The 54,715-nt window shown below is 64.2% G+C and carries 57 protein-coding genes and 2 riboswitches (1 of these 59 cut by a window edge); of the genes, 41 read left to right on the top strand and 16 right to left on the bottom strand.

What is annotated here, in order from left to right:
* The 23 genes from rplV to FFS60_RS19850 form a co-directional block, all read left to right on the top strand.
* Positions 1–133, top strand: the 3' portion of a protein-coding gene (rplV, locus tag FFS60_RS19960) for a 50S ribosomal protein L22 (protein ID WP_007161246.1). The gene continues 200 nt to the left of window position 1, outside the view; the window shows 133 of its 333 coding nt (coding positions 201–333); its start codon lies off the left edge, out of view; it ends in the stop codon at positions 131–133.
* 13 nt (positions 134–146) lie between these two features.
* A complete protein-coding gene (gene rpsC, locus FFS60_RS19955) occupies positions 147–833 on the top strand; it encodes a 30S ribosomal protein S3 (RefSeq protein WP_028629286.1) in 687 nt (228 codons plus the stop codon).
* Positions 834–845: 12 nt separating this feature from the next.
* On the top strand, positions 846–1,259 hold the full coding sequence (rplP, locus tag FFS60_RS19950) for a 50S ribosomal protein L16 (RefSeq protein ID WP_016490537.1): 414 nt from the start codon (positions 846–848) through the stop codon (positions 1,257–1,259).
* Positions 1,259–1,450: a 50S ribosomal protein L29 gene (rpmC, locus tag FFS60_RS19945; RefSeq protein ID WP_016490538.1), complete on the top strand. Its 192-nt coding sequence runs from the start codon at positions 1,259–1,261 to the stop codon at positions 1,448–1,450. The genes rplP and rpmC overlap by 1 nt, the downstream gene beginning before the upstream one ends.
* A gap of 2 nt (positions 1,451–1,452) precedes the next feature.
* Positions 1,453–1,719 (top strand): 30S ribosomal protein S17, encoded by a 267-nt coding sequence (gene rpsQ / locus FFS60_RS19940; RefSeq protein WP_021219597.1) that lies wholly within the window; start codon positions 1,453–1,455, stop codon positions 1,717–1,719.
* A 22-nt stretch (positions 1,720–1,741) separates the two neighbouring features.
* Positions 1,742–2,110: a 50S ribosomal protein L14 gene (gene rplN, locus FFS60_RS19935; RefSeq protein WP_003448734.1), complete on the top strand. Its 369-nt coding sequence runs from the start codon at positions 1,742–1,744 to the stop codon at positions 2,108–2,110.
* 12 nt (positions 2,111–2,122) lie between these two features.
* Positions 2,123–2,437 carry a 50S ribosomal protein L24 gene (gene rplX / locus FFS60_RS19930; RefSeq protein ID WP_028629285.1) on the top strand — a complete coding sequence of 105 codons (315 nt, stop codon included), beginning with the start codon at positions 2,123–2,125 and terminating at the stop codon, positions 2,435–2,437.
* A 20-nt stretch (positions 2,438–2,457) separates the two neighbouring features.
* Positions 2,458–2,997 carry a 50S ribosomal protein L5 gene (gene rplE / locus FFS60_RS19925; protein WP_028629284.1) on the top strand — a complete coding sequence of 180 codons (540 nt, stop codon included), beginning with the start codon at positions 2,458–2,460 and terminating at the stop codon, positions 2,995–2,997.
* Between the two features lie 13 nt (positions 2,998–3,010).
* Positions 3,011–3,316, top strand: coding sequence for a 30S ribosomal protein S14 (gene rpsN, locus FFS60_RS19920; protein WP_028629283.1), 306 nt, complete (start codon positions 3,011–3,013; stop codon positions 3,314–3,316).
* A gap of 192 nt (positions 3,317–3,508) precedes the next feature.
* Positions 3,509–3,901, top strand: a complete 393-nt coding sequence (gene rpsH / locus FFS60_RS19915; RefSeq protein ID WP_028629282.1) for a 30S ribosomal protein S8 — start codon at positions 3,509–3,511, stop codon at positions 3,899–3,901.
* Between the two features lie 14 nt (positions 3,902–3,915).
* Positions 3,916–4,449 carry a 50S ribosomal protein L6 gene (gene rplF, locus FFS60_RS19910; RefSeq protein ID WP_028629281.1) on the top strand — a complete coding sequence of 178 codons (534 nt, stop codon included), beginning with the start codon at positions 3,916–3,918 and terminating at the stop codon, positions 4,447–4,449.
* A gap of 10 nt (positions 4,450–4,459) precedes the next feature.
* Positions 4,460–4,810 (top strand): 50S ribosomal protein L18, encoded by a 351-nt coding sequence (gene rplR / locus FFS60_RS19905; RefSeq protein WP_028629280.1) that lies wholly within the window; start codon positions 4,460–4,462, stop codon positions 4,808–4,810.
* A 3-nt stretch (positions 4,811–4,813) separates the two neighbouring features.
* Complete coding sequence (gene rpsE / locus FFS60_RS19900; protein ID WP_028629279.1) at positions 4,814–5,314, top strand: 30S ribosomal protein S5; 501 nt, start codon at positions 4,814–4,816, stop codon at positions 5,312–5,314.
* A gap of 2 nt (positions 5,315–5,316) precedes the next feature.
* Entirely contained in the window at positions 5,317–5,493 is a 177-nt protein-coding gene (rpmD, locus tag FFS60_RS19895; RefSeq protein WP_016490545.1) for a 50S ribosomal protein L30, read from the top strand.
* A gap of 3 nt (positions 5,494–5,496) precedes the next feature.
* Entirely contained in the window at positions 5,497–5,931 is a 435-nt protein-coding gene (gene rplO / locus FFS60_RS19890) for a 50S ribosomal protein L15 (protein WP_028629278.1), read from the top strand.
* Positions 5,932–7,260, top strand: coding sequence for a preprotein translocase subunit SecY (secY, locus tag FFS60_RS19885; RefSeq protein ID WP_028629277.1), 1,329 nt, complete (start codon positions 5,932–5,934; stop codon positions 7,258–7,260).
* A gap of 30 nt (positions 7,261–7,290) precedes the next feature.
* Positions 7,291–7,407: a 50S ribosomal protein L36 gene (gene rpmJ / locus FFS60_RS19880; RefSeq protein ID WP_003093693.1), complete on the top strand. Its 117-nt coding sequence runs from the start codon at positions 7,291–7,293 to the stop codon at positions 7,405–7,407.
* A 132-nt stretch (positions 7,408–7,539) separates the two neighbouring features.
* Positions 7,540–7,896, top strand: a complete 357-nt coding sequence (gene rpsM, locus FFS60_RS19875; RefSeq protein ID WP_028629276.1) for a 30S ribosomal protein S13 — start codon at positions 7,540–7,542, stop codon at positions 7,894–7,896.
* A 30-nt stretch (positions 7,897–7,926) separates the two neighbouring features.
* Positions 7,927–8,316, top strand: coding sequence for a 30S ribosomal protein S11 (gene rpsK / locus FFS60_RS19870; protein WP_003093689.1), 390 nt, complete (start codon positions 7,927–7,929; stop codon positions 8,314–8,316).
* Between the two features lie 16 nt (positions 8,317–8,332).
* Positions 8,333–8,953: a 30S ribosomal protein S4 gene (gene rpsD / locus FFS60_RS19865; RefSeq protein ID WP_028629275.1), complete on the top strand. Its 621-nt coding sequence runs from the start codon at positions 8,333–8,335 to the stop codon at positions 8,951–8,953.
* 22 nt (positions 8,954–8,975) lie between these two features.
* Positions 8,976–9,977: a DNA-directed RNA polymerase subunit alpha gene (gene rpoA, locus FFS60_RS19860; RefSeq protein WP_028629274.1), complete on the top strand. Its 1,002-nt coding sequence runs from the start codon at positions 8,976–8,978 to the stop codon at positions 9,975–9,977.
* 44 nt (positions 9,978–10,021) lie between these two features.
* Positions 10,022–10,411: a 50S ribosomal protein L17 gene (gene rplQ, locus FFS60_RS19855; protein WP_016490551.1), complete on the top strand. Its 390-nt coding sequence runs from the start codon at positions 10,022–10,024 to the stop codon at positions 10,409–10,411.
* A gap of 174 nt (positions 10,412–10,585) precedes the next feature.
* The gene (locus FFS60_RS19850) at positions 10,586–12,031 is read left to right on the top strand and encodes a catalase (protein ID WP_137822932.1); all 1,446 of its coding nucleotides are present in this window, start codon (positions 10,586–10,588) and stop codon (positions 12,029–12,031) included.
* Positions 12,032–12,100: 69 nt separating this feature from the next.
* Here the strand turns inward: FFS60_RS19850 and uvrA are convergent, their stop codons facing one another.
* A complete protein-coding gene (gene uvrA, locus FFS60_RS19845; protein ID WP_137822931.1) occupies positions 12,101–14,935 on the bottom strand; it encodes an excinuclease ABC subunit UvrA in 2,835 nt (944 codons plus the stop codon).
* A gap of 182 nt (positions 14,936–15,117) precedes the next feature.
* Between uvrA and FFS60_RS19840 the strand changes: the two genes are divergently transcribed.
* Together FFS60_RS19840 and FFS60_RS19835 are read left to right on the top strand one after the other, a co-directional pair.
* Positions 15,118–16,512: an MFS transporter gene (locus FFS60_RS19840; protein ID WP_028629271.1), complete on the top strand. Its 1,395-nt coding sequence runs from the start codon at positions 15,118–15,120 to the stop codon at positions 16,510–16,512.
* 9 nt (positions 16,513–16,521) lie between these two features.
* Positions 16,522–17,007: a single-stranded DNA-binding protein gene (locus FFS60_RS19835; protein WP_044872677.1), complete on the top strand. Its 486-nt coding sequence runs from the start codon at positions 16,522–16,524 to the stop codon at positions 17,005–17,007.
* Between the two features lie 57 nt (positions 17,008–17,064).
* Here FFS60_RS19835 and FFS60_RS19830 read toward each other — a convergent pair whose 3' ends face one another.
* Positions 17,065–17,943, bottom strand: coding sequence for an aldose 1-epimerase (locus FFS60_RS19830; protein ID WP_137822935.1), 879 nt, complete (start codon positions 17,941–17,943; stop codon positions 17,065–17,067).
* Between the two features lie 121 nt (positions 17,944–18,064).
* Between FFS60_RS19830 and FFS60_RS19825 the strand changes: the two genes are divergently transcribed.
* Positions 18,065–18,817, top strand: coding sequence for a FadR/GntR family transcriptional regulator (locus FFS60_RS19825; RefSeq protein WP_028629259.1), 753 nt, complete (start codon positions 18,065–18,067; stop codon positions 18,815–18,817).
* A 26-nt stretch (positions 18,818–18,843) separates the two neighbouring features.
* Here FFS60_RS19825 and FFS60_RS19820 read toward each other — a convergent pair whose 3' ends face one another.
* The 6 genes from FFS60_RS19820 to FFS60_RS19795 form a co-directional block, all read right to left on the bottom strand.
* Positions 18,844–19,761, bottom strand: coding sequence for an EamA family transporter (locus FFS60_RS19820; RefSeq protein WP_137822930.1), 918 nt, complete (start codon positions 19,759–19,761; stop codon positions 18,844–18,846).
* A gap of 93 nt (positions 19,762–19,854) precedes the next feature.
* Complete coding sequence (locus tag FFS60_RS19815; RefSeq protein ID WP_028629257.1) at positions 19,855–21,135, bottom strand: TRAP transporter large permease; 1,281 nt, start codon at positions 21,133–21,135, stop codon at positions 19,855–19,857.
* On the bottom strand, positions 21,136–21,663 hold the full coding sequence (locus tag FFS60_RS19810) for a TRAP transporter small permease (RefSeq protein WP_028629256.1): 528 nt from the start codon (positions 21,661–21,663) through the stop codon (positions 21,136–21,138).
* A 69-nt stretch (positions 21,664–21,732) separates the two neighbouring features.
* Positions 21,733–22,704, bottom strand: a complete 972-nt coding sequence (locus FFS60_RS19805; protein ID WP_028629255.1) for a TRAP transporter substrate-binding protein — start codon at positions 22,702–22,704, stop codon at positions 21,733–21,735.
* Between the two features lie 65 nt (positions 22,705–22,769).
* The gene (locus tag FFS60_RS19800; protein ID WP_137822929.1) at positions 22,770–23,666 is read right to left on the bottom strand and encodes an SMP-30/gluconolactonase/LRE family protein; all 897 of its coding nucleotides are present in this window, start codon (positions 23,664–23,666) and stop codon (positions 22,770–22,772) included.
* Between the two features lie 51 nt (positions 23,667–23,717).
* A complete protein-coding gene (locus FFS60_RS19795) occupies positions 23,718–24,539 on the bottom strand; it encodes an NAD(P)-dependent oxidoreductase (protein WP_028629253.1) in 822 nt (273 codons plus the stop codon).
* A 378-nt stretch (positions 24,540–24,917) separates the two neighbouring features.
* Between FFS60_RS19795 and kdgD the strand changes: the two genes are divergently transcribed.
* From kdgD to FFS60_RS19760, 7 genes are all read left to right on the top strand, one after another.
* A complete protein-coding gene (gene kdgD, locus FFS60_RS19790) occupies positions 24,918–25,829 on the top strand; it encodes a 5-dehydro-4-deoxyglucarate dehydratase (protein ID WP_028629252.1) in 912 nt (303 codons plus the stop codon).
* Positions 25,830–25,850: 21 nt separating this feature from the next.
* Entirely contained in the window at positions 25,851–27,293 is a 1,443-nt protein-coding gene (locus FFS60_RS19785) for an aldehyde dehydrogenase family protein (RefSeq protein ID WP_028629251.1), read from the top strand.
* Positions 27,294–27,385: 92 nt separating this feature from the next.
* Positions 27,386–28,657: a glucarate dehydratase family protein gene (locus FFS60_RS19780; protein ID WP_028629250.1), complete on the top strand. Its 1,272-nt coding sequence runs from the start codon at positions 27,386–27,388 to the stop codon at positions 28,655–28,657.
* Positions 28,658–28,677: 20 nt separating this feature from the next.
* Positions 28,678–30,123, top strand: coding sequence for an MFS transporter (locus FFS60_RS19775; RefSeq protein ID WP_256658117.1), 1,446 nt, complete (start codon positions 28,678–28,680; stop codon positions 30,121–30,123).
* 18 nt (positions 30,124–30,141) lie between these two features.
* Entirely contained in the window at positions 30,142–31,488 is a 1,347-nt protein-coding gene (gudD, locus tag FFS60_RS19770) for a glucarate dehydratase (RefSeq protein ID WP_137822928.1), read from the top strand.
* Between the two features lie 145 nt (positions 31,489–31,633).
* On the top strand, positions 31,634–33,190 hold the full coding sequence (garD, locus tag FFS60_RS19765) for a galactarate dehydratase (protein ID WP_137822927.1): 1,557 nt from the start codon (positions 31,634–31,636) through the stop codon (positions 33,188–33,190).
* Positions 33,191–33,218: 28 nt separating this feature from the next.
* Positions 33,219–34,157, top strand: a complete 939-nt coding sequence (locus FFS60_RS19760; protein ID WP_137822926.1) for a 2-hydroxyacid dehydrogenase — start codon at positions 33,219–33,221, stop codon at positions 34,155–34,157.
* Positions 34,158–34,688: 531 nt separating this feature from the next.
* Here the strand turns inward: FFS60_RS19760 and FFS60_RS19755 are convergent.
* The 8 genes from FFS60_RS19755 to cobG form a co-directional block, all read right to left on the bottom strand.
* A complete protein-coding gene (locus tag FFS60_RS19755) occupies positions 34,689–35,951 on the bottom strand; it encodes an OprD family porin (protein ID WP_256658116.1) in 1,263 nt (420 codons plus the stop codon).
* Between the two features lie 466 nt (positions 35,952–36,417).
* Entirely contained in the window at positions 36,418–38,832 is a 2,415-nt protein-coding gene (locus FFS60_RS19750; protein WP_137822925.1) for a TonB-dependent siderophore receptor, read from the bottom strand.
* A 244-nt stretch (positions 38,833–39,076) separates the two neighbouring features.
* Positions 39,077–40,033 carry a FecR domain-containing protein gene (locus FFS60_RS19745; RefSeq protein WP_137822924.1) on the bottom strand — a complete coding sequence of 319 codons (957 nt, stop codon included), beginning with the start codon at positions 40,031–40,033 and terminating at the stop codon, positions 39,077–39,079.
* The gene (locus FFS60_RS19740; RefSeq protein ID WP_028629242.1) at positions 40,030–40,530 is read right to left on the bottom strand and encodes a sigma-70 family RNA polymerase sigma factor; all 501 of its coding nucleotides are present in this window, start codon (positions 40,528–40,530) and stop codon (positions 40,030–40,032) included. Before FFS60_RS19740 ends, FFS60_RS19745 begins: the two co-directional genes overlap by 4 nt.
* A 265-nt stretch (positions 40,531–40,795) precedes the next feature.
* Positions 40,796–42,451, bottom strand: a complete 1,656-nt coding sequence (gene cobJ, locus FFS60_RS19735) for a precorrin-3B C(17)-methyltransferase (protein ID WP_137822923.1) — start codon at positions 42,449–42,451, stop codon at positions 40,796–40,798.
* Entirely contained in the window at positions 42,451–43,200 is a 750-nt protein-coding gene (locus FFS60_RS19730; protein ID WP_137822922.1) for a precorrin-2 C(20)-methyltransferase, read from the bottom strand. Before FFS60_RS19730 ends, cobJ begins: the two co-directional genes overlap by 1 nt.
* Positions 43,197–43,823: a precorrin-8X methylmutase gene (locus FFS60_RS19725; RefSeq protein ID WP_028629239.1), complete on the bottom strand. Its 627-nt coding sequence runs from the start codon at positions 43,821–43,823 to the stop codon at positions 43,197–43,199. The genes FFS60_RS19730 and FFS60_RS19725 overlap by 4 nt, the downstream gene beginning before the upstream one ends.
* Entirely contained in the window at positions 43,820–45,136 is a 1,317-nt protein-coding gene (gene cobG, locus FFS60_RS19720; protein WP_137822921.1) for a precorrin-3B synthase, read from the bottom strand. Before cobG ends, FFS60_RS19725 begins: the two co-directional genes overlap by 4 nt.
* An 86-nt stretch (positions 45,137–45,222) precedes the next feature.
* A riboswitch (cobalamin riboswitch) is annotated at positions 45,223–45,418 on the bottom strand.
* An 80-nt stretch (positions 45,419–45,498) separates the two neighbouring features.
* On the opposite strand from cobG, the gene cbiE reads away from it, so the two are divergent.
* The 8 genes from cbiE to FFS60_RS19680 all read left to right on the top strand — a co-directional run bounded on the left by cbiE (position 45,499) and on the right by FFS60_RS19680 (position 54,683).
* Complete coding sequence (cbiE, locus tag FFS60_RS19715; protein WP_137822933.1) at positions 45,499–46,698, top strand: precorrin-6y C5,15-methyltransferase (decarboxylating) subunit CbiE; 1,200 nt, start codon at positions 45,499–45,501, stop codon at positions 46,696–46,698.
* A gap of 38 nt (positions 46,699–46,736) precedes the next feature.
* Positions 46,737–47,834: a cobalt-precorrin-5B (C(1))-methyltransferase gene (locus FFS60_RS19710; RefSeq protein ID WP_137822920.1), complete on the top strand. Its 1,098-nt coding sequence runs from the start codon at positions 46,737–46,739 to the stop codon at positions 47,832–47,834.
* A complete protein-coding gene (locus FFS60_RS19705; RefSeq protein WP_028629235.1) occupies positions 47,831–48,562 on the top strand; it encodes a cobalt-precorrin-6A reductase in 732 nt (243 codons plus the stop codon). The genes FFS60_RS19710 and FFS60_RS19705 overlap by 4 nt, the downstream gene beginning before the upstream one ends.
* On the top strand, positions 48,559–49,266 hold the full coding sequence (locus FFS60_RS19700) for a ferredoxin (protein WP_137822919.1): 708 nt from the start codon (positions 48,559–48,561) through the stop codon (positions 49,264–49,266). Before FFS60_RS19705 ends, FFS60_RS19700 begins: the two co-directional genes overlap by 4 nt.
* Before the next feature lie 228 nt (positions 49,267–49,494).
* A riboswitch (cobalamin riboswitch) is annotated at positions 49,495–49,702 on the top strand.
* A gap of 109 nt (positions 49,703–49,811) precedes the next feature.
* Positions 49,812–51,929: a TonB-dependent siderophore receptor gene (locus FFS60_RS19695; RefSeq protein ID WP_137822918.1), complete on the top strand. Its 2,118-nt coding sequence runs from the start codon at positions 49,812–49,814 to the stop codon at positions 51,927–51,929.
* The gene (locus tag FFS60_RS19690; protein WP_137822917.1) at positions 51,929–52,699 is read left to right on the top strand and encodes an ABC transporter ATP-binding protein; all 771 of its coding nucleotides are present in this window, start codon (positions 51,929–51,931) and stop codon (positions 52,697–52,699) included. The genes FFS60_RS19695 and FFS60_RS19690 overlap by 1 nt, the downstream gene beginning before the upstream one ends.
* Positions 52,696–53,655 (top strand): ABC transporter substrate-binding protein, encoded by a 960-nt coding sequence (locus tag FFS60_RS19685; protein ID WP_137822916.1) that lies wholly within the window; start codon positions 52,696–52,698, stop codon positions 53,653–53,655. The genes FFS60_RS19690 and FFS60_RS19685 overlap by 4 nt, the downstream gene beginning before the upstream one ends.
* Positions 53,652–54,683 (top strand): iron ABC transporter permease, encoded by a 1,032-nt coding sequence (locus tag FFS60_RS19680; protein WP_137822915.1) that lies wholly within the window; start codon positions 53,652–53,654, stop codon positions 54,681–54,683. The genes FFS60_RS19685 and FFS60_RS19680 overlap by 4 nt, the downstream gene beginning before the upstream one ends.
* Positions 54,684–54,715 lie beyond the last annotated feature (32 nt).

Raw genomic sequence — 54,715 nt, 5'->3', positions numbered from 1 at the left:
TGACCTGAAGGTTTCCACCGTTTTCGTCAACGAAGGGCGTTCGCTGAAGCGCATCATGCCGCGTGCCAAAGGCCGTGCTGATCGCATCGTCAAGCGGTCTTGCCATATCACTGTCAAGGTTGCGGACAAGTAACGGAGTCGATCAGATGGGTCAGAAAGTACATCCCACTGGCATTCGCCTGGGTATCGTCAAGGAGCACACCTCCGTTTGGTATGCAGATAAACGCACTTATGCCGATTATCTGTTTGCCGACCTGAAGGTGCGCGAGTACCTCCAAGACAAACTAAAAAGCGCGTCCGTAAGCCGTATCGATATTCATCGTCCGGCTCAAACCGCACGCATCACCATCCACACCGCTCGTCCCGGCATCGTGATCGGCAAGAAAGGTGAAGATGTTGAGAAGCTGCGTCAGGACCTGACCAAGCAAATGGGTGTGCCTGTGCACATCAACATCGAAGAGATCCGCAAGCCGGAGCTCGACGGTATGCTGGTTGCGCAGAGCGTAGCTCAGCAGCTGGAGCGTCGTGTGATGTTCCGTCGCGCCATGAAGCGCGCTGTACAGAACGCCATGCGTATTGGTGCCAAGGGCATCAAGATTCAGGTGAGTGGTCGTCTCGGTGGTGCTGAAATCGCCCGTACCGAGTGGTATCGCGAAGGTCGTGTGCCCCTGCACACCCTGCGCGCCGATATCGACTACGCAACCTATGAAGCGCACACCACCTACGGTGTGATCGGTGTGAAGGTTTGGATCTTCAAGGGTGAGGTCATTGGTGGCCGCCAGGAAGAGCTGAAGCCGGTAGCGCCCGCTCCTCGTAAAAAAGCTGCTAAGTAAGGGGTACGCCAAATGCTGCAACCAAAGCGTACGAAGTTCCGCAAGCAGATGACCGGCCACAACCGTGGTCTGGCTCAGCGCGGTAGCAAGGTCAGCTTCGGCGAGTTCGCGCTGAAGGCTACTGGCCGTGGTCGTCTCACTGCCCGCCAGATCGAGGCTGCACGTCGTGCCCTCACCCGTCACGTGAAGCGTGGCGGCAAGATCTGGATCCGTGTGTTCCCGGATAAACCCGTTACCAAGAAGCCCCTCGAAGTTCGTATGGGTAAAGGTAAGGGTGGCGTCGAGTACTGGGTAGCCCAGATTCAACCGGGCAAGGTCCTGTACGAGATCGAGGGTGTTTCCGAAGAGCTGGCGCGTGAGGCATTCGCCCTGGCCGCTGCAAAGCTGCCGCTCGCCACCTCCTTTGTTAAGCGGACGGTGATGTGATGAAAGCGAATGAACTTCGTGAAAAATCCGTACAGCAGCTGAACGAGCAACTGCTCGGCCTGCTGCGCGACCAGTTCAATCTGCGCATGCAGAAAGCAACTGGCCAGTTGGGGCAGTCTCACCTGCTCTCGCAAGTGAAGCGCGACATCGCTCGCGTGAAAACTGTGCTCAACCAGCAAGCAGGTAAGTAATCATGGCTGAAGCTCAGAAAACCGTCCGTACGCTGACCGGCCGCGTCGTCAGCGACAAGATGGACAAGACCATCACCGTTCTGATCGAGCGCCGCGTAAAGCACCCGATCTACGGTAAATACGTGAAGCGTTCGACCAAGCTGCACGCCCACGACGAAACCAACCAGTGCCGCATCGGCGACAAGGTCACCATTCGTGAGACCCGTCCGCTGGCCAAGACCAAGTCCTGGGCCCTGGTGGAAGTCGTCGAACGTGCCGTGGAAGTCTAAGGACTAAGGGTCGGAGAAAGATATGATTCAGACTCAATCCATGCTCGACGTCGCTGACAACAGCGGTGCTCGTCGCGTTATGTGCATCAAGGTCCTTGGTGGTTCGCACCGTCGCTATGCCGGCATCGGCGACATCATCAAAGTGACCGTGAAGGAAGCGATTCCGCGTGGCAAGGTGAAGAAAGGCCAGGTAATGACCGCTGTTGTGGTTCGTACCAAGCATGGCGTTCGTCGCCCTGACGGCTCGATCATCCGCTTCGACGGCAACGCCGCCGTCCTGCTGAACAACAAGCAGGAGCCGATCGGCACCCGTATCTTCGGGCCCGTGACCCGTGAACTGCGTTCCGAGAAGTTCATGAAGATCGTCTCGCTCGCCCCCGAAGTGCTGTAAGGAGAAGCCGTCATGCAAAAGATTCGTCGTGACGACGAGATCATCGTCATCGCCGGCAAGGACAAGGGCAAGCGTGGCAAGGTGCTGAAGGTTCTCGCCGACAGCCGTGTGCTGGTCAGCGGTGTAAACCTGATCAAGCGCCACACCAAGCCCAATCCCATGGCCGGTGTCCAGGGCGGTATCGTCGAGCGAGAGGCGCCGCTGCACCTCTCCAACGTGGCCATCTTCAATGGCGAAACCAACAAGGCTGATCGCGTTGGTTTCAAGGTTGAAGACGGTAAGAAAATTCGTGTCTTCAAGTCGACCCAAAAACCGGTTGATGCTTGAGAACTGCTAGGTAGATAACCATGGCACGACTGAAAGAGATTTACCGGAAAGAAATCGCGCCGAAGCTGAAGGAACAACTTCAGCTTGCGAACGTGATGGAAATTCCGCGCATCACCAAGATCACTCTGAACATGGGTCTGGGCGAAGCCATCGGTGACAAGAAAATCATCGAGAACGCTGTAGCTGACCTGGAAAAGATCACCGGCCAGAAAGCCGTCGTGACCTACGCTCGCAAGTCCATTGCAGGCTTCAAGGTTCGTGAAGGTTGGCCGATCGGCGTCAAGGTCACCCTACGCCGCGATCGCATGTACGAGTTCCTGGACCGTCTGCTGTCCATCTCCCTGCCGCGCGTGCGTGACTTCCGCGGCCTGAATGCCAAGTCCTTCGACGGTCGTGGCAACTACAGCATGGGTGTGAAAGAGCAGATCATCTTCCCGGAAATCGATTACGACAAAATCGATGCGCTGCGCGGTCTGGATATCACTCTGACCACCACCGCCCGTACGGATGAAGAAGGTCGTGCCCTGCTGCGCGCCTTCAACTTCCCGTTCCGCAACTGATTGGAGTAGGAATATGGCCAAACAGAGCATGAAAAACCGCGAGCTGAAGCGTCAGCAGACGGTTGCTAAGTACGCCAAGAAGCGCGCTGAGCTGAAAGCTACCATTGCCAACCCGAACTCCACTCCGGAAGCTCGTTGGGAAGCCCAGGTAGCGCTGCAGAAGCAGCCTCGTGACGCCAGCGCCTCGCGCCTGCGTAACCGCTGCCGCATCACCGGTCGTCCGCACGGCGTTTACCGCAAGTTCGGCCTCGGCCGTAACAAGCTGCGTGAAGCTGCTATGCGCGGTGATGTACCCGGCCTGGTGAAAGCCAGCTGGTAATGATCGTCGGTTAGGTCGACTTCGGTCGGTCAAAGCCAGGTCATTAGAATCAAGCCCCTTTTGGGGCTTGATTCGTTTCTGGAGTGTCTCTAGAATGTCCGGCTCGCCCGAGCCTGGCATCAGTCCGTCCAGTGTTCGCGTGTGGACTCTAGCCGAAAGGCTATTACTTTTTGTATCAGGAGCATCTAGCCCATGAGTATGCAGGACCCGTTAGCGGACATGCTAACTCGTATCCGTAATGCCCAGATGGCTGAAAAGTCTGTCGTAAGCATGCCGTCCTCCAAGCTGAAGGTGGCAGTGGCCAACGTTCTGAAGAGCGAAGGTTACATCACGGGATACCAAGTCAGCAGCGACCTCAAGCCGTTGCTGTCCATCGAGCTGAAGTACTTCGAAGGCCGTCCGGTCATTGAAGAGCTGAAGCGCGTAAGTCGTCCTGGCCTGCGCCAGTACAAGTCCGTCGATCAGCTGCCGAAAGTACGTGGCGGCCTGGGCGTATCGATCGTTTCCACCAACAAGGGTGTGATGACTGATCGTGCTGCTCGCGCTGCTGGTGTTGGTGGCGAAGTGCTTTGCACTGTGTTCTAAGGGGGGTTGAAAGCATGTCTCGCGTTGCTAAGAACCCCGTCAAGCTGCCCGCTGGCGTTGAAGTCAAGATCGCCGGTCAGCAGCTCTCGGTGAAGGGTGCCAAGGGCGCTCTCGAACTGAAAGTTCATCCGTCTGTGGAGGTCCTGGAGGAATCCGGTGAGCTGCGTTTCGCTGCTCGCAACGGTGACCAGCAGAATCGCGCCATGGCTGGCACCACCCGTGCGTTGGTTAACAACATGGTGATCGGCGTCAGCCAAGGCTTCGAGCGCAAGCTCCAGCTGGTCGGCGTTGGTTACAAAGCTCAGGCCAAAGGTCAAACGCTGTCCCTGGCTCTCGGCTTCTCGCATCCGGTGGACTACGAACTGCCGCAAGGCATTACCGCCGAAACCCCCAGCCAGACCGATATCCTGATCAAGGGCATCGACAAGCAGCTGGTCGGTCAAGTGGCCGCTGAGATCCGCGACTTCCGTCCGCCGGAGCCTTACAAGGGCAAAGGTGTACGTTACGCCGACGAAGTCGTCCGTCGTAAAGAAGCTAAGAAGAAGTAGGGCATAGCAAATGAGCGAAAAGAAAGAAACTCGTCTGCGTCGCGCTCGCAAGGCACGCCTGAAAATGCGCGAGCTGGTTGCCGTACGCCTTTGCGTGTACCGCTCTTCCCAGCACATCTACGCCCAGGTCATTTCGGCCGACGGCGCCACGGTCCTGGCCAGCGCCTCGACCCTGGACAAAGAACTGCGTGACGGCGCCACTGGCAACGTCGACGCGGCCAAGAAGGTTGGTCAGCTGGTTGCCGAGCGCGCGAAAGCCGCTGGCGTCACTCAGGTGGCATTCGATCGTTCTGGCTTCAAGTACCACGGCCGCGTCAAGGCGCTGGCTGATGCTGCTCGTGAAGGCGGGCTGGAGTTCTAAGTTATGGCAAATAACGAGCAAAAGCGCGACGAAGGCTACATCGAGAAGCTGGTTCAAGTTAACCGCGTTGCCAAGACCGTAAAAGGTGGTCGCATCTTCACCTTCACCGCGCTGACCGTGGTCGGTGACGGCAAAGGTCGTGTTGGCTTCGGTCGCGGCAAATCCCGCGAAGTGCCGGCCGCCATCCAGAAAGCGATGGAAGCTGCTCGCCGCAACATGATCCAGGTTGATCTGAACGGCACCACCCTGCAGTACCCGATCAAGTCCGCCCATGGCGCCTCCAAGGTGTTCATGCAGCCGGCTTCCGAAGGTACCGGTATCATCGCCGGCGGCGCCATGCGTGCTGTTCTGGAAGTGGCCGGTGTGCAGAACGTTCTGGCCAAGTGCTACGGCTCCACCAATCCGGTGAACGTGGTTTACGCCACCTTCAAGGGTCTGAAGAACATGCAGTCCCCTGAGTCCGTTGCGGCCAAGCGTGGTAAGAGCGTCGAGGAGATTCTCTAATCATGGCAACTGTCAAAGTGACGCTGATCAAGAGCGTTAACGGCCGTCTGGCTAACCACAAGGCTTGCGTCAAGGGTCTCGGCCTGCGTCGCATTGGTCACACCGTAGAAGTTCAGGACACTCCTGAGAATCGCGGCATGATCAACAAGGCTTACTACCTTCTGCGTGTCGAGGGTTAATCCATGAAACTGAACGATCTGCGTTCCGCGCCGGGTGCCCGTCGCGAAAAGCACCGTCCGGGCCGTGGCATCGGTAGCGGTTTGGGTAAGACTGGTGGCCGCGGTCACAAAGGTCAGACCTCTCGCTCCGGTGGCACCATTGCTCCGGGCTTTGAAGGCGGTCAGCAGCCGCTGCACCGTCGTCTGCCGAAGTTTGGCTTCGTTTCCCTGAAAGCCATGGATCGCGCAGAAGTGCGTACTTCCGAGCTGGCCAAGGTCGAAGGCGATGTCATCACTCTGCAGTCGCTGAAGGATGCCAACGTGATTAACCAGAACGTACAGCGTGTGAAAGTCATGCTGTCCGGCGACGTTACTCGCGCGGTCACCCTGAAAGGTATCGCCGCCACCAAAGGTGCGCGTGCGGCTATCGAAGCAGCTGGCGGTAAGTTCGAGGACTAAATGGCTAAGCAAGGTGCTCTCTCCGCGCTCAGCAATGGCGGGTTGTCCGAGCTCTGGGCTCGACTGCGTTTCCTGTTCCTGGCGATCATCGTCTACCGGATCGGCGCGCACATTCCAGTGCCCGGCATCAACCCTGACCGGCTGGCCGAGCTGTTCCGGCAGAACGAGGGGACCATTCTTAGCCTGTTCAACATGTTTTCCGGCGGCGCGCTGGAGCGCATGAGTATTTTTGCACTGGGGATCATGCCGTACATCTCGGCGTCGATCATCATGCAGCTCATGACCGCGATCAGTCCGCAGCTGGAGCAGTTGAAGAAGGAAGGTGAAGCTGGCCGTCGCAAGATCAGCCAGTACACCCGCTACGGCACTGTAGTCCTGGCGTTGGTCCAGGCCATCGGCATGTCCGTTGGCCTGGCCAGTCAGGGCGTCGCTTTTTCGACTGATTTCGGCTTCCACTTCGTGGCTGTCACCACCTTCGTGGCTGGTGCGATGTTCATGATGTGGCTTGGCGAGCAGATCACTGAGCGCGGTGTTGGCAACGGTATCTCGATGCTGATTTTTGCTGGCATCGTGGCCGGTCTTCCGAGCGCAGTCGGGCAGTCTTTCGAGTCTGCACGTCAGGGTGATATCAACATTTTTGCCCTGGTTGCGATCGGTTTGCTGGCAGTGGCGATCATCGGTTTCGTGGTGTTCATTGAGCGTGGCCAGCGTCGCATTGCGGTGCACTACGCGAAGCGCCAGCAAGGCCGCAAGGTCTTCGCTGCGCAGACCAGCCACCTGCCGCTGAAGGTGAACATGGCCGGCGTCATTCCGGCTATCTTCGCTAGCAGCATCCTGCTGTTCCCGGCCTCGCTGGGAGCCTGGTTCGGTCAGTCTGAAAGCATGGGCTGGCTGCAGGACCTCTCGCAGGCGATCGCTCCTGGTCAGCCGTTGAACATTTTGCTGTTTAGTGCAGGGATCATATTCTTCTGCTTCTTCTATACAGCGCTGATGTTCAACCCGAAAGACGTGGCGGAGAACCTGAAGAAGTCCGGTGCCTTTATTCCGGGCATCCGTCCGGGCGAGCAGTCGGCGCGCTATATCGATGGCGTACTGACCCGCTTGACCATGTTCGGTGCTCTGTACATGACGGCCGTTTGCCTGCTGCCCCAGTTCCTGGTGGTTGCAGCTAATGTACCGTTCTACCTTGGCGGGACCTCGTTGCTGATCGTTGTTGTGGTTGTGATGGACTTTATGGCCCAAGTACAATCCCACCTCGTTTCGCACCAGTACGAATCCCTGATGAAGAAAGCCAACCTGAAGGGCTACGGCAGCGGAATGCTCCGCTGATCCGGTTCCGTAAGGTTCTAGGAGTTACTGATGAAAGTTCGTGCATCGGTGAAAAAGCTGTGCCGCAACTGCAAGATCATCCGTCGCGACGGTATCGTTCGCGTGATCTGCAGCGCGGAACCGCGTCACAAGCAGCGCCAAGGCTGAGTGTGATTCACGCGTTATGAGCCCGGCAGCTAGTGCGCTGCCGGGTTGATTATTTGTTTTTACAGCGCTAATATCTCGCGCCCTTTTCTTGGCTTCCGGGGCGTAGGTAGCTGTCAACTGGAGTTTCACTGAATGGCCCGTATTGCAGGCGTCAACATTCCAGATAACAAGCACACTGTTATCTCGCTGACCTACATCTACGGTGTTGGTCGCACCACTGCGCAGAACATCTGCGCTGTCACCGGCGTTAACCCGGCGGCAAAGATCAAGGATCTCTCTGACGAGCAGATCGAACAGCTGCGTGGCGAAGTCGCGAAGCTCACCACTGAAGGTGATCTGCGTCGCGAAATCAACATGAACATCAAGCGTCTGATGGACCTGGGCTGCTACCGCGGTCTGCGTCATCGTCGCGGTCTGCCTGTTCATGGCCAGCGCACCAAGACCAACGCGCGTACCCGCAAGGGCCCGCGTAAGCCGATCCGCAAGTAATTGCGCCCGCGAATCGACAGGAATTAAGTCATGGCTAAGCCTGCTGCTCGTCCTCGTAAAAAAGTCAAAAAGACAGTGGTGGATGGGATCGCCCATATCCACGCTTCTTTCAACAACACCATCGTGACCATTACCGACCGTCAAGGTAACGCTCTGTCCTGGGCTACCTCCGGTGGTTCCGGTTTCCGCGGTTCCCGTAAGAGCACCCCGTTCGCTGCGCAGGTTGCAGCTGAGCGCGCTGGTCAAGCTGCTCTGGAATACGGCCTGAAGAACCTCGACGTGAACGTCAAGGGCCCGGGTCCGGGTCGCGAATCCGCTGTGCGTGCTCTGAACGCCTGCGGCTACAAGATCGCCAGCATCACCGACGTGACGCCTATCCCGCATAACGGGTGCCGTCCGCCGAAGAAGCGTCGCGTGTAATAGGAGACAGTGAGAAATGGCTCGTTACATTGGTCCCAAGTGCAAACTGTCCCGTCGTGAAGGTACCGACCTCTTCCTGAAGAGTGGTGCTCGCGCGCTCGAATCCAAGTGCAACATCGAATCCGCTCCCGGTCAGCATGGCGCCCGTCGTGGTCGTCTGTCCGACTACGGCACCCAGCTGCGTGAAAAGCAGAAAGTGCGCCGTATCTACGGTGTTCTGGAGCGTCAGTTCGGTAACTACTACAAAGAAGCTGCTGCCCGTAAAGGCGCTACCGGCGAAAACCTGCTGCAACTCCTCGAGTGCCGCCTGGACAACGTCGTGTATCGCATGGGCTTCGGCGCTACTCGTTCCGAGTCCCGTCAGCTGGTTTCCCACAAGGCCATCAGCGTAAACGGTCAGACCGTGAACGTTCCGTCCTACCAGGTCAAAGCTGGTGACGTGGTTGCCGTTCGCGAGAAGTCGAAGAACCAACTGCGTATCGTCCAAGCCCTCGAACTGTGCGGCCAGCGCGGCCGTGTGGAGTGGGTTGAGGTCGACGCAGAGAAGAAGTCCGGTGTGTTCAAGAGCGTGCCGGCTCGCAGCGATCTGTCCGCCGACATCAACGAAAACCTGATTGTCGAGCTCTACTCCAAGTAAGGGCTAGAAAATAGGTGCATCCATGCAGAGTTCGGTAAATGAGTTCCTGACCCCCCGCCACATTGATGTGCAGGTGGTCAGTCCGACCCGCGCCAAGATCACGCTCGAGCCTCTCGAGCGTGGTTTCGGCCATACCCTGGGCAACGCGCTGCGTCGCATCCTGTTGTCCTCCATGCCTGGCTGTGCAGTAGTCGAGGCCGAAATCGACGGCGTACTCCATGAGTACAGCGCCATCGAGGGTGTTCAGGAAGATGTCATCGAGATCCTTCTGAACCTCAAAGGTCTGGCTATCAAGCTGCACGGCCGCGACGAAGTAACGCTGAACCTTTCGAAGAAAGGCTCGGGCGTGGTCACTGCTGCCGATATTCAGCTGGATCATGATGTCGAAATCGTCAACGGCGACCACGTGATCGCGAACCTGGCGGATAACGGCGTCCTGAACATGAAGCTCAAGGTGTCTCGCGGTCGTGGCTATGAGCCTGCCGACGCGCGCCAGAGCGACGAAGACGAGAGCCGCAGCATTGGTCGTCTGCAGCTCGACGCCTCGTTCAGCCCCGTCCGCCGTGTTGCCTACGTGGTTGAAAACGCCCGTGTGGAGCAGCGCACCAACCTGGACAAGCTGGTCATCGATCTGGAAACCAACGGCACCCTGGACCCTGAAGAGGCCATCCGTCGTGCCGCGACCATCCTGCAACACCAACTGGCTGCGTTCGTCGACCTCAAGGGCGACAGCGAGCCGGTAGTGGTCGAGCAGGAAGACGAGATCGATCCGATCCTGCTTCGTCCGGTTGATGACCTCGAGCTGACCGTACGTTCGGCCAACTGCCTGAAGGCGGAGAACATCTACTACATCGGCGACCTGATTCAGCGCACCGAAGTAGAGCTGTTGAAGACTCCGAACCTGGGCAAGAAGTCCCTGACCGAGATCAAGGACGTCCTGGCCTCCCGTGGTCTGTCCCTCGGCATGCGCCTCGACAACTGGCCGCCGGCAAGTCTCAAGAAGGACGACAAGGCGACTGCCTGATCGTCGTAATCACCGAACGTAGAAGTTTGGTAAGGAATTGAACCATGCGTCATCGTAAAAGTGGCCGTCACCTCAGCCGCACCAGCGCACACCGCAAGGCCATGTTCCAGAACATGGCGGTGTCGCTGTTCGAGCACGAACTGATCAAAACCACCCTGCCCAAAGCCAAGGAACTGCGCCGCGTTGCCGAGCCGCTGATCACCCTGGCCAAGGAAGACAGCGTTGCCAACCGTCGTCTGGCTTTCGACCGTACTCGTTCGAAAGCTATTGTTGGCAAACTGTTCAACGATCTGGGCAAGCGCTACGCCAACCGTCAGGGCGGCTACCTGCGCATCCTCAAGTGCGGTTTCCGCGCTGGCGACAATGCTCCCATGGCTTACGTCGAACTGGTTGACCGTCCGGTCGCTGGTGAAGTCGAAGCTGCTGCCGAATAAGTCGGTCGTTGTATGAAAAACCGGGCCTAGTGCCCGGTTTTTTTATGCCTGATTAATTAGGTAATTTCTATCGAATCTCTGTTTTTAATAAATTCTATGCTTCGTCTGGCTAAATCGATACGCCTTCTTATCCGGTTGGCCCGGAATCAGAAGAGCCCAAGATGGAGATGCAACATGAGCCAGAAGCCCACCCTCACTACGACTGCCGGCAACCCGGTTGGAGACAATCAGAATTCCCTCAGCGCCGGTTCGCGCGGCCCCTTGTTACTGCAGGACTACCACCTGATCGAGAAGCTGGCTCACCAGAACCGTGAGCGCATTCCGGAGCGTGTCGTTCACGCCAAGGGCTGGGGCGCCTACGGCACACTGACCATCACCAACGACATCACCCGGTACAGCAAGGCTTCGGTTTTCTCCGAGGTTGGAAAGAAAACCCAAGTGCTCGCGCGCTTTTCGACCGTTGCCGGTGAGCTTGGCGCTGCCGACGCCGAGCGCGACGTGCGAGGTTTCGCCCTGAAGTTTTATACCGAGCAAGGTAACTGGGATGTTGTGGGTAATAACACGCCCGTGTTCTTTGTCCGCGACCCGCTGAAGTTCCCCGATTTCATCCATACCCAGAAGCGTCATCCGAAGACCAACCTGCGCTCCAACACCGCGGCTTGGGATTTCTGGTCGCTGTCGCCGGAGAGCTTGCACCAGGTGACCATGCTGATGTCCGATCGTGGTCTGCCAAGCGATGTGCGCCACATCAATGGCTACGGCTCGCATGCCTACAGCTTCGTCAATGCCGCCAACGAGCGCTTCTGGGTCAAGTTTCACTTCAAGACCCTCCAGGGCCACAAGCACTGGACTAACGCAGAGGCCATGGAGGTGGTCGGCCGCAGCCGCGAAACCACCCAGGAAGATCTGTTCTACAGCATTGAGAACGGCGAATTCCCGGAATGGCGCTTCTGCGTTCAGGTCATGACCGAGGAACAGGCGCGACACACCCGCTACAACCCCTTCGACCTGACCAAGGTCTGGCCGCACGGTGAGTTCCCGTTGATCGAAGTCGGTACCCTGGAGTTGAACCGCAATCCGGATAATTACTTCGCTGAGGTCGAGCAGGCTGCGTTTTCGCCGTCGAACCTGGTCCCCGGCATCGGGCACTCGCCGGATAAGATGCTCCAGGCCCGTGTATTCAGCTATCCCGACGCACACCGCTACCGCTTGGGCACTCACTATGAGGCGCTCCCGGTGAACGCGCCGAAGTGCCCGGTGCACCACTATCACAAGGACGGCGCGATGTGCTTCTTCGCCAACAATCCAAGTCCGGATGCCTACTACGAGCCGAACTCCTTCGGTGGTCCAGCCGAGTCGGCGTTGTACGCCGAGCCGCCGCTGGCTATCGACGGCGATGCCGATCGCTATGACCATCGCGAAGGCAATGACGACTACAGCCAGCCCCGCGCGCTGTTCCTGCTGTTCGACGAAGGCCAGAAGCAGCGGCTGTACGGCAACATCGCCGGGTCCATGGTTGGGGTTCCGCAGTTCATCATTGACCGTCAGTTAGCGCACTTCGACAAGGTGCACCCGGACTACGGCAACGGCGTCCGTGCTGCGCTGGAAGCTGCCCGGTAACTCGCAGCTTCCCAAAAAAGAAAAGGCCGGGCAGCAATGCCCGGCCTTTTCTCTTGTGCGTCATCGGGATCAGGCGCGATCGCGCTCCAGAAGAGGCTTGAGGAACCGCCCGGTGTGCGATTGGGGCATTTCCGCGACGTCCTCTGGCGTACCGGTGGCAATAATCTGGCCACCCTTGGAGCCACCTTCCGGGCCCAGGTCCACTAGCCAGTCCGCAGTCTTGATTACGTCCAGATTGTGCTCGATGACCACCACCGTGTTGCCGTGATCGCGCAGGCGGTGCAGTACGTCCAGCAACTGCTGGATATCCGCGAAGTGGAGACCCGTGGTGGGCTCGTCGAGGATGTACAGCGTCTTGCCGGTGTCACGCTTGGAGAGCTCGCGGGACAGCTTCACCCGTTGCGCCTCGCCGCCCGAGAGGGTCGTTGCCGACTGCCCCAGGCGGATGTAGGACAGGCCCACGTCCATCAGGGTCTGCAGTTTGCGGGCGATGGCGGGAACCGCGTCGAAGAACACGCGCGCCTCTTCGATGGTCATTTCCAGCACTTCGTGGATGCTCTTGCCCTTGTAGCGGATCTCCAGGGTTTCGCGGTTGTAACGCTTGCCCTTGCAGACGTCGCAGGGGACGTAGATGTCCGGCAGGAAGTGCATCTCCACCTTGATCACGCCGTCGCCCTGGCAGGCTTCGCAGCGGCCGCCCTTGACGTTGAAGGAGAAGCGTCCCGGGCCATAGCCGCGGGAACGCGACTCCGGTACGCCCGCAAACAGCTCACGGATCGGTGTGAACAGTCCGGTGTAGGTCGCTGGGTTGGAGCGCGGGGTACGACCAATGGGGCTCTGATCGATGTCCACCACCTTGTCCAGGTGCTGCAAGCCGTCGAAGCTCTCGTGGGACGAGGCTTCCAGCGAGGTAGCGCCATTCAGCGCGGTGGCGGTGATGGGGAACAGGGTGTTGTTGATCAGCGTCGACTTGCCCGAGCCGGATACACCGGTGACGCAGGTCAGCAGACCCACAGGGACCTCCAGATTCACCTGCTGCAGATTGTTGCCGCTGGCGCCCTTCAGTTTGAGGGACTTCTTCTTGTCCCGCGGGGTCCTGTTGGCGGGCACTTCGATCTTCACCCGGCCGGACAGGTACTTGCCTGTGAGCGAATTCGGGTGCGCCATCACTTCGTCCGGCGTGCCTTCGGCGACGATCTGTCCGCCGTGTACGCCGGCTCCCGGGCCGATGTCCACCACATAGTCGGCCAGGCGGATGGCGTCCTCGTCGTGTTCGACCACGATCACCGTGTTGCCCAGGTTGCGCAGGTGAGTGAGGGTGGCCAGCAGGCGCTCGTTGTCCCGTTGGTGAAGGCCGATGGAAGGTTCGTCGAGGATGTACATCACCCCCACCAGGCCGGCGCCGATCTGGCTGGCCAGGCGGATACGCTGGGCTTCACCGCCTGAGAGGGTGTCGGCGCTACGGTCCAGGGTCAGGTAGTCGAGGCCGACGTTGACCAGGAATTGCAGGCGCTCGCGGATCTCCTTGAGGATCTTCTCGGCGATCTCGCCGCGCCGACCGGTCAGGCTCAATCCGCCGAAGTAGTCCGCGGCATCGCCCACTGGCAGACCGGTAACCGCCGGCAGGGTTTTGTCGCCAACCCACACATGGCGCGCCTCGCGGCGCAGGCGGGTACCGCGGCAGTCGGGGCAGGGCTGGGTGCTGAGGAACTTTGCCAGCTCTTCACGCACGGTGGCCGATTCGGTTTCGCGGTAGCGGCGCTCCAGGTTGGGGATGATCCCCTCGAAGGGATGGGAACGCTTGACGATGTCGCCACGGTCATTGAGGTAGCGGAAGTCCACATCCTCGCGGCCGCTGCCGAAGAGGATCGCTTTCTGGTGTTCGGCGGAGAGTTCGTCGAAGGGCTTCTCCAGGCTGAACCCATAGTGCGAGGCCAGGGAGCCGAGCATCTGGAAGTAGTAGACGTTGCGACGGTCCCAGCCGCGAATGGCGCCTTCGGCGAGGGTCAGCTCGCCGTTGACCAGGCGCTTGGCGTCGAAGAACTGCTTCACCCCGAGGCCGTCGCAGGTAGGGCAGGCGCCGGCCGGGTTGTTGAAGGAGAACAGCTTGGGCTCCAGCTCGCTGATCGAGTGCCCGCAGTGGGGGCAGGCGAAGCGCGCGGAGAAAATGATCTCATCGCCTACTTCGTCATCCATGGGCGCCACCAGGGCGATGCCGTCCGCCAGGTTGATGGCCGTCTCGAAGGATTCCGCCAGGCGTTGCTGCAGGTCTTCACGGACCTTGAAGCGGTCCACCACCACATCGATGGAGTGCTTCTTCTGCTTGTCCAGCTTGGGTAGCTCATCCAGCTCATAGAGTCGGCCGTTCACCCGTGCACGGACAAAGCCCTGGGCGCGCAGCTCTTCGAACACCGCCAGGTGCTCGCCCTTGCGCTCGCGGATCACCGGTGCCAGCAGCATCAGCTTGCGGCCTTCGGGCAGGGCCAGGACCTGGTCGACCATCTGGCTGACGGTCTGGGCTTCCAGCGGCACGTCGTGGTCCGGGCAGCGTGGCGTACCGACGCGGGCATAGAGCAGGCGCAGGTAGTCGTAGATCTCGGTAATGGTTCCGACGGTGGAGCGGGGGTTGTGGGAGGTGGATTTCTGTTCGATGGAGATGGCCGGCGAGAGACCTTCGATGGTGTCTACATCGGGCTTTTCCATCATCGACAGGAACTGCCGGGCGTAAGCCGACAGGGACTCCACATAACGGCGCTGGCCTTCGGCATAGAGCGTGTCGAAAGCCAGCGACGACTTGCCGGAGCCGGACAGGCCGGTAATTACGATCAGCTTGTCGCGGGGCAGGGTGAGGTCGACGTTCTTCAGGTTGTGGGTACGTGCCCCACGGATCAGGATCTTGTCCACAACGGCCTCACTTGGCGGTCGGAAACCGCCGATTATACGACCCGCCAAGGGAGCGCGGCAAAGCGTCACAAGCGTGTAGCAATCCGCGGGGACTGCTAGAATGCGCGGCATTTTTCGGGCTCCGGCGGCAGCCGGGCAGGGGCGCATGACGCGAGCCCCGATCGTTTTTCCCTGAGGCACCTATGCACGATTCCCACTCTGAACGTATGAGCGGCAGCGAAACGCGCGCGGCCAGCGGCCTGGCCCTGGTATTCGCCTTCCGCATGCTCGGCATGTTCATGGTATTGCCGGTGCTGGCCACCTACGGTCAGGACCTCGCCGGCGCCACTCCGGCCCTGATCGGCCTCGCCATCGGTGCCTACGGCCTGACCCAGGCTGTGCTGCAGATACCCTTCGGTGTTATTTCCGACCGTATCGGTCGCCTGCCGGTGATCTATATCGGTCTGCTGATCTTCGCCGCCGGCGCCGTCGTGGCAGCCAATGCCGACTCCATCTGGGGTGTGATCGCCGGACGTGTACTGCAGGGGGCCGGCGCCATCTCCGCGGCGGTCATGGCCCTTCTCTCCGACCTCACCCGCGAACAGCACCGCACCAAAGCCATGGCCATGATCGGCATGAGCATCGGCGTGTCCTTCGCCGTTGCCATGGTGGTCGGGCCGCTGCTGACACGCGCTTTCGGCCTGTCCGGGCTGTTCTGGGCTACGGCCATCATGGCGCTGTTCGGGATCGTGATTATTGCCACCATGGTTCCGCGTGCAACGCACCCGTTGCAGCACCGCGAATCCGGCGTGGCGAGCCAGGCCTTGCTGCCCACCCTGAAGCATCCTGACCTGCTGCGCCTTGACTTCGGCATCCTCGCCCTGCACGCCATCCTCATGGCCAGCTTCGTTGCCCTGCCGCTGGCGCTGGTTGAAAAGGCCGGGCTGCCCAGGGACGAACACTGGTGGGTCTACCTCACTGCGTTACTTGTAGGCTTCTTCGGCATGGTGCCTTTCATCATCTACGGCGAGAAAAAGCGCCAGATGAAGAAGGTCCTGGTCGGTGCGGTCGCCGTGCTCTGCGCCTGCGAGCTGTTCTTCTGGCAGTTCGGTAACAGCCTGCGCGCCCTGGTCTTCGGTGCCATCGTCTTCTTCACCGCCTTCAACCTGCTGGAAGCCTCGCTGCCGTCGTTGATCAGCAAGGTCGCTCCGGCCGGCGGCAAGGGCACCGCGATGGGCGTCTATTCGACCAGCCAGTTCCTCGGCGCGGCGATCGGCGGCATCCTCGGTGGCTGGTTGTTCCAGCATGGCGGGCTGTCGACGGTGTTCGTCGGCTGTGCGGTGGTCTGTGCGATTTGGCTGGCCATTGCTGTTACTATGCGTGAACCTCCGTACGTGACCAGCCTGCGCCTGCCGCTCAGTGCAGCGGCCGTGGCCGATACCGGGCTGGTTGCGCGTTTGCTGGCTCTGCCCGGAGTGGCAGATGCCGTCGTGGTGGCCGAAGAGGCGGCCATTTACATCAAAGTGGATTCTGAAAAACTGGACCGCACGTCCCTGGAGCGCCTGATCGAATCGGCCCCGGAACGTGCTGAAGCCTAGGAGAACGTCATGGCCCGTGGGGTTAACAAAGTCATTCTGGTTGGTAACGTCGGTGGTGATCCGGAAACCCGCTACCTGCCCAACGGCAACGCGGTGACCAACGTCACCCTGGCCACCAGCGAGTCCTGGAAGGACAAGCAGACCGGCCAGCAGCAGGAACGTACCGAGTGGCACCGCGTGGTGTTCTTCGGCCGTCTCGCCGAGATCGCCGGTGAGTACCTGCGCAAGGGCTCGCAAGTCTACGTCGAAGGTTCCCTGCGCACCCGCGAGTGGGAAAAGGACGGCGTGAAGCGTTACACCACCGAGATCGTGGTCGACATCAATGGCCAGATGCAGTTGCTTGGCGGCCGTCCCGGCAGCGAAGGCGATGCCCCGCGTGCTCCGCGCCCGCAGCGCGAGCCGCAGCAGTCCGCCCCGCAGCAGCGCCCGGCTCCGCAGCCCGCTGCCCAGCCGGCGCCGGACTACGACAGCTTCGACGACGACATCCCGTTCTAGTCGAATCGCGTAAGCGAACAGACAAAGGCGCAGCCCCCGGGCTGCGCCTTTTTCGTTTCAGGCGCCCGTGTACGGACTGACCGCCATGCGCCAGGTGATCGCCAGCGATTCACCGGCAGCCAGCAGGCGCAGCCCCGGCCGGCCTTCCAGGTGGTGGGCGTTGACCGGATGGGTCACCGGTTCGAAGCAGAAGAAGTCTTGTCCCTGCGGGCAGAACAGCAAGAAGGTCTCGCAGCCGCTGGCGCTGCAGTCCAGCCGGTAGCCGAGGTCTGGCTGGAGGATGCTGCATTGCCCTGGCCAGTCGCTGAAGCCGTTGTCCACAGGCGTATCCGGCAGTGCTGCAGCGGTTGCGAAGTTCCACTGGGGCGGCAGGGCGACCTGCGCCGTGGGCAGCTTGTCGTCGCCGCATAGCCAGGCCGACTCTGCCCGTGCCTGCAATCCTGTGCCTGCCGTGCGCGGAAAGTAGGGGTGCAGGCCCAATCCATGCCAGGTGGGGCGGTCGTCGAGGTGGACGACCTGCAGCCGGATCTCCAGGCATCCTTCGTCCAGGCGGAACAGCTGCTCGGCCCGGTAGGCGAAGGGTTGCCGGCTCTCCAGCCCCAGACGAATCCATCCGTCGCGCTGCTCCAGCAGGGTCCAGGGCTGCTGCCAGGCGCTGCCATGGATCGGGTAGGGATCGGTGGCCGTATTCGGTTCCAGGGCCAGCCAGCCGCCCGGCAGGGCAAAGCCGCGACTGCCGATACGGTTGGACCAGGGCGCCAGCGGGTAGCAACCCAGGCGCCGAGGTGTGCCGGCGGCCAGGGCGTGGGCGTCGGCAGGACGCAGCAATGGCTGGCCATTCTCCAACAACTGCCAGTTGGCGATGGCGCCACCCAGCTCTGGAGCCAGTGTCAGCCGGGTGAGGCGGTCTTCGAGTGTGAGCAGGGGGATGGTCATCATCTGCTTACCGGGATGTAGGACTGAGTGGAAAGGCCCGGGCGTCGCTGCAGATGAGTGTCATCGTACAACCTGCTGGGCTATGATGGGCAATCAGTTTCCGCCGAGATCGAGAGTCGACATGGACAACCCAAGCGCCCAGCAGCGCCCGCGCCGCAAGCACCGCAGCCTGGCCCAGGAGTTGGTGAGCGAACTCTCCCAGCAGATCCAGGACGGTGTGATCAAGCGGGGTGAAAAGCTGCCCACCGAGTCGGCCATCATGGAGGCCCAGGGCGTCAGCCGCACGGTGGTGCGGGAGGCCATCTCGCGCTTGCAGGCGGCAGGCCTGGTGGAGACCCGTCACGGCATCGGCACCTTCGTGCTGGATACGCCGAGCCCCATGGGTTTTCGTATCGATCCGGCGACCATCGTCACCCTGCGTGATGTAGTGGCCATCCTCGAGCTGCGCATCAGTCTTGAGGTCGAATCCGCCGGCCTTGCCGCCCAGCGGCGTTCGGCAGAGCAGTTGGCCGCCATGCGCGAGGCGCTGGACACCTTCCACAAAGCCGCCCATCGCACCGATGCAGTGGCCTCGGACTTCCAGTTCCACCTGCAGATCGCCCTGGCCACTGGCAACCGCTACTTCACCGACATCATGACCCACCTGGGTACCAGCATCATTCCGCGGACCCGGCTCAATTCGGCGCGCATCGCCCACGATGACCAGCAGCACTACCTGGCCCGGCTGAGCCGCGAACACGAAGAAATCTACGAAGCCATCGCCCGCCAGGACGCCGAAGCGGCCCGTGCGGCCATGCGCCTGCACCTGACCAACAGCCGCGAACGGCTGCGCCAGGCCCATGAAGAGGCTGAGCGGGAACAGCAGGAAGCCTGAACCATCCGCCTGGGCGTGCATGGCGCTCAGGCAGCCTTCCGATAGGTCAGCAGCACGATACCGGTGACGACTATGGCGCCGCCGAGCAGCTGCATCCCGCTCAGTACCTGATCCAGCAGCACCCAGCCGAACAGCAGCGTGGCGATGGGCTCGACGTTCATCACCGGTGCGTTCTGCGGCATGTTCAGGCGTGGCACGCTGACGAACAGCACCGAGAATGCGCTGCCGTAGAGCAGTACCAGGATGCCGAGCGCGGTCCAGCCCGTTCCGCTGGCGGGTGTTGTCATCCCGCCCGGTACCAGCCCGCTCAAGCCGGCCACGGCCATGCTGCAGAACACGATCATCAGCGTCAGCATGCTGCGTACCGGACCGCGCAGGGCGGCCAGCTTGTGGTCGGTTATCCACAGCGCACAGGCAAAGGCACAAGCCGCGCAAAAGGCCAACGTCACCCCCAGCGTCCATTGCGCACCGGCGCCTTCGGCTGAGCCCAGGCGCGCCGGAACGTCGAGGGCGAAGACCAGGCCGAGCAGGATCAGCCCCATCAGCGATGCGTTGCGCCGCGTCGGCGCGCCGCCGCCGAGAGCCCAGGTGAGCAGGGCCAGGACGATCGGGAAGGTGTTGCCCACCAGCAGCGCCAGGGCCACCGGGATGCGTGCCACTGCCGAGTAAAGGCACAGGCTCTGGGTCGCGATCAGCAGTCCCAGCAGCAATTGCCAGCGACGGGTTCCGGCCGGCAGGCCGAGGGGCTGGCGCTGCCACAGGACGATGCCGGTCAGCACCAGCATGGCCACGCCTGAGCGGCAGAGAATCGCCAGCAGCAATCCGGTGTCGTCGTCGAAGGCGATGCGGGCGGCGATGTGATTGCCCGCGAAGGCGCAGGCCAGCAAGGCCAGGAGCAGGACGGCAATGTGCCGTGGGAACAAGGTGGGTGTGGCGGCAGGCATGGCAACGGTCCGTGTGGTTGAGTCTCCGGACGACGCAGGGCCGTTCTTCTGGAGGAGGAAGGGCGGGCCGCGGTCGCGGCCCGCCGGGGTGGATCAGAGCACGACGCTCGGCAGCCAGAGGGAAATGGCGGGAATGTAGGTCACCGCAATCAGTACCAGGAACAGCGCCGCGTAGAAAGGCAGCAGCGCCTTCACCGTGCTCTCGATGCTGACCTTGCCGATGGCCGAGCCGACGAAGAGTACCGCACCCACTGGCGGAGTGATCAGGCCGATGCCCAGGTTCACCAGCATGATCATGCCGAAGTGCACCGGGTCGACGCCGATGTCGGTGATCACCGGCATCAGGATCGGGGTGAGGATGAGGATCAGCGGCGCCATGTCCATTACCGTGCCCAGCAGCAGCAGCATGGCGTTGATGCACATGAGGATCACGTAGCGGTTATCCGACAGGGTCAGGAACAGCGTGGTGATCTTCGCGGGGATCTGCATCAGCGTCATGATGTAGCCGAAGCTGGCGGCGAAGGCGATGAGGATCATCACGATGGAGATGGTCCGCACCGTGCGGTGCATCAGCTTGGGCAGGTCGCGCCATTTGTAGTCGCGGTAGATGAACATGGTCACGAAGAACGACCAGACCACCGCGATGGCCGCCGACTCGGTAGCGGTGAACACCCCGGAGAGAATGCCGCCAAGGATGATCACCATCGCCATCAGGCCCCAGAGGGCTTCACCTGCGATCTTCAGCGCCTGGCGCAGCGGGATGACCTCGCCTTTGGGGTAGTTGCGTTTCTTCGCGAAGATCAGGCACAGCACCATCATCACCGCGGAGAGCAGCAGGCCCGGCATCACCCCGGCCATGAACAGCGCGCCGATGGAGACGGTGCCGCCGGCAGCGAGCGAGTAGAGCACCGAGTTGTGGCTGGGCGGCGTCAGCAGGGCTTGCACCGAGCCGCTTACCGTCACTGCCGTGGAGAACTCACGCGGGTAGCCCTTGCGTTCCATTTCCGGAATCAGCACCGAGCCCACCGAGGCGGTGTCGGCGACCGAAGAGCCGGAGATGGCGCCGAAGAAGGTCGAGGCCATGATGTTGACCAGCGACAGGCCGCCGCGCACGAAGCCCACCAGCACCCCGGCGAAGGCCACCAGGCGCCGTGACATGCCGCCCTCGGCCATGATGGCGCCGGCCAGCACGAAGAAGGGAATCGCCAGCAGGGAGAATTTGTTAACGCCGCCGGCGACCTGAATCATCATCGCCTGCAGCGGGATGTCGATCCACCAGGCGCCGATCAGGGCGGACAGGCCCAAGGCATAGGCCACCGGCATGCCGAGGAGGATGAGCAGGATGAAACTGCCCAGGAGGATGAACGCATCCATTTACGCGGCTCCTTCGTTTTCTTCCACCAGGTCGAACTGCACCACGCGGCGGTGGCTCTGGTCGCCCAGCAGCAGCTTCTCGAGAACGAAAATCAGGGTCAGCACGCCGCCAATGGGAATGGGGGCGTAGGTCATGCCTACCCGCAGGTCCGGGAGGGCGGCGACAAACTGGTTCCAGGTGGTGAGGCAAAGCTTTGTGCCCCAGACGGTCATGAACAGGCAGATCAGCGCCATCAGCACCTGCACCAGTACCGAGACGAGCGGCTTCACGTGTGGCGGGAGGCGGTCTGTGACCATGCTCACCGCCATGTGCGCGCCGGCCCTGTAGCTGGCGGCGGCGCCGACGAAGGTGAAGACCACCATCAGCAGGATGGCGACCGGCTCGGGCCAGCTCGAGCCCGTGCCCAGCACGTAACGGGCGAAGATGCCCCAGGGGATGATCAGCGACATGGTGGCGACGGCCAGGCCAGCGACCCAGATACAGGTCATGTAAAGGCCGTCGTTGAAGCGCAACAGGGTGTCTTTCATGGTGCGTCACCGACATCGCGGCGGAGCGCTGGCGCCCACCGCGACGTTATTCAGAGTGTTGAGTCGGCGTTACTGGACTTCGGCGATGCGCTTCATCAGGTCAGCGTATTGCGCGCCGTACTTCTCCCGAACCGGGGCGGTTGCGTCAAAGAAGGGCTTCTTGTCGATGGCGATGAACTCCACGCCTGCGGCCTTGAGCTTTTCTTCGCTGGCGGCGGACTTGGCGTCCCACAGCGCGCGCTCTTCCATCTGCGCTTCGCGGGCCACCTTCTTCACCAGGGCCTGCTGCTCGGGGGTGAGCTTTTCCCAGGTGGTCTTGGACATCACCACCGGCTCGGGGAGGATCAGGTGGCCGGTGAGGGTGTAGTACTTGGCGTTCTGGAAGTGGTTGTGTTCCAGCATGGTCGGCGGGTTGTTCTCGGCACCATCGATGACGCCGGTCTGCAGGGCGCTGAAAATCTCGCCGGTATCCATGGCGATACCGTTGCCACCCATGGCGTTCATCATCTCGATGAACAGCGGGTTACCCATCACGCGGATCTTCTTGCCTTGCAGGTCCTGGATGCTGCGCACCGGCTCCTTGGTGTAGAGGTTGCGGGTGCCGCCATCCATCCAGGCCAGGGCCACCAGGTTGAATTCGGAGTGGGTGATCTTGTCGAGGATCTCCTGGCCGATCTCGCCGTCGATGATCTTGCGCATGTGCGCCTGATCGCGGAACACGAAGGGCATGTTGAAGACGTTCACGTCCGGTACGACCGGGCCGACGATGCCGAGGCTGACGCGGGCCATCTGGATGGCACCGATCTGGAGTTGCTCGACCACTTCCTTCTCGGAGCCGAGCACGCCGCCGGCGAACATCTTGAAGGTGATTTCACCGTTGCTGGCTTCTTCCAGCTTCTTGCCCAGGTGCTGTTCGGCAACCACGGTCGGATACCCGGCCGGGTGGATCTCGGCGAACTTGATATCGAGGGCGTGTGCCGGCCCGGCCAGGCTGAAGGCGAAGGGCAGGGCGGCGAGGAGCAGCTTGCGTTTCAGGTTCATGATGAAACTCCGGTCTTGTTTTTGTTTGGTTTCGATCCAGCGAACTTCGGTACAGCGATTGGGGCTCAGCCCCGGAACAGCGGTTCCTCCAGGCCTTTCACCCCGGGCCGCAAGGCGAATACGCCACCGGCCAGGGGCTGGTCCGAGAGCTCGACGCCGCCCGGACGGATGGAGGTGACGAACAAGGTGTCGAGGCCCGGGCCGCCAAAGGCGCACATCGCCGGCTTCTTCACTGGTACGGCAAGGGAGCGGTCAAGGCGGCCATCGGGCGTGAAGCGGTGCACCAGGCCGGCATCGTTGCCGCAGATCCAGTAGCAGCCGTCCTCGTCCACGGCTGCACCGTCGGGTCGGCCAGGGAATTCGTGCATGTCGACGAACACGCGGCGGTTATAGGGCGTGCCCGTGTCGATGTCGTAGTCGAAGGCCCAGATGGTCTGCACCTGCGGGTGCGAGTCGGAGAGGTACATACGGGTGCCATTCGGGCTGAAGGCCAGGCCATTGGGCACGATGAAGTCATCCAGGCGCACCTGCAGCGGTCCCGCTTCGCCATCGAAGCGGTAGAGCGCGCCGACCCGGGCACCGGCGCTCATGTCGAGCAACATGGTGCCGGCCCAGAAGCGCCCCTGGCGGTCGCAGCGGCCGTCGTTGAAGCGCATTTGCGGCCGAGCATGTTCCACGCGGGTCAGGCGCTCACTCCGAATGCCGCCATCGGCGTCGGGCAGCAGGTGGAACAGTCCGCTCTGCATGCCGGCGATCCAGCCACCGCCCAGGGCGTCGCTGCGCCGGGCGATGCACGCGATCATTTCGTCGGCCTGCCAGCTGCGGCTGGCGCCGTCCCGGGCGCTCCAGCAGTGCAGTCGGCGCGCCGGAATGTCGACCCAGTAGAGGGCCTGTTCCTGCGGGTGCCACACGGGGCTTTCACCCGTGCCGTTGCGGGCATCCAGAATCAGTTCGGCTTGCATGGCGTGGATCTCTTGTTCTTGTTGGCCGTGCGTGTCAGGAGCAGGTGTCGGTCACTCGAATGGCCCGGCGGCGACGAAGGCTCCACCCTGGTAGACCGCTACCGGGTCGTTCGCAGCCGGCGCTGGCTGCGCTTCGACTTTGGCGCGGAAGGGCTCGGAACTGTCCTGGGGGCTGTAATCGAGATGGCTGGCGAGATGGTTGTTCCACCACACGTCCTTGTTGTCGGACATGCCGTAGACCACGGTGTGGCCGACGTTGGGGGTGAACAGTGCCTTGCCGATCAGTTGGGTGAGATCGCGATAGCTCAGCCAGGTGGACATCATCCGGCGGTTCTGCGGCTCGGGGAACGAGGAGCCGATGCGGATGCTCACCGTCTCGATGCCGTAGCGATCGAAGTAGAAGCTCGCAACGTCCTCGCCATAGGACTTGGACAGGCCGTAATAGCCGTCCGGGCGGCGAGCACAGGCGGCGTCGATGTGTTCGTCCTGGCGGTAGAAGCCGATCACATGGTTGGAGCTGGCGAAGATCACACGCTTCACGCCATGGCGGCGCGCGGCTTCATAGATATGGAACACCCCGCGGATATTGGCCTCGAGGATTTCCTCGAAGGGTCGCTCCACCGACACGCCACCGAAGTGCAGGATGGCGTCGACGCCTTGCACCAGGGCATCAACCGCCGATTTATCGGCGAGGTCGCAGGGAATCACTTCTTCATGAGGGCCCGTGGCGGGTGCCATCGGCGCGATGTCGGACAGTCGCAGCACTTCGGCGAAGGGGCGGACGTTCTCGCGCAGGACTTTGCCGAGGCCGCCGGCGGCACCGGTGAGCAGGATGCGCTTGAGGCATGGTGATGCGGATTGGGAAGGGGTCATGTCTCTGGCCTTTCCGTTGTTGTTATTAGAAGGGTTGTCATATGTTGTCGTATGACTTGTCCGAATTATCAACAGGGCTTCTTGGCGTTGTCAACGCGACATAGGTGGAAAATTGCGTGGAAAGAGGACGGCTTGGCGCGGTCTGCAGTCCGCCAGCATTGTCATCTGATGAAGCCCTGTTTTGGTGCGATGGCTCTGGAATGGCGGTTGTGGGTCGACAGCATTTGTCCAGAGGCAGTTGGCTACCGTTGGTCGAAAGCGGGCGAAGAGCGAACGGAGGGATGAGTGGGGGTTGGCAATCTTTTAAGTTGTACGATAACGTATCTCTCAAGCCGGATTGCCGGCTCAACTCAAACCGCTTCGCAGGGTGCTCGAATAATGAATCCACAAGAACTCAAGTCCATCCTCTCCTCCGGCCTGCTGTCCTTCCCCGTTACGGACTTCGACGCTGCCGGCAACTTCCGCGCCGACACCTATGCCCGTCGCCTGGAATGGCTGGCGCCTTACGGTGCTTCGGCGCTCTTCGCCGCGGGCGGTACCGGTGAATTCTTCTCCCTGGCGCCGGACGAGTACTCCGCCGTCATCAAGACTGCCGTCGACACCTGCGCCGGCAGCGTCCCGATCCTCGCCGGCGTCGGCGGTCCCACCCGTCAGGCGATCCAGTACGCCCAGGAAGCCGAGCGCCTCGGCGCCAAAGGCCTGCTGCTGCTGCCGCACTACCTGACCGAAGCCAGCCAGGAAGGCGTGGCCGCTCATGTCGAGCAGGTCTGCAAATCGGTGAACATCGGCGTGGTGGTCTACAACCGCAACGTCTGCCGCCTGACCCCGGCGCTGCTGGAGCAACTGGCCGAGCGCTGCCCGAACCTGATCGGCTACAAGGACGGCCTGGGCGACATCGAACTGATGGTCGCCATCCGCCGTCGCCTCGGCGATCGCTTCAGCTACCTGGGCGGCCTGCCCACCGCCGAAGTCTATGCCGCCGCCTACAAGGCACTTGGCGTGCCGGTGTATTCCTCTGCGGTGTTCAACTTCATCCCGAAGACCGCGATGGACTTCTACAACGCCATCGCCCGCGACGACCACGAAACCGTCGGCAAGCTGATCGACGACTTCTTCCTGCCCTACCTGGAAATCCGCAACCGCCGCGCTGGCTATGCCGTCAGCATCGTCAAGGCCGGCGCGCGAATCGCCGGTTATGACGCCGGCCCGGTCCGCGCACCGCTGACCGACTTGCTGCCGGACGAGTACGAGCGTCTCGCCGCGCTGATCGACGCCCAGGGCGCGCAGTGATCCGCAACCAGGAGAAGGCTCGTGACTGACAAACGCTTCGATAACTACATAGGTGGGGAGTGGGTGGCTGGCAACGGCTACTCGCGCAACATCAACCCCTCCGACCTCTCCGACTGCCTGGGCGAATACGCCCAGGCCGACGCCGCCCAGGTGGCCCAGGCCATCGAAGCCGCCCGCGCGGCGTTCCCGGCCTGGTCCGTTTCCGGTATCCAGGCGCGCGCCGATGCGCTCGACAAGGTGGGCAGCGAGATCCTCGCCCGTCGTGAGGAGCTGGGCACCCTGCTGGCGCGGGAAGAGGGCAAGACCCTGCCCGAAGCCATCGGCGAGGTCAGCCGCGCCGGCAATATCTTCAAGTTCTTCGCCGGCGAGTGCCTGCGCCTGTCCGGCGAAGTGGTGCCCTCGGTACGGCCCGGTGTATCGGTGGAAGTCACCCGCGAACCCCTGGGCGTGATCGGCCTGATCACGCCCTGGAACTTCCCCATCGCCATTCCGGCCTGGAAGATCGCCCCGGCGCTGGCCTACGGCAACTGCGTGGTGTTCAAGCCCGCCGACCTGGTGCCGGGCAGTGCCTGGGCGCTGGCGGAAATCATCTCCCGCGCCGGCTTCCCCGCCGGCGTGTTCAACCTGGTGATGGGCAGTGGCCGCGTGGTCGGCGAAGCCATGGTCAATGACGCGCGCGTCGACGGCATCAGCTTTACCGGTTCCGTCGGCGTCGGCCGCAATATCGCCGCCGCCTGCGTCGCCCGTGGCGCCAAGGTGCAGTTGGAGATGGGGGGCAAGAATCCGCAGGTGATCCTCGATGACGCCGACCTCAAGACCGCCGTCGAGCTCGCCGTGCAGAGTGCTTTCTACTCCACCGGCCAGCGCTGCACCGCCAGCAGCCGCCTGATCGTCACCGCCGGGATCCACGACCGTTTCGTCGAAGCCATGGCTGAACGCATGCGCTCGATCCGCGTCGGCCATGCGCTCCTCAGCGGCATCGATATCGGCCCGGTGGTGTCCCAGGCCCAGCTGGAGCAGGACCTGCGCTACATCGACATCGGCCGCGACGAAGGCGCGCGCCTGGTGGCCGGTGGCGAGCGTGTGAGCTGCGACACCGACGGCTACTTCATGGCGCCTGCGCTGTTCGCCGACAGCGAGGCGGGCATGCGCATCAGCCGCGAGGAAATCTTCGGTCCGGTGGCCAACGTCATCCGCGTGGCCAGCTTTGATGAGGCGCTGGCGCTGGCCAACGATACCGAGTTCGGCCTGTCCGCCGGTATCGCCACCACCTCGCTGAAGTACGCCAACCACTTCAAGCGCCACGCCCAGGCCGGAATGGTCATGGTCAACCTGCCCACTGCCGGGGTGGATTACCACGTGCCGTTCGGTGGTCGCAAAGGCTCGTCCTACGGCCCGCGCGAACAGGGTCGCTACGCCCAGGAGTTCTACACCACGGTGAAGACCACCTACATCGGGGGTTGATCCGACGCAGCAGGACGACTCGGGGGCAGGTCCTGCCCCCGAGCCTCAACAGGGACTACCGGTACAACAACAAGCACAGGTAGGAATCGCTCGTGAAGATCAAACGAGTCAGAGTCACCCCCATCGCCTTCCGCGATGCGCCGCTGCTGAACGCCAGCGGTATCCACGAACCTTTCGCGCTGCGCTCGATCATCGAAGTGGAAAGCGACAACGGTTACATCGGCCTTGGCGAAAGCTATGGCGATGCACCGGTGCTGGCCGTGCTGCAGGCCATGCAGGACAGCCTGGTCGGGCTGGACGCGTTCGACCTGAACGGCCTGCGTGCCCGCGTCATCCAGACCGTCGCCCGCCTCGGGCCGGCCGAAGCCGGTGCGGAACTGGCACCTGGCTCCCACCCCAGCAAGCAGGTGGCCAACGCCTATTCCGCGTTCGAGGTCGCCTTCCTCGACGTGCAAGCCCGCTCGCTGAACATGCCCCTGGTGGACCTGCTGGGCGGCGCCATTCGCACTGAAGTGCCCTTCAGCGCCTACCTCTTCTTCAAGTACGCCAAGCACATCGACGCGCCTTACGCGCCGGATTCCTGGGGCGAAGCCCTCAGCGAGGAGCAGATCGTCGCCCAGGCCGCGCGGATGATCGAAGCCCACGGCTTCAAGAGCATCAAGCTGAAGGCTGGGGCACTGGAGCCCGAGCACGAAGTCGCCTGCATCAAGGCGCTGAAGAAGGCCTTCCCCGACCACCCGCTGCGCATCGACCCCAACGGCAACTGGTCGCTGGAAACGGCGCTGCGCATGGCCGAGCTACTGGGCGATGACCTGCAGTACTACGAAGACCCGACCCCCGGCCTCGACGGCATGGCCGAACTGCACGAGCGCACCGGCCTGCCGCTGGCCACCAACATGGTGGTCACCGACTTCGACGAGTTCCGCCGCAGCGTGGCGCTGAACAGCGTGCAGATCGTTCTTGCCGACCACCACTATTGGGGCGGCCTGCGCGACACCCAGGCGCTGGCGCGGATGTGCGACACCTTCGGCCTCGGCCTGTCGATGCACTCCAACTCGCACCTGGGCATCAGCCTGATGGCCATGGCCCACGTGGCGGCCTCGGTGCCCAACCTCACCTACGCCTGCGATACGCATTACCCGTGGCAGGAAGAGGACGAGGAGGTCATCAAGGGCGGCAAGCTGCCGATCCAGGACGGCTGCGTACGCCTCACCCGAGCACCGGGCCTGGGCGTGGAACTGGATCAGGATCAACTGGCCAAACTCCACGAACAGTACCTCTCCATCGATATCCGAAGTCGCGACGACGCGCGGCAGATGCGCAAATACGACCCGGCCTGGAAAATCAGGAAGCCGAGGTTCTGACCCCGTCCGCTCCCTGCGGAATGCAACACGACACTCGCGCGCCAAATCCGCGCGAGCTCTTCGACAAGAACAATTCAGAGAGAAGAACCATGGGCGAAGTGATGAAGCAAACCCGTGTGCGTTACCTGATCCTGCTCATGCTGTTCCTGGTGACCACGATCAACTATGCCGACCGCGCCACCATCTCCATCGCCGGCTCCGCGATGCAGAAGGAGCTCGGCATCGATGCCGTCATGCTCGGCTACATATTTTCCGCTTTCGGTTGGGCCTATGTGCTCGGCCAGATTCCTGGCGGCTGGCTGCTGGACCGCTTCGGCTCCAAGCGCGTCTACGCCTTCAGCATCTTCACCTGGTCGGTGTTCACCCTGTTGCAGGGCTTCGTCGACACAGTGCCGGTGGCCTGGTCGGTGGTGACCCTGTTTATGCTGCGCTTTTTGGTTGGCTTTGCCGAGGCGCCGTCTTTCCCCGGCAACGCGCGCATCGTCGCCGCCTGGTTCCCCACTGCCGAGCGCGGTACGGCATCTGCCGTGTTCAACTCCGCCCAGTACTTCGCCACGGTGCTCTTCGCCCCGCTGATGGGCTGGATCGTCCACAGCTTCGGCTGGGAACACGTGTTCATCGTCATGGGGGTGATCGGCATCCTGTTCTCCGGGGTCTGGCTGAAGTTCATCTACAACCCCAAGGAACACCCGCTGGCCAACCAGGCGGAGATCGACCACATCGCCGCCAACGGCGCCCTGGTGGACATGGACCAGAACCGCAAGTTGCCGGGCAACGGGCCGAAATGGGAGCACATCAGGCAACTGGTCAGTAACCGCATGATGGCCGGCATCTACCTGGGCCAGTTCTGCATCAACGCGCTCACCTACTTCTTCCTCACCTGGTTCCCGGTGTACCTGGTGCAGGAGCGCGGCATGACCATCCTCAAGGCGGGCATCATCGCCTCCCTGCCGGCCATCTGCGGATTCATTGGTGGCGTGCTCGGCGGGGTGATCTCCGACTGGCTGCTGCGCCGTGGCCATTCCCTCAGCGTGGCGCGCAAGACGCCGATCGTTGGCGGCATGCTGCTGTCCATGACCATGATCCTCTGCAACTACGTGGACGCCGACTGGATGGTGGTGGGCTTCATGGCCGTGGCCTTCTTCGGCAAGGGCATCGGTGCCCTCGGCTGGGCGGTGATGTCGGATACCGCGCCCAGGCAGATCGCCGGCCTGTCCGGTGGCATCTTCAACACCTGCGGCAACCTGTCGTCGATCACCACCCCGATCGTCATCGGCTACATCATCGCCGCCACCGGCTCCTTCAAGTGGGCCCTGGTGTTCGTCGGCATCAACGCCTTCCTCGCCGCGTTCAGCTACCTGTTCATCGTCGGCGAGATCAAGCGTGTCGAACTCAAGGGCGAAAAGCCTGAAGCCGGCGCCACGGCGACCGCTACCGAGACAACCGCCGCCAGCCCGGCCCGTTAACCCGAGAAGGACAGCAAGATGACTCAGCACCAACTGCCCAGCAGCACCCCGCGCATCACCGAGCTCACCGTCGTGCCGGTGGCCGGTCAGGACAGCATGCTGCTCAACCTCAGCGGCGCCCACGCTCCGTACTTCACCCGCAACGTGGTGATCCTCAAGGACAACGCCGGCCATGTAGGCGTCGGCGAGGTGCCCGGCGGCGAAGCCATTCGCCAGACCCTGGAAGACGCCCGCGCGTTGCTGGTGGGCCAGTCCATCGGCAACTACCAGCGGCTCCTCAACCAGGTGCGCCAGGCCTTTGCCGACCGTGACTCCGGTGGCCGCGGCCTGCAGACCTTCGACCTGCGCATCGCCATCCATGCCGTCACTGCCCTGGAGGCTGCCTTGCTCGACCTGCTCGGCCAGCACCTGGACGTGCCGGTGGCCGCCCTGCTCGGCGAAGGCCAGCAGCGCGACGAAGTGGAGATGCTCGGCTACCTGTTCTATGTCGGCGCCCGCAACAAGACCGACCTCGACTACCGCAGCGAAGCGGACGCCGATGACGCCTGGTTCCGCCTGCGCAACGAAGAAGCGCTGACCCCGGAAGCGGTCGTGCGCCTGGCCGAGGCGGCACATGCCCGCTATGGCTTCAACGACTTCAAACTCAAGGGCGGCGTCCTGCGCGGCGAAGCGGAAATCGAGGCGGTCACCGCACTGGCCGAGCGCTTCCCCGATGCGCGCATCACCCTCGACCCCAACGGGGCCTGGTCCCTGAAGGACGCCATCAGGCTGTGCCGCGACCAGCACCCTGTGCTGGCCTACGCAGAAGACCCCTGCGGCGCCGAGAACGGCTACTCCGGCCGCGAGGTGATGACCGAGTTCCGCCGCGCCACCGGCCTGCCCACCGCCACCAATATGATCGCCACCGACTGGCGCCAGATGGGCCACGCCATTTCCCTGCAGTCTGTAGACATCCCCCTGGCCGACCCGCACTTCTGGACCATGCAGGGCTCGGTGCGCGTCGCGCAGATATGCAACGACTGGGGCCTGACCTGGGGCTCGCACTCCAATAACCACTTCGACATTTCCCTGGCGATGTTCACCCACGTCGCCGCGGCGGCGCCGGGCAAGATCACCGCCATCGACACCCACTGGATCTGGCAGGACGGCCAGCGCCTGACCAGGGAGCCGCTGCGCATCAAGGGCGGCAAGGTCGCGGTGCCGCAGAAGCCGGGCCTGGGTGTCGAACTGGATATGGACGAACTGGCCAAGGCCCACGCGCTGTACAAGTCCAAGGGCCTGGGTGCGCGTGACGACGCCATCGCCATGCAGTACCTGGTGCCGAACTGGACCTTCAACAACAAGCGCCCCTGCCTGGTGCGTTGAAGCAGACTCGTAGGGTGGACATCGCCCTTCATGTCCACCCGTGCGCCGGTCAGACGTATGGACAACAGAACAACAACGCAGTCAGTGCCGTAGGGTGGGCTTCAGCCCACCGTCGATGCCTGAACTCAGAACAACGGAGTCAGCCATGCAGTTGATCCAACACCAGGACTCGCCCCGCCATGTGCGCCTGCACCCGGACGACAACGTCGCCATCGTGATCAACGAGCAGGGCGTGGCGGAGGGCGGCCAGTTTCCCGATGGCCTGGTCACCCGTGAAGCCATTCCCCAGAGCCACAAGGTCACCCTGGTGGACATTCCTGCTGGCGGCGCCGTGCTGCGCTACGGCACCGTGATCGGCCATGCCTTGAAGCCCATTCCCCGTGGCAGTTGGGTACGCGAGGAACTGCTGAGCATTCCCGAAGCGCCGGGGCTGGAAAGCCTGCCCATGGCCACCGCCGTGCCGCCGCCCATGGCGGAGCTTTCCGGCTACACCTTCGAAGGCTTCCGCAACCCGGACGGCAGTGTCGGTACCCGCAATATCCTCGGCGTCACCACCACCGTGCAGTGCGTCACCGGGGTGCTCGACCACTGCGTCGACCGCGTGCGCAAGGAAGTCCTGCCGAAGTACCCCAATGTCGATGATGTGGTCGCACTGACCCACAGCTATGGCTGCGGCGTGGCGATCAATGCACCGGATGCGGTGATCCCGATCCGCACCCTGCACAACATCGCGCGCAACCCCAACCTTGGCGGCCAGGCGCTGGTCATCGGCCTTGGCTGCGAGAAGCTGCAGGCCGAGCAACTGATGCCGGGCGACGAACTCACCGCCGGCCAGGACGAGGAAGCCTGGCTGTTCCGCCTGCAGGATTCGGCCAGCGGTTTTGCCGGCATGGTCGAGCAGATCATGGGCATGATCGAGGACCGCCTGAAGGTCCTCGACCAGCGCCGCCGGGAAACCTGCCCCGCGTCCGAGCTGGTGCTGGGCATGCAGTGTGGCGGCAGCGATGCCTTCTCCGGCGTCACCGCCAACCCGGCCCTGGGCGTGGCCTCCGACCTGCTGGTGCGCGCCGGTGCCACCGTGATGTTTTCGGAAAACACCGAAGTGCGCGACGGCATCCACCTGCTCACCCCGCGTGCGGCGACCCCCGAAGTGGCCCAGGCGCTGGTGCGCGAGATGGATTGGTACGACCGCTACCTCGCCCGAGGCATGGCCGACCGCAGCGCCAATACCACGCCCGGCAACAAGAAGGGCGGCCTGAACAACATCGTCGAAAAGGCCATGGGCTCCATCGCCAAATCCGGCAACAGCGCCATCGCCGGCGTCGTCGCTCCGGGCGAGCGCGTGCGCGGCAAGGGCCTGCAGTATTGCGCGACCCCGGCCAGCGACTTCGTCTGCGGCACCCTGCAACTGGCCGCCGGCATGAACCTGCACGTGTTCACCACCGGCCGTGGCACCCCCTACGGCCTGTCCATGGTGCCGGTGATCAAGGTCTCCACGCGCACCCAACTGGCCGAGCGCTGGCCCGACCTGATCGACGTCGATGCAGGTCGTATTACTTCCGGGCGTGTCACCCTGGAAGAAATGGGCTGGGAGTTGTTCCGCTACTACCTGGACGTGGCCAGCGGTCGTGAGCACACCTGGGCGGAGAAGCACCGGCTGCACAACGACCTGACCCTGTTCAACCCCGCGCCGGTGACCTGAGTTACCGGCGTCGTATCGGAGATTCCGGATGGAACCCAAGATCCTCCACGTCGGCCCGCTGACCGAGCGCTTCAACCAGCGCCTGGCCCATGAGCATGACGTCGTGCCGCTGTGGCAGCAGGGCGATGCCTTGGCCTTTCTCGATGCGCACGGCACCGCGTTCGAGGTGGTGGTCACCTCGGCGCGCTTCGGCTGCTCCGCCGCCATGCTCGAGCGACTGCCCAATGTGCGCGCCATCTGCAGTTTCGGTGTCGGCTACGACGCCATCGCCATCGAGGCGGCGCGCCAGCGTGGCATCCAGGTCAGCTCCACGCCGGACGTGCTCAACGACTGTGTGGCCGACCTGGCCATGGGCTTGCTGATCGACTGCGCGCGGCGTATCAGCGCGGCGGATCGTTTCGTGCGTGCCGGTCTTTGGCCGGCTGGCAACTTCCCCCTGGCGCGCAAGGTCAGCGGCAAGCGGTTGGGCATCGTCGGCCTCGGCCGCATCGGCAAGGACGTCGCGCGCCGCGCGGAGGGCTTCGACATGCTGGTGCGCTACCACAACCGTCGACCGGACGCAGACGCCCCCTACGGTTTCGAGCCGGACCTGCTGGCGCTGGCCCGCTGGGCGGACTTTCTGGTGCTGACCTGCCCCGGGGGCGCTGCCACACATCACCTGATCTCTGCCGCGGTGCTGGAGGCCCTGGGGCCGGAGGGCATCCTCATCAACGTTGCCCGGGGTTCGGTGGTGGACGAGCCGGCGCTTGTTGCCGCCCTGGCCGAAGGCCGTCTGGGCGGTGCCGGGCTGGATGTGTTCGAGTCCGAGCCCCATGTGCCCGAGGCACTCTTCGCACTGGACAACGTGGTGCTGGCGCCGCATGTCGGCAGCGGCACCCGTGATACCCGCTTGCAGATGGAAGAACTGGTGTTCGCCAACCTGCGGGCATTCCTCGACAAGGGCGAGGTGCTGACCCCGGTGGTCTGAACTCGCCCGCTCCCCATAGCGGTGGTCGCGTCGGGCGGCCCCACTATGCGGCCCCGGCCACAAGCCGGACGCCGTTTCCTCCCACGAAATTGAGCTGCAGATTCGCAGTGACGGCGCACCACGAGTGCGCCGATTTTTTTCGTGTGCGCGGACGGTCCCCTCTACCTTTGGGAGAGGGGCCAGGGTAGTCCGCGCTCGGAGCAGCTCGCAGGATGGGCCGGGCGCCAACCTGCGGTCCGCATGGCGAATGAATTGGCTATGTCTGCATGATGTGTTGTAGGCAGCTGCATTGCCCGTAGGAGCTGGCTTGCCAGCGAATGGCCGCGTTTCGCTGGCAAGCCAGCTCCTACAAGGCTCTTGGCCCGATGGTCAATCTCTCGCAACAGCTAACGCAGACACAGCCAATGAATTCGACCCTACAGGCCAACGCATCGTCACCAACGGGGTCAGGACGCAGGGACAAAAAAGGCACCCGAAGGTGCCTTGAGGAAAGCCGGGATGAAGGGAGCCTTCCCCACCCCGGTTGGCGCATCAGAGGATCGACAACGGATAGTTGATGATCAGACGGTTCTCGTCGAACTCGTTGTTGCTGAAGTCGCGGCGAATGCTCGCGTTGCGCCACTTCACGTTGAGCGCCTTGAGGGCGCCACTTTGCACGGTGTAGCCGAGTTCGGTCTCACGACCCCATTCCTTGCCGTCGGTCACGCTGCCCACATGCACGTTGTCGCCGCTGATGTAGCGGTTCATCAGGGTCAGGCCGGGAACGCCGACGGCGGCGAAGTTGTAGTCGTGGCGTACCTGCCAGGACTCTTCCTTGGCATTGTCGTAGCTGGAGTTGTAGCTGTCGTTGGCCAGGGTGCCGCCGCTGGTGCCGTTGACGCGCATCCAGGCATCGTCGCCGCTGACTTTCTGCAGGCCGACATAGAAGGTGCTGCCGCCGTACTTGGCCGACAGCAGGGCCGACCAGGTGCGGTTGTCGAGGTCACCGGCCAGGGCGCTGCCGTTCTCCTTGCCGTTGAAGTAGCCAAGGTTGGCGCCCAGGGTCCAGTCACCGACAGGCTGGCTGTGCATCACTTGCAGGTACTGCTGCTCGTAGATGTCTTCCAGTTCGGCGTACCACAGGCCAACCAGGGTGCGCTTCTCGTTGAAGGCGTATTCGCCGCCAGCGAAGTTGAAACGGTCCGAAGTGAAGGCCGCGCGGCCGTTCATGGACATATCGTCCAGGCTCGCGTCGTTGCGCGGGCTGTTCTGGCGGAACTGGCCGCCATACAGCGTCAGGCCGTCGATTTCCTGGGAAGTCACCTGGCCGCCCTGGAAGGTCTGGGGCAGGGAGCGGCCGTCGTCGGAACGCAGGATCGGCAGCACCGGCATCCACTCGCCGACCTTCAACTCGGTCTTGGAGACGCGCATCTTGCCGGCCATGGCCAGGCGGCCGAAGTCGTCGGCGGGGCGGCCGTCGTCATGCACCGGCAGCAGTTGGGTTCCGCGGGTGCCCTTGCCGCCATCGAGCTTGACCGAGAGCAGGCCGAGCATGTCGACGCCAAAGCCCACCGGTCCTTCGGTGAAGCCGGACTTGGCATCGAGGATGAAGCTCTGGGTCCATTCCTCGCCCTTGCCCTGGGGGTAGGTCGGGTTCACGAAGTTGCGGTTGATGTAGAAGTTGCGCAGGTTCAGGCCGACCTTGGCGTCTTCGGCGAAGCCGGCGGCCTGGACGCTGGCGGGCAGCAAGGCGAGGCCGCAGGCAAGGCTGCCGGCCGCTACGACGGTGGAATGGAGGGCGGTGCGGAGGATCATTGTTGTTGTGCTCCGGGTTTTTTTGGGTTGAGCCGACCCCCTGCGCGCGGCAAGCGCACATCGACATGGCGGGGGCATCGTGAAGCCCTGGATTCAGGGCGCTATCTGGCCGGGTGGCCAGCCATCAGCCGCGGCTAGCCGTCGGCGAATCCGCTGGATGCTGTCATGGCGCGAATCAGGGAATGGGGGATGGTCCGGCAAGGGGTGCCGGCACTGCATGGCGTGGTGAAGCCTGGGGCGTGAAGGGTCATGGTCGAGCCCTGTATGAAGTCTTGTTGTTATTTTTGTTATACGTTGTCGTACAACATTGGCCGGATTATCAACATCTGGCTTTGCCGTTGTCAACGCGAATACGGCTTTAGTCCAATGGATAAGGGCGGAAAGGGGAAAGGTGGTATTTGCGGGGTTGTACGATAACGACGCGATAGGCCGGGCCGATAGATCGGCCCGGCTTCCTGTCACGCTGTCAGAACTGGTAGCTGAGGGTGGCGGTCACGTTGCGTTTCTCGCCGAAGTAGCAGAAGTCGAGGCTGTAGCAGGACGCCACGTAGTCTTCGTCCAGCAGGTTGTTGGCGTTCAGGCTGAGGTCCAGGCCCTTCATGCCCAGCTTGCCCAGGTCGTAGCCGATAAGGGCATCCACCAGGGTGTAGGAGGGTACGTGCAGGGTGTTTTCCTTGTCCGCCCAGGTCTTGCCGACGTAGCGCACGCCGAGGCCGGTGCGCAGGCCGTCGAGTGTGCCGGCGTTGAAGTGGTAGTCACCCCAGATGGAGGCCATGTGCTCGGGCGCCTGGTTCGGGGTGTTGCCCTGGTTGCCGTCCAGCGCCTTGGCGTAGGTGATGTCGGTGTAGGTGTAGCTGGCCAGGACCTTGAAGTTCTCGGTGACCTGGGTGTGGGCTTCCAGCTCGATGCCCTTGGAGCGCACCTCACCCACCGAGGTGTAGAAGTTGTCCTGCGGCAGCTTGGAAGCGACGTTCTGCTGGGTGATATGGAACACCGAGGCGGTGTACATGCTGGCGCTGCCTTCGGGCTGGAACTTCAGACCCGCTTCCCACTGCTTGCCTTCGGTGGGCTCCAGCGCCTTGCCGGCCGCGTCTGAGTAGGCGTTCGGGTTGAACGACTCGGAGTAGCTGATGTAGGGCGCGATGCCGTTGTCGAAGAGGTAGAGCACGCCGGCGCGGCCGGTGAACTTGCTCCACTGCTCGTCGCTCTTGGTGCCGGCCGTGCGGTTTTCGTCGGAGACGTCCACCCAGTCCTGGCGCATGCCCAGCGAGAAGCGCCACTGGTCGAGGTCGATCAGGTCCTGCAGGTACAGGCCGGTCTGTTCCAGGCGACGGGTGTGGTTGTCTTCGGTGAGGAACGTCAGGGTCTCGTTGCCGTACACCGGGTCGAAGGCGTTGAGCGGCGTCGAGACGCCGGATGTCCAGTCCACCTTGGTTTTGCGGCGCTGGTAGTCGAGGCCGGTCAGCAGGGTGTGGCGGGCTGCACCGGTGTCGAATTCGGCCTGGACCATGTTGTCGATGATGTACGCCTCGAGCGCCTCGCTGGCGCCGGAGAAGTAGCGGTTCAGTTCGTTGCTGTCCGGCGCGGTCCACTGGTAGCCGTAGACCTGGGACAGATCGACGTCGGAGGAGAGGTAGCGGAAGTTCTGGCGGGCGGTCCAGACGTCGTTGAAACGGTGCTCCAGCTGATAGCCGAACATGCGTTGGGTGCGGTCGAAGTCGTCCAGGCCCGGTTCGCCGTCGAAGAACTCGCGGTCGATGCGGCGGCCGTTGTGCTGGTACAGGCTGCCATCGGCCGGCACTCCGCTGTGGTAACCGCCGTTCGGGTCGTGCTGCAGATAGCCTTGCAGGGTCAGGGTGGTGTCTTCGCTGAAGTCGATGGCCAGGGTCGGGGCGATGGCGTAGCGCTCTTCCTTGGCGTGGTCGAACTGGGTGTCATTGCCCTTGCCCAGCCCCACCAGGCGGTAGGCGATGCGCTTCTCGTCATCCAGCGGGCCGCTGAAGTCGAAGCCCACGCCCTTCTGGTTCATGTTGCCGACGGTGGCCTGCACCTGGTGGTAGTCCTCATAGAGCGGCTTCTTGCTGGTCAGCGCCACCAGGCCGCCCGGTAGGCTGCGGCCGTAAAGCACCGAGGACGGTCCCTTGAGTACGTCGATGCGTTCCAGGAAGTACGGGTCCACCTGCATCGAGCTGAAGGTGCCGCTGTCGCCCATGGTCTTCAGGCCGTCGAGGTAGATGTTGTCGACGCTGTTGTCGGCGAAGCCGCGCATCACCACGTAGTCATAACGGTTCGAGGCGCCCACCTGGCCGGTGAAGATGCCGGGGGTGTAGCGCATGGATTGCTGGACGGTTTTCGAGCCCTGGTCGTCGATCTGCTCGCGCGTGATCACCGAAACGCTCTGCGAGGTTTCCATCAGCGATTTACTGGTCTTGGTGGCGATCTGGCTGTGGGTGGCCAGGTAACCGTCCTCGCTGCCCAGCGCATTGCCCAGGGCAAACACCTGGGTGCTGGGCACTTCCAGTGCGCTACCGGCCGGCACGTCGCGCAGCACGAAACTGCCGCCGCCGAGGTTCTCCGCCTGCAGCGAGGTGCCGTCGAGCAGGCGCGCCAGGCCGGCTTGCGCCGAGTAGGTGCCATTCAGGCCCTGGGTGCTGAGGCCGCGGGTTTGCGCCGGGGTGGCGGAGAGGTTGATGCCGGCTTCGCGGGCGAAGCGGTTCAGCGCTTCGTCGAGGGCGCCGGCGGGGATAGCGTAGCTGCGGCTGGCGACGACGGTCGCTTCCTCGGCGATGGCGCCAGCAGGTAGCAGCGGGGTAGCCAGGGCAGCGGAGAGCAAGGCGCCTCGAATGGCGAGGGCAAGGTGGGAAGCGCGAGGTGCGGTCATGAAAACATCCGTGGAGGCGGCAAAGGTTAATGGGATTCATTCCCCATGCCGGGTCAGGCGGAAAAACCCGCCAAAAAAATTCGAAGGTCAAACCTGTAGGGGCGATTTCAATCGCCAAGGGCGGCGCAGCTGCCCCCCAAGGAACCTCGACGGGAAGGCCGTCGGCCGCATGGCGAATGAATCGGTTCTGTCTGCATCACGTGTTGCAAGCAGCTCCTGCACAGTGTGTTCTTCGCCAGAACGCTCAGGCCCTGGCCTCCACCGTCACCCACCAGCGGGTGCGGTAGTGCAGATGTACCGGCAGGGTGCGTGGCAGCAGGCTCAGCAGTTTGTCGGTGTCGTCCAGGCGGAACACGCCGGAGAGGCGCAGGTCACGGATGCTGTCGGCGCAAGCCAGGCGGCCATGGCGATAGCGCGAGACTTCGGCGAGGAAGTCTGCCAGGCGCATGTCGCGGGTGACGATCAGCCCGTCGACCCAGGCCCCGGTCTCGAAGTCCAGTTGTTGCACCGGGCGGATGCCTTCCCGGGTCAGGTCGACGCTCTGGCCGGCCTCGACGACCTGTTTCGACAGGCCGCTGGCCGGGTTCAGCGCCACGCTGCCCTGCAGCACGCTGAGGCGTGAGGCGGCCTTGCCCTGGCGCAGCACGAAGCGCGCGGCCTGGGCTTCCACCAGGCCATGGGCGGTGACTACCTGCAGTGGCGTGGCCTGGATGGCACTGCTGACGAGGATTTCACCGCGCCGCAGTTCGACCAGCCGTTGCTGCGAGTCGAGGCGGATATCCACAGCCGAATCGGTGTTCAGTTGCAGTTGGCTGCCGTCGGCCAATGCCAGGCCACGGCGCTCGCCGGTGGCGGTGGCCAGATCGGCGGTGAGGCGTTCCCAGGGCGTGATGTCGCGGGTCAGCCAGAGGGCGGCGCCCCCGACTGCCGCCCCGGACAGCAGCTTCAGCGCCTGACGGCGGCGCAGCCCTGCGCGGGCGTTGTCCAGTACCAAGCCGGTACTGGGCATTGCCACGCCCAGTTCGCGGTCAAGCTGTTGCACCCGTTGCCAGGCCAGTTCGTGGTCGGCGTCCTGCCCGCGCCAGTGCTCGCAGGCTCGCTGCAGTTCCGCATCGCCGCTGTCGCGCAGACGCAACATCCAGTGGATGGCCTGGCGCACCACCTGTTCGTTGGGGCCGACGGTCCGGCTGTGGGTGTTCATTCTTCAAATCGCAGGAGGTAGCAGTGGTAGAGAGCGTCGGCCACATAGCGCTCCACCGAGCGCAGGGAAATACCCATCCGCGCAGCGACTTCCTTGTGGGTCAGGCCTTCGCACTGGGCCAGCAGGAAGGCGGTGCGTGCCTTGGGTTTGAGGCGGTCGAGCATCAGCGCAATGCGTTCCAGCAGTTCGAGGATCAGCTCGCGCGCCTCAGGCGAGGGCGCTTCGGCCTCGGGGATCTGTGCCAGGGCTTCCAGGTAGGCGCGCTCCAGCTCTTCGCGGCGCCAGTGGTCGATCACCAGGCCGCGCGCCACGGTGCGCAGGAACGCGCGCGGCGTGCGCAGCTCCAGGCTGTCACCCTTGCCCAGCAGGCGCAGGAAGGTGTCCTGGGCCAGGTCCGCCGCATCGGCGGCATTGCCCAGCTTGCTGCGCAGCCAGTTCTTCAGCCAGCCGTGATGCTCGCTGTACAGCGCCTGGAGGGTGATGTGGGGAGAGGGCATGGGGCCGCCGCGAGATGCGATAACAAATGAAAATTAATCGCATTTTCATCGTCTGCCGGGGCTTTTGCAACTGCGCCGTGTGCCGGGGCGGCACCATTGCCGGAATGGTTCGCGGGGGAATCGCTGATGGGTTTCGCAGGTTCGCGGAACGCCGCCCGACCCATCCTACGTGGGCGCGCCGAGTGGCTGTTCGTAGGATGGCGTAGAGCGCAGCGAAACCCATCGGGTGGCGTTGATGGGTTTCGCGGGGAGATTACGCAGCCGCTCAGCGATACCAGCGCGGCGTGTAGACCCAATCCTCGCCATTGCCCTTCGGCACGCGCCGGGTCAGTGACGAGCCGATGATTACCAGGGTGCGCATGTCCACCTGCTCCGGGGTCAGCTCGCCGAGGCTGGTGAGGGTGAGCTTTTCGGCCGGGCGACCGATGTCGCGACCCAGTACCACCACCGTTTCCGGCTGGCGATGTCGGGCGACGATCTCCAGCGCACGGCCCAGCTGCCAGGGGCGCGCCCTGGAGATGGGGTTGTAGAAGGCCATGGCCAGGTCGGCGGCGGCGGCGTGGTCGAGGCGGTGCTCGATCACCTCCCAGGGCTTGAGGTTGTCCGATAGCGAGATCAGGCAGAAGTCATGGCCCAGCGGCGCTCCCGCCTTGGCAGCGGTGGCCAGGGCGGCGGACACGCCGGGGAACACCTGCAACTCGACCTGTAACCACTGCGGATCGCGGGATTCGTCCAGGGCTTCCAGCACGGCGGCGGCCATGGCGAAGACGCCCGGATCACCGGAGGACACCACCACCACGCGGCGGCCGCTGGCTGCCAGCTCGAAGGCGTGGCGGGCCCGCTGCAGTTCTTCGCGGTTGTCGGTGCAGTGCGCCACCTGATCGGGTCGCAACGGGCCGGCCATGCGGATGTAAGTCTCGTAGCCCAACAGGTCTTCGGCCTCGTCCAGCGCCTGGCGAGCGGCCGGCACCATGAACTCGGCGGCGCCGGGGCCAAGGCCGACCACGGTCAGGCGCCCGCGCGGTTGGCCGATCAGGGCCGGGTCGAGCGGCTCATCAGCCCGATAGAGGCGAATGCCATCGCCTTGCTGGTGCAGGGGCGGCAGGGCGGTTTCTTCGGTAATAAAGCGCAGTGGCACGTCTAGCTCGGCGGCGGTCGCTGCCAATACGGGGTCAGTCATGCGCTCGCGCTCTGCCAACAGGCAGGCCAGGGACAGCGCCGCCAGACCGGCATCTGCCAGGGCCTGGCGCACGATATCGGCATTCGCCTCGCCATCGATTCGCGCGACCGCCACGCGAGGGTGGATCAGCAGTTCGTGGCGCTCGGCCGGACGTGCTTCGGCGGTGATGTGGATAACCCGTCGCGCCTCGTCCGCCAGGGGCAGGCGGACCTCATCGAGCCACGGCGCATCGCCCTGCACGCGCACGGCTTCGCCGCCCAGCAGGTCGGAGACGAAGCGCTTGCCCTGTTCGATGTCGGCCAGGGCGTAGCCCGCTGGTGGGTCCAGCAGGCAGGTGCCGAAACGCAACTCGCCACTGGTGGTGATGGCCGGCGCCACGTCCAGCATGGCGGCGATTTCCCGCGCCATGCGGTTGACCCCGCCCAGCCCGCCGAGCAGCGGCACCACCGCACTGCCGTCTTCGGCGACAGCCAGTACCGGCGGCTCGGCGCCCTTGCTCGCCAGCAGTGGCGCCAGGGTGCGGATGACGATGCCGGCGGCGCACAGGGCAATGATCGGCGTATCGCTGCTGTACAGCCCGCGCAGGGTGTCGCCGAACTCGGCATAGCCTTCGTCCGCGCCTTCGACGCGCCCATTCAGGCCAAGCACGCGCGCCTGTGGATAAAACGCCTGGATGCGCCGAGCCGTTGGCAGGCCGCCGTTGCCGAGCAGGACGATGGCCGGGGCGTTGTGCTGCTCCATCAACCTCTCCACTTCTGACCGGGGATGACGATCATCGAGAAATAGGGCGACGCCATGGGGTCCACCTCATCCAGCGGCACGATGCGCTGGTTGGCCATGGTGGCGCGCTCTACGTAATGGGCGCGGCTGGCGATGCCGAGGTCCTGGAGGACGCGGCGCACCTTGTCGAAGTTGCGCCCGAGCTTCATCACTACGGCGGCTTCGGCATCGCGCAGGCGGACCTTCAATTCATCTTCCGGCAGTACGCCGGAGAGCACCGAGAGGCTCTGGTTGCGGTACACCAGGGGCAGGCCGAGCACCGCCGCGCTGCCCAGCATGGAACAGACACCAGGCACCACTTCCACCTCGTAGCGCTCGGCCAGGCGGTCGTGCAGGTACATGTAGGAGCCGTAGAAGAAGGGGTCGCCCTCGCAGATCACCGCCACGTCGCGGCCGGCGTCCAGGTGCTGGGCTACCTGCTCGGCGGCGGTGTCGTAGAAGTCGCTGATCACGGTTTCGTAGGACAGCGGCGGCTCCAGTTTTTCGGTGGTGACCGGATAGACCAGCGGCATGCGCTGCTGGGTGTCGGTCAGGTGCTGCTCGATGATGCCGAAGGCGTTGCCGCCCTGGCCCTGGCTGGCCTTTGCCTTGGCCACGAAGTAGCCCACCACCGGCGCCGATTGCAGCAGGCGCAGCGCCTTGAGGGTGATCAGTTCCGGGTCGCCGGGGCCTACTCCGAGGCCGATCAGCCGTCCTTTGCCGCTCATCATTCCACCTCCGTGGCCAGGGCGTTGACCGCCGCTGCCGCCATGGCGCTGCCACCGCGACGGCCGCGCACGATCACATAGGGCACGCCACGGCTGTCGGCGGCGAGCATCTCCTTGGACTCCGCCGCGCCGACGAAGCCCACCGGGAAGCCGAGGATCAGTGCCGGTTTCGGTGCGCCCGCGTCGAGCATCTCCAGCAGATAGAAGAGTGCGGTGGGGGCATTGCCGATCACCACCACGCTGCCTTCCAGGTGTTCGCGCCAGTGCTCAAGCGCCACTGCCGAGCGGGTGTTGCCCCGTTCGCGCGCCAGCTCCGGCACGCCGGGGTCATTGAGGGTGCAGATGACCGGGTTGTCCGCCGGCAGGCGGGCGCGGGTGATGCCCTCGGCCACCATGCGCGCATCGCAGAGAATCGGTGCGCCATTGGCAATGGCCGCGCGCCCGGCCGCTCCGGCACCCGGGGAGAAGCGCAGGTCTTCCACCACGTCGACCATGCCGCAGGCGTGGATTACCCGCACTGCGAGCTTTTCCAGGTCGGCGGGGATTCCGGCGAGGTTGGCTTCGGCGCGGATGATGGAAAAGGAGTTGCGATAGATCTCCTGACCATCGCGGATGTACTCGATCATGGGGTGGAACTCCAGGTGTCAGGAGGGGAGGCCAGGCGTTTGCCGGCCTCCTGAAGGCTGATGTCGCGCGCCAGCAGTTGGCCAAAGCCATCGCCGCCGCGCTGATAGAGGTCATAGCGGCCCGGGCCCCTGGCCAGCAGGGTGAAGGGCGCCACATGGGCGGCGGCGCAGGAGCGCGGGCAGCCGCTGAGGTGAACCAACGCGCCAGGTGGCAGCAGCGGCGCCAGAAGCAGGGCGTCGGCCTTGGTATCGGCCAGGCCCTTGGCGCAACCGGCGGAACCGGTGCAGGCGATCAGTCGCGCCAGGGGCTCGCTCGCTTCCGTGGCGAGGCCCAGATGACGCATGGCGTTCAGGACGAATTCGGCATCCTGGGCATTGGGCAGCAGCACCGATTGCCAGGGCGTCAGGCGCAGGCTGCCGTCGCCCTGTCCATCGGCGAGATCGGCGAGGGCGGCGAGCTGTGTTGAGTCCAGGCGACCCAGCGCCGGCGCACCGCCGACATGGTGGCCGTCGCGTATCCCCAGGTGGGCGAAGGGTTGCGGGGCAGGGCGGTGCCAGTTGCCGACCGGCAGCAACGGTACGTCCAGCCGCTGTTGCAGGCGCAACAACAGGTCGCCCTCCGGGTGTTCGGCAAGCAGGTGGCGCATGCGCGTCTGCTCGGGCCTGGCCAGTTCGAGGAACAGTTCCAGCAGGGCTTCCGCCAGCGCTGGAACCTGATCGCGCGGCACGGAGGCCAGGGCGGGAGCGTCGTCGGCGGCTCGTGGTGGGCAGCCGGCCAGCCCGAAGGCGAACAGCGCGTGGTCACCGTCACCCATGGCCGACAGCCAGAGATCGTGGGGATGCTCCAGCATCGCCATGGATTCGCCGCCATCCAGCAACAGGGCGAACTTGGGCGAGAGGGCATGGAAGTGCGCCTTGTCCTGCAGCAGGGCGAGGATTTGCCCGGCAAGCGCCGAGATATCCACAAGGGCGGAGGCATCCAGGCCGGCCAGCGGGCTGACCATCAGATTGCGCACATCGTCGGCGCCGGGGGAGCCTGCGCCCAGGCCGGCGGCCAGGAGGGCGTCGATCAGCGCCTGCTCGGCGCCGGGCTTCACACCACGAATCTGCAGATTGGAACGGTTGGTGGCCTCGATCACCCCCCCGGCGTAGGCACTCGCGGCGGTCGCGATGGCGCGGGCCTGAACCGAGCTCAGGTGCCCGCAGGGCAGCTTGATCCGGCAGATGCCGCCGTCCTTCGCCTGGACGATACGCAGCAGCCCCGGGCAGGCCGAGGGGCGGATGGATAGCGATGTGGGCCGGGCGTACTTCACTCAGGTCACCATGGTTGGCGTCGCGGCGACCCGGGCCCCTGAGTCAGGGACAACGTTGCATCGATACACCCCGCTCGATGCGTACACACGCGACTGGTCCCACCGGCAGGTCTCCTGGCTGGCAGGTCATCATCCATTGCGGCCTTCCCGAACGGGGTTCAGTGGCCTGAAATGCATGGACTCGCTGCTTACAGTTGCGGGGGCAGCCACGGCTCGACCGTGTTCCCTCTTAGGCTGGGGCTCGTCAGGTGAGCGCCAGCGACCGATGAAGGGCGCTATTATGCCCGCTTTGCCCGGACCTATGAAAAGGCTGCCTGTCGGGAGCCGAACGGCCCATGCAATTTCGTACTCGAGGACAACAGATGCAGCCCTGGCTGACCGTGGTGGGAATTGGCGAAGACGGCTACGCGGGCCTCGGCAAGGCCGCGCGCCACGCCCTGCTGGGCGCCGCCGAAGTAGTCGGTGGCCCGCGCCAGCTCGACCTCCTGCCGCGCTGCATCCGCGCGCGTCGTAGCCCCTGGCCAAGCCCCTTTTCCCTGGCTCCGGTGCTGGAAAAACGCGGCACTCCGGTCTGCGTGCTGGCCAGCGGCGACCCCATGCTGTTCGGTGTCGGTGCCAGCTTGGCGCGGCAGGTGGCTGCGGAGGAGATGCGGGTGATCCCGGCGCCATCGTCCTATTCGCTGGCCGCCGCGCGGCTGGGCTGGCCGCTGCAGGACGTGACCCTGCTCTCGGTCGTCGCCCGTCCCCTGGCTGCGTTGAATGCTCACCTTCACGTTGGCGCCCGCCTGCTGGTGCTGAGCAATGACGGCAGCAGCCCGGCGGCCATCGCCGCGTTGTTGGCCGAGCGTGGTTTCGGCCCGAGTCGGCTCAGCGTGCTGGAACACCTGGGGGGCGAACGTGAACGACGCATCGACGGCATCGCCAGCGACTGGTCCCTCACCGAGGCTGCCGCGCTCAATCTGCTGGCGGTCGAAGTGCACCCCGACGAAGGCACTCGCTCGCTGCCGCTGACCACCGGCCTGCCCGACGACGCCTACCGCCACGACGGCCAGCTCACCAAGCGTGATGTCCGCGCCGTCACCCTGGCGCGGCTGGCGCCACGTCCTGGCGAGCTGCTCTGGGATGTAGGCGCCGGTTGTGGCTCCATCGGCATCGAGTGGATGCGCGCACACCCGGGTTGTCGTGCCATTGCCATCGAAGCCAACGAAGGCCGCCAGGCACATATCCGCCACAACCGCGATGCCCTTGGTGTGCCCGGTCTGCAACTGGTCGCCGGTCAGGCCCCGGTGGCGCTGGAGGGCTTGCCCGCGCCGGATGCCATTTTCATCGGCGGCGGCGTCACCGAGCCCGGTGTGCTGGACGCTTGCTGGAACCAGCTCAAGCCCGGCGGTCGCCTGGTCGCCAACGCCGTGACTCTGCAGAGCGAAGCTATGCTGGTAGCCTTTCGCGAGCTGCACGGCGGCGAACTCACCCGCATCGCCGTCGCCCAGGCACAGCCGCTGGGCGGCTTCGATACCTGGCGTTCGGCGTTGCCGATTACCTTGCTTGAAGTGACCAAGTGATCCCTAGGTAAAACCCTTGAGCGGACCCGCCATTCTCCATGCGTGACGAAACCCCCGAACAACCCGCTCCCCTGCGCAGTGGCTACACCACTGGCAGCTGCGCCACGGCCACCAGTCTGGCCGCGGCGCGCCTGCTCTTGGGCGGCGTGGCGGCGGATGCGGTGGAGATCGTCCTGCCCAAGGGCCAGCAGGTGCTGATGCGCCTGGAGTTCTGTCGCTTGATCGAGGGCGGAGCCGAGGCAGGCACCCTGAAGGACGCTGGCGACGACCCGGACGTGACCCATGGCGCGCTGATCTACGCCCAGGTGCGCCTGGCTACCGCGCCGGGTGTGCGTTTCCATGCCGGCCCCGGCGTAGGCACCGTCACCAAACCCGGCCTGACACTGGCCGTGGGCGAGCCGGCGATCAATCCGGTACCCCGGCAGATGATGATTGAGCACCTCACTCGACTCGCTGGCGACCACGGGTTTGCCGGCGGCTTCGAGGTGACGATCTGCGTCGAGGGCGGCGAGGCGCTGGCGCTGAAAACCATGAACCCGCGCCTCGGCATTCTCGGCGGCCTTTCCATCCTGGGCACCACCGGAATCGTCCGACCGTTCTCCTGTTCGGCCTATATCGCATCGATCCATCAGGGCATCGATGTCGCCCGCGCCAACGGCTTCACCCACCTGGCGGCCTGCACCGGCAACGCCAGCGAAGACGCCATGCGTCGTCGCTACCACATGGACGACACCGCGCTGATCGAGATGGGCGACTTTGCCGGTGCCGTGCTCAAGCACCTGCGCAAGGCACCCGTGGAAAAACTCAGCCTGTGCGGCGGCTTCGGCAAGATCAGCAAACTCGCCGCCGGCCATATGGACCTGCACAGCCGCAACTCCAGCATCGACCTGCCGCTGTTGGCGCAGTGGGCTGCCGAACTGGGCGCAAGCGCCGAATTGCAGGCGGCCATGCGCGGTGCCAATACCAGCCAGCTGGCGCTGGTCATGGCCCATGACGCCGGCATTCCCCTGGGCAATATGGTCTGCGCCCACGCCCTGGCCTTCGCCCGCAAGACGGTGCCGGCCAGCGTGGCGCTGGAAGTCTTCGCCATCGATCGCCAGGGCAATATCGTCGGCGAGGCTGTGGAGCAACGATGAAACGCATCCTCCTGCTGGGCGGCGTCAGCGAAGCCCTGGCGCTGGCGCGCCGCCTCGGCCCCGAACATGTCTACAGCCTCAAGGGCCTTGGCAAGGTGCCGGATGACCTGGCCTGCCAGGTACGCGTGGGGGGCTATGGCGGCGCCGAGGGACTGGCGCATTTCATCGCGGAGGAGGGCATCGATCTGCTGGTCGATGCCACCCATCCCTACGCCGCACAGATGAGCCGGAACGCCGCGACGGCGGCCGAACAGGCGGGCATTTCCTGCTGGGCCTTGCGTCGCGCCGGTTGGCAGGCAAGCCCGGATGACGACTGGCAAGAGGTGGCCGATTGGGCCGAGCTGATCGAAGCCCTGAAGCGTTTCCGTCGCCCCTTCTTCACCCTCGGCCGCGAACCTTTGGAGCACCTGCACGAGATCCCGCCGCAGCAGCACTGGACCGTGCGCTGCCTGCAGGGGCAGCCGGCGGGTGAACGCTTTGAGGTGATCGGCGCCCGTGGCCCCTTCGATCTGGACGGCGAGCGTGAGTTGTTCGCGCGGCTGCACAGCGACGTGCTGATCAGCAAGAACAGCGGCAGCCAGTCCACCGAACCCAAGCTGCAAGTGGCCCGCGAGCTGGGGCTGCCGATACTGATCCTCAAGCGCCCGGAGCTGCCGCCCGTGGCCCGTGAATTCGATTCCGTCGAAGGCCTCTGGCAGGCCCTCGCCATCCATCTGGACACCCCATGACCGCAACACCTTACGCCCGCGTGCTGTTCGCCGGGCCGGACCTTGCCGAAGGCTCTTTCGCCGAACTCTTCCGTCGCCAGCTCATCGCCCTGCGTGGCGAGGAGGCGCTGGCCGATATCGTCGACACCTCAGCCGGTCATGACGGGCTCTGGCAGACGGTGCAGGCCAGTCCCCGCCCATTGCTGGTGATCGACCTCGACCCGCAATCGTCCGCCCAGCATCTGGACTGGCTGCGCAGCGAACTGGCGGTTCTGGGCGCTCCGGAGCACCTCTTCGTCGCCAGCCTCCTCGGCCAGTTCGACAGCGATCCGGCCGGCGCCGCTTGTGCACTGGCCGGGCGTGCCGAACTGCACCTGGAGTGCGCGAGTGTGCCGGCGATTCCCGCCAGCCACGCCTGGTCCTGCATTCCGCCCCATGCCCGCCGCCTGCTGCTGTGCAACGGCCCCCGCTGCACCCGCCGTGGTGCGTTGCCGTTGTGGAAGAAGCTGCGCGAAACCCTCAAGGCCACGGGCAAGCTGGAGTGTGAAGGCGGCGTGCACATCACCCGTACCCAGTGCCAGTTCCCCTGCGACCTCGGCCCTACCGCCAGCCTCTATCCCGACGGGGAGTGGTACCGGATGCGCGACGAGGAAGAGGTCCTGCGCTGGGTGCAGGAGCGGATCGTGGAAGAGCGCCAAGTACCGGATTTGCTGATTAAGACGTAGGGGCGCCGGGAAGTGTCCCGGCGAACCTGGTAAGGGGCATTGAACGTTGCCGCCTGCAACCTCACATCGCTGAGATTGGCGTGTTCAGCGATCACCTTCGGATGTTCTGAGCGAATGGCTCCATTGCGCCCCAGGAGACTGGGAGCCGCCCGACTATCCAGTTTGCGCACCGGGATTATTGCGGGTTTCTCGCCGGGGCTGAGCTTGACTCCCCCACCCACGAATGTTCCTATCCGCGCCGCTTCAGGTGTCTCACGCCGCCGCGCGTGAGGTTAAACGGGAAGCCGGTGCGTTCCGAGAGGAACCAGTCCGGCGCTGCCCCCGCAACGGTAAGTGAGCGAAACCCTCAACAGGCCACTGTGCTGCACAGCATGGGAAGGCGAGGTTTTCATGACCCTCACAAGCCCGGAGACCGGCCTGAGGCATTCGTTTGGCAACCCGCGGTGGGCGGGCGTTGACGCTGACCGTGGGTGCCTGCGCGCCCGCGTCTGCTTTTGCGCGTTCCATCGGGATTGCCGTGCCTTGCACCCTGAATTGGAATTCCCATGGCGCGCTATCCCCAGTCTTCATCCCTGTTCGTCCTCGCCGGCCTGCTGGCGACATCCTCGGCCTTCGCTGAATCCCCGGCCCTGAGCCTGCCGGCCACCCAGGTCGATGGCCAGGTCCTGGAACCTGCCGAAACCGATCTGCACAAGTCCCAGTCAACCGCTTCGCGGCTCGGCCTCTCCGCGTTGGAAACCCCGGCCAGCACCACCTCCCTCAGCGGCGACACCCTGCGCGAGCGCAATGCCCGCAGCGCCCAGGACGCCGTGACCCGCACCCCCGGCCTCAGCTTCATCGGCACCCCCGGCGATGGTGGCACCGGCCTCTCGGCGCGGGGCTTCACCGGGCATGCCTCGGTGATGCAACTGTTCGACGGCATCCGCCTCTACACCGGCATGGGCACCACCACGTTCCCCACCGATCCCTGGCAACTGGAGGGCATCGAGGTGTTGCGCGGTCCGGCCTCCAGTCTCTATGGCGAAGGCGCTACCGGGGCGGTGATCAACTACCTGTCGAAGACGCCCTTCGAGGGCGAAATCCGCAACCAGGTGCGCCTGGGCTACGGCTCCTACGATCGCAGCCAGTTCGCCCTGGACAGCGGCGGCTCCCTCAGCGACAGCCTGAGCTACCGCGCCACCGTCAACCGCCAGGCGACCCAGGGCTGGGTGGACCGGGGCGATGCCCGGAGCCTGAGCTTGGGTGCCGCCCTGCGCTGGCAGGCCAGCGACGACCTGGCCTTTACCCTGGCCCATGACCAGGGCGACCTGGAGCCCGGCAGCTACTTCGGCACCCCGCTGATCAACGGCCGCTACCGCGAGAGCCTGCGGGAGAAGAACTACAACCTGCGCAATGCCGAGCAGCACTACAACGACCAGTGGACCCGCCTGACCACCGACTGGACCCTCTCCGACCAGGTCAGCGCCAGCAACCAGCTCTACTACCTGAAGTCGCGGCGCTACTGGCGCAATGCCGAGGCCTACACCTGGGACGACAGCCGCGAGGACATGCTGCGCAGCGACTACCTGCGCATCAAGCACCATCAGCAGCAGATCGGCGATCGCCAGACCTTCACCTTCGATCATTCGCTGTTGGGTCTGGCCAGCCGCACCCTGGTGGGCACCGAGGTCAACCGCATCCGCTTCGACCTGACCAACAACTCGCCCTACAACGATATCGGCGGCGACTACATCGACCCCTGGAACCCGGCGCCTGGCTATTACCAGAGCGCGTCCGCGTACCGCCCGCACTCGCGCAGCCAGACCCGCACCTTCGCCCTGTTCGCCGAGAATCAGCTGCAGCTCAGCGAGCGCTGGTCCCTGATCACCGGTGCGCGCCGCGACCAGGTGCACATCGACCGTGACGATCTGCGCGCCGGCACCCGCAGCGACCGCAGCCTTTCCGGCGGCAACTGGCGCGCGGGCCTGGTCTACGCACTGACGCCGAATGCCTCGCTCTACGGCCAGTACGGCACCAGCAAGGACGGGGTGAACAACCTCATCAGCCTCAACCCGACCCAACAGCAGATGGACCTCACCGAGGCCCGTCAGACCGAGCTCGGCTTCAAGCAGCAGTTCTGGGAAGGGCGCGGGCAGTGGACGGTGGCCGGCTACCACATCGTCAAGGAGAAGCTGCTGACCACCGACCCGGTGACCCGTGTCGCCGAGCAGATCGGCCAGCAATCCGCCGACGGCATCGAAGCCAGCCTGGAGCTGAGCCTGGCCCGAGGCTGGCAGGTGTCGGCCAACGCCTCGGTGGTACGCGCCGAATACGACGAGTTCTATCAGGGCGGCGTTTCCCGCGCCGGCAATCGCCCGGTGGACGTGCCGCGTCGCACCGCCAACCTTTGGGTGAACAAGGCGCTGCCCGGCAATGTTCGCGCGGGCGCCGGCCTGCGCTACGTGGATGACCGCTACGCCGACACCGCCAACCAGATCGAGGTGCCCGGCTACACCGTGGCAGACGCCAACCTGAGCTGGCGCGCCACGCCCCAGCTGACCCTGGGCCTGGAGCTGAACAACCTGTTCGACCGCCAGTACGCGGTGAGCCAGACCAACAGCGGCCAGCAGTGGTTCCTCGGCGAGCCGCGCTCGTTCTTCGTCACCACGGACATCACGTTCTGATGGCGCGCCTTTCGCTGCACGACCTGGCCTGGGCTCCGAGCCCGGGCCAGTCCTTGCTGGAAGGCGTCGAGATGGCGGTGGGGGAGGGCGAATTCGTCGGGCTCATCGGCCCCAACGGCAGCGGCAAGACCAGCCTGCTGCGTTGCGCCTATCGCTTCCATCGCCCCCAGCAGGGCCGCGTCGAGCTGGAGGGCGCCAACCTCTGGCGGCAATCACCACGCTGGAGCGCCCAGCGCATCGCCGTGGTCCTGCAGGAGTTTCCCCAGGACTTCGGCCTCAGCGTGGCCGAGGTGGTCGCCATGGGACGCATGCCGCACAAGGGGTTGCTGGACGGTGACAGCGAAGAAGACCAGCGCCTGGTGGATGAGGCGCTGGCGCGTGTGGGGTTGGTGGAGCGCCGCATCCAGCCCTTCGAAAACCTGTCCGGCGGCGAGAAGCAGCGCGTGCTGTTGGCCCGCGCCCTGGTGCAGCAACCGCAGGTCCTGATCCTCGACGAGCCCACCAACCACCTGGACCCGCGCTACCAACTGGACCTGCTGCGCCAGCTCCGCAGCCTGGGGCTGGGTGTTCTCGCCAGCTTCCACGACCTCAACCTGGCCGCCGCTTTCTGCGACCGCCTCCATGTGCTCGACGGCGGCCGCCTGGTGGCCAGCGGCGCACCGGCCGACGTGCTGACAGAAGACCTGCTGCTGCAGGTGTTCGGCACCGAGGCGCTGGTGGACCTCCATCCCGTTGCCGGTCACCCACGGATTACCTGGATCACCCGATGAAGCCATTTCTCATGTCCCTGGGCGCAAGCCTGCTGTTCGTCGCCACTTTCACCCAGGCCGGGCACTACCCGGTCACCATCACCAGTTGCCAGCGTGAAGTGCGTTTCGAGCGTGCGCCGCAGCGCGCCGTCAGCCAGGACGTCAACCTGACCGGCATGCTGCTCGCCCTCGGCCTGCGCCCGAACATGGCGGGCTACAGCGGCATCAGCGGCTGGAAGACCCTGGATGAGGATTTCCGCGCGCAACTGACCGGCCTGCCGGAACTGGCGCCGCGCTACCCCTCGGTGGAAAACCTGCTGAATGCCGGTGCCGACCTGTTCTTCGCCGGCTGGAACTACGGCATGCACGTGGGGGGCGAGGTCACGCCGGCCACGCTCGCGCCGCTGGGCATTCCGGTGTACGAGCTGACCGAGTCCTGTGCCCACGTGATGCCGCGTGACGCCGCGCGTCTCGAGGATCTCTACGCCGACCTGCTCAACCTGGGGCGCATCTTCGATGTGGAGCCGCGCGCCGACGCGCTGGTGAGCGACCTGCGTGGCCGGGTGGAACGGGTGCGTCAACGCGTGCCGAAAGACGTGCCGGCGCCGAGCGTATTCCTCTATGACAGCGGTGAGGACCGACCCTTCACGGCGGGTCGCCTGGCCATGCCGCAGGCGCTGATCGAGGCGGCCGGTGGACGCAACCTGATGGACGATCTGGCTTCGAGCTGGTCGCGGGTGAACTGGGAAACGGTGGTGGAGCGCGACCCGGAGGTGATCCTGATCGTCGACTACGGCGTGGTCAGTGCCGAGCAGAAGCGCGAATTCCTCCTCAGCCACCCGGCACTGCAGCAGGTGCGTGCGATCCGCGAGAAGCGCTTCGTGGTGCTGCCCTACCTGCAGGTCACGCCCAGTGTGGATAACGTCACGGCCATCGAAACCCTGGCGGCGGCCCTGCATCCCGGGTTGCGGCCATGAACCCGGTACGCAGCGCCAGCGGCTATCGCCTGCTGGTGCTCGGTCTGCTGGCGGTGCTGCTGGTCTCCTGCGTCGCCTCCCTGGCTTTCGGTGCGGTGAGTCTGGCGCCGGAACAGGTGTTGGGCATCGTCTCGCAGCGCGTGTTCGGCCTGGTGCCGGAGGCGCCGAGCTGGACGGCGGGGCAGGACAGCATCGTCTGGCTGATCCGTGCGCCGCGGGTAGTGCTCGGTGCGCTGGTCGGCGCCGGGCTGGCGCTGGCCGGTTGCGCGCTGCAGGCGGCTACCCGCAACCCGCTGGCCGACCCGCACCTGTTGGGTGTCAGCTCCGGCGCGGCGCTGGGCGCGGTGGTGATGGTGCTCGCCTTGGGCGAGGTGCTCGGTCGCTACAGCCTGCCTCTGGCGGCCTTCGTCGGTTCGCTGCTGAGCATGCTGCTGGTGCTGGCCATCGCCAGTCGCCAGGGGCGCCTGGCCAGCGATCGGCTGCTGCTGGCCGGGGTGGCGGTGTCGTTCCTGATGATGGCGCTGGCCAATCTGCTGCTGTTTCTCGGCGACCCTCACGCAGCGACCTCCGTGGTGTTCTGGATGCTTGGCGGGCTGGGGCTGGCGCGCTGGGAGCTGCTCTGGTTGCCGGGTATCTGCGTGGGCCTGTCGTTGCTGATCCTGCTCAGCCTGGGGCGTGGGCTCAACGCGTTGATGGCCGGCGAACAGAGCGCCGTGAGCCTGGGGCAGGACCCGCGTCGCCTACGCCTGCTGGTGTTCCTCTGCACTTCGCTGCTGACCGGCGTTCTGGTCTCCCTGAGTGGCGCCATCGGCTTCGTCGGGCTGATGCTGCCGCACCTGGCCCGGCGCCTGGTGGGCGCCGAGCACCGGCGCCTGTTGCCGGTGTGCGCGCTGCTGGGGGCGGTGTTCCTGGTCTGGGTCGATGTCGCCGCGCGAACCTTGCTGGCGCCGCAGGACTTGCCGATCGGCATCGCCACGGCGGCGATTGGCGGACTGTTCTTTGCGGTGCGGCTGCGACGGCGGGCGTGAGGTTTGTCTCCCCTCGGCCTCTGGGAGAGGGG

It is taken from the genome of Pseudomonas sp. D(2018) (genome assembly GCF_005502555.1).
Lineage (GTDB): Bacteria > Pseudomonadota > Gammaproteobacteria > Pseudomonadales > Pseudomonadaceae > Metapseudomonas > Metapseudomonas resinovorans.
The sequence above is the reverse complement of the archived record's forward strand: the minus strand, read 5'-3'. Positions and strand labels throughout refer to the sequence as shown.

Coding starts and splice junctions, on each gene's coding strand:
- rpsC (WP_028629286.1), top strand. CDS start 147: ATGGGTCAGAAAGTACATCCCACTGGCATTCGCCTGGGTATCGTCAAG.
- rplP (WP_016490537.1), top strand. CDS start 846: ATGCTGCAACCAAAGCGTACGAAGTTCCGCAAGCAGATGACCGGCCAC.
- rpmC (WP_016490538.1), top strand. CDS start 1,259: ATGAAAGCGAATGAACTTCGTGAAAAATCCGTACAGCAGCTGAACGAG.
- rpsQ (WP_021219597.1), top strand. CDS start 1,453: ATGGCTGAAGCTCAGAAAACCGTCCGTACGCTGACCGGCCGCGTCGTC.
- rplN (WP_003448734.1), top strand. CDS start 1,742: ATGATTCAGACTCAATCCATGCTCGACGTCGCTGACAACAGCGGTGCT.
- rplX (WP_028629285.1), top strand. CDS start 2,123: ATGCAAAAGATTCGTCGTGACGACGAGATCATCGTCATCGCCGGCAAG.
- rplE (WP_028629284.1), top strand. CDS start 2,458: ATGGCACGACTGAAAGAGATTTACCGGAAAGAAATCGCGCCGAAGCTG.
- rpsN (WP_028629283.1), top strand. CDS start 3,011: ATGGCCAAACAGAGCATGAAAAACCGCGAGCTGAAGCGTCAGCAGACG.
- rpsH (WP_028629282.1), top strand. CDS start 3,509: ATGAGTATGCAGGACCCGTTAGCGGACATGCTAACTCGTATCCGTAAT.
- rplF (WP_028629281.1), top strand. CDS start 3,916: ATGTCTCGCGTTGCTAAGAACCCCGTCAAGCTGCCCGCTGGCGTTGAA.
- rplR (WP_028629280.1), top strand. CDS start 4,460: ATGAGCGAAAAGAAAGAAACTCGTCTGCGTCGCGCTCGCAAGGCACGC.
- rpsE (WP_028629279.1), top strand. CDS start 4,814: ATGGCAAATAACGAGCAAAAGCGCGACGAAGGCTACATCGAGAAGCTG.
- rpmD (WP_016490545.1), top strand. CDS start 5,317: ATGGCAACTGTCAAAGTGACGCTGATCAAGAGCGTTAACGGCCGTCTG.
- rplO (WP_028629278.1), top strand. CDS start 5,497: ATGAAACTGAACGATCTGCGTTCCGCGCCGGGTGCCCGTCGCGAAAAG.
- secY (WP_028629277.1), top strand. CDS start 5,932: ATGGCTAAGCAAGGTGCTCTCTCCGCGCTCAGCAATGGCGGGTTGTCC.
- rpmJ (WP_003093693.1), top strand. CDS start 7,291: ATGAAAGTTCGTGCATCGGTGAAAAAGCTGTGCCGCAACTGCAAGATC.
- rpsM (WP_028629276.1), top strand. CDS start 7,540: ATGGCCCGTATTGCAGGCGTCAACATTCCAGATAACAAGCACACTGTT.
- rpsK (WP_003093689.1), top strand. CDS start 7,927: ATGGCTAAGCCTGCTGCTCGTCCTCGTAAAAAAGTCAAAAAGACAGTG.
- rpsD (WP_028629275.1), top strand. CDS start 8,333: ATGGCTCGTTACATTGGTCCCAAGTGCAAACTGTCCCGTCGTGAAGGT.
- rpoA (WP_028629274.1), top strand. CDS start 8,976: ATGCAGAGTTCGGTAAATGAGTTCCTGACCCCCCGCCACATTGATGTG.
- rplQ (WP_016490551.1), top strand. CDS start 10,022: ATGCGTCATCGTAAAAGTGGCCGTCACCTCAGCCGCACCAGCGCACAC.
- FFS60_RS19850 (WP_137822932.1), top strand. CDS start 10,586: ATGAGCCAGAAGCCCACCCTCACTACGACTGCCGGCAACCCGGTTGGA.
- FFS60_RS19840 (WP_028629271.1), top strand. CDS start 15,118: ATGCACGATTCCCACTCTGAACGTATGAGCGGCAGCGAAACGCGCGCG.
- FFS60_RS19835 (WP_044872677.1), top strand. CDS start 16,522: ATGGCCCGTGGGGTTAACAAAGTCATTCTGGTTGGTAACGTCGGTGGT.
- FFS60_RS19830 (WP_137822935.1), bottom strand. CDS start 17,943: ATGACCATCCCCCTGCTCACACTCGAAGACCGCCTCACCCGGCTGACA.
- FFS60_RS19825 (WP_028629259.1), top strand. CDS start 18,065: ATGGACAACCCAAGCGCCCAGCAGCGCCCGCGCCGCAAGCACCGCAGC.
- FFS60_RS19820 (WP_137822930.1), bottom strand. CDS start 19,761: ATGCCTGCCGCCACACCCACCTTGTTCCCACGGCACATTGCCGTCCTG.
- FFS60_RS19815 (WP_028629257.1), bottom strand. CDS start 21,135: ATGGATGCGTTCATCCTCCTGGGCAGTTTCATCCTGCTCATCCTCCTC.
- FFS60_RS19810 (WP_028629256.1), bottom strand. CDS start 21,663: ATGAAAGACACCCTGTTGCGCTTCAACGACGGCCTTTACATGACCTGT.
- FFS60_RS19805 (WP_028629255.1), bottom strand. CDS start 22,704: ATGAACCTGAAACGCAAGCTGCTCCTCGCCGCCCTGCCCTTCGCCTTC.
- FFS60_RS19800 (WP_137822929.1), bottom strand. CDS start 23,666: ATGCAAGCCGAACTGATTCTGGATGCCCGCAACGGCACGGGTGAAAGC.
- FFS60_RS19795 (WP_028629253.1), bottom strand. CDS start 24,539: ATGACCCCTTCCCAATCCGCATCACCATGCCTCAAGCGCATCCTGCTC.
- kdgD (WP_028629252.1), top strand. CDS start 24,918: ATGAATCCACAAGAACTCAAGTCCATCCTCTCCTCCGGCCTGCTGTCC.
- FFS60_RS19775 (WP_256658117.1), top strand. CDS start 28,678: ATGCAACACGACACTCGCGCGCCAAATCCGCGCGAGCTCTTCGACAAG.
- gudD (WP_137822928.1), top strand. CDS start 30,142: ATGACTCAGCACCAACTGCCCAGCAGCACCCCGCGCATCACCGAGCTC.
- garD (WP_137822927.1), top strand. CDS start 31,634: ATGCAGTTGATCCAACACCAGGACTCGCCCCGCCATGTGCGCCTGCAC.
- FFS60_RS19760 (WP_137822926.1), top strand. CDS start 33,219: ATGGAACCCAAGATCCTCCACGTCGGCCCGCTGACCGAGCGCTTCAAC.
- FFS60_RS19755 (WP_256658116.1), bottom strand. CDS start 35,951: ATGATCCTCCGCACCGCCCTCCATTCCACCGTCGTAGCGGCCGGCAGC.
- FFS60_RS19750 (WP_137822925.1), bottom strand. CDS start 38,832: ATGACCGCACCTCGCGCTTCCCACCTTGCCCTCGCCATTCGAGGCGCC.
- FFS60_RS19745 (WP_137822924.1), bottom strand. CDS start 40,033: ATGAACACCCACAGCCGGACCGTCGGCCCCAACGAACAGGTGGTGCGC.
- FFS60_RS19740 (WP_028629242.1), bottom strand. CDS start 40,530: ATGCCCTCTCCCCACATCACCCTCCAGGCGCTGTACAGCGAGCATCAC.
- cobJ (WP_137822923.1), bottom strand. CDS start 42,451: ATGGAGCAGCACAACGCCCCGGCCATCGTCCTGCTCGGCAACGGCGGC.
- FFS60_RS19730 (WP_137822922.1), bottom strand. CDS start 43,200: ATGATGAGCGGCAAAGGACGGCTGATCGGCCTCGGAGTAGGCCCCGGC.
- FFS60_RS19725 (WP_028629239.1), bottom strand. CDS start 43,823: ATGATCGAGTACATCCGCGATGGTCAGGAGATCTATCGCAACTCCTTT.
- cbiE (WP_137822933.1), top strand. CDS start 45,499: ATGCAGCCCTGGCTGACCGTGGTGGGAATTGGCGAAGACGGCTACGCG.
- FFS60_RS19710 (WP_137822920.1), top strand. CDS start 46,737: ATGCGTGACGAAACCCCCGAACAACCCGCTCCCCTGCGCAGTGGCTAC.
- FFS60_RS19705 (WP_028629235.1), top strand. CDS start 47,831: ATGAAACGCATCCTCCTGCTGGGCGGCGTCAGCGAAGCCCTGGCGCTG.
- FFS60_RS19700 (WP_137822919.1), top strand. CDS start 48,559: ATGACCGCAACACCTTACGCCCGCGTGCTGTTCGCCGGGCCGGACCTT.
- FFS60_RS19695 (WP_137822918.1), top strand. CDS start 49,812: ATGGCGCGCTATCCCCAGTCTTCATCCCTGTTCGTCCTCGCCGGCCTG.
- FFS60_RS19690 (WP_137822917.1), top strand. CDS start 51,929: ATGGCGCGCCTTTCGCTGCACGACCTGGCCTGGGCTCCGAGCCCGGGC.
- FFS60_RS19685 (WP_137822916.1), top strand. CDS start 52,696: ATGAAGCCATTTCTCATGTCCCTGGGCGCAAGCCTGCTGTTCGTCGCC.
- FFS60_RS19680 (WP_137822915.1), top strand. CDS start 53,652: ATGAACCCGGTACGCAGCGCCAGCGGCTATCGCCTGCTGGTGCTCGGT.